Annotated in this window: 50 protein-coding genes and 1 tRNA gene (1 of these 51 cut by a window edge); 32 read left to right on the forward strand and 19 right to left on the reverse strand. The window is 69.4% G+C overall.

Features of this window, described 5'->3' with window-relative positions:
- Positions 1-202: 202 nt before the first annotated feature.
- From O9255_RS13935 to O9255_RS13960, 6 genes are all read left to right on the forward strand, one after another.
- Positions 203-2,368 carry a bifunctional (p)ppGpp synthetase/guanosine-3',5'-bis(diphosphate) 3'-pyrophosphohydrolase gene (locus O9255_RS13935; protein ID WP_297867473.1) on the forward strand — a complete coding sequence of 722 codons (2,166 nt, stop codon included), beginning with the start codon at positions 203-205 and terminating at the stop codon, positions 2,366-2,368.
- A gap of 29 nt (positions 2,369-2,397) precedes the next feature.
- Positions 2,398-2,781 carry a RidA family protein gene (locus O9255_RS13940; protein WP_297867474.1) on the forward strand — a complete coding sequence of 128 codons (384 nt, stop codon included), beginning with the start codon at positions 2,398-2,400 and terminating at the stop codon, positions 2,779-2,781.
- 3 nt (positions 2,782-2,784) lie between these two features.
- A complete protein-coding gene (gene recG, locus O9255_RS13945) occupies positions 2,785-4,893 on the forward strand; it encodes an ATP-dependent DNA helicase RecG (RefSeq protein WP_297867475.1) in 2,109 nt (702 codons plus the stop codon).
- A gap of 63 nt (positions 4,894-4,956) precedes the next feature.
- A complete protein-coding gene (locus tag O9255_RS13950) occupies positions 4,957-5,889 on the forward strand; it encodes a nucleoside hydrolase (protein ID WP_297867476.1) in 933 nt (310 codons plus the stop codon).
- A 100-nt stretch (positions 5,890-5,989) separates the two neighbouring features.
- Entirely contained in the window at positions 5,990-6,235 is a 246-nt protein-coding gene (locus O9255_RS13955) for a type B 50S ribosomal protein L31 (RefSeq protein ID WP_297867477.1), read from the forward strand.
- Between the two features lie 222 nt (positions 6,236-6,457).
- Positions 6,458-7,747: a citrate synthase gene (locus O9255_RS13960; protein WP_297867478.1), complete on the forward strand. Its 1,290-nt coding sequence runs from the start codon at positions 6,458-6,460 to the stop codon at positions 7,745-7,747.
- A 93-nt stretch (positions 7,748-7,840) separates the two neighbouring features.
- Here the strand turns inward: O9255_RS13960 and O9255_RS13965 are convergent, their stop codons facing one another.
- Entirely contained in the window at positions 7,841-10,318 is a 2,478-nt protein-coding gene (locus tag O9255_RS13965) for a penicillin-binding protein 1A (RefSeq protein WP_297867479.1), read from the reverse strand.
- A gap of 184 nt (positions 10,319-10,502) precedes the next feature.
- Between O9255_RS13965 and O9255_RS13970 the strand changes: the two genes are divergently transcribed.
- From O9255_RS13970 to tkt, 9 genes are all read left to right on the forward strand, one after another.
- Positions 10,503-11,561, forward strand: a complete 1,059-nt coding sequence (locus O9255_RS13970; RefSeq protein WP_297867480.1) for a pilus assembly protein PilM — start codon at positions 10,503-10,505, stop codon at positions 11,559-11,561.
- Positions 11,561-12,238: a PilN domain-containing protein gene (locus tag O9255_RS13975; protein WP_297867481.1), complete on the forward strand. Its 678-nt coding sequence runs from the start codon at positions 11,561-11,563 to the stop codon at positions 12,236-12,238. The genes O9255_RS13970 and O9255_RS13975 overlap by 1 nt, the downstream gene beginning before the upstream one ends.
- Before the next feature lie 10 nt (positions 12,239-12,248).
- Complete coding sequence (gene pilO / locus O9255_RS13980) at positions 12,249-12,962, forward strand: type 4a pilus biogenesis protein PilO (RefSeq protein ID WP_297867482.1); 714 nt, start codon at positions 12,249-12,251, stop codon at positions 12,960-12,962.
- Positions 12,959-13,468: a pilus assembly protein PilP gene (locus O9255_RS13985; protein ID WP_297867483.1), complete on the forward strand. Its 510-nt coding sequence runs from the start codon at positions 12,959-12,961 to the stop codon at positions 13,466-13,468. The genes pilO and O9255_RS13985 overlap by 4 nt, the downstream gene beginning before the upstream one ends.
- 41 nt (positions 13,469-13,509) lie before the next feature.
- Positions 13,510-15,741 carry a type IV pilus secretin PilQ gene (gene pilQ / locus O9255_RS13990; RefSeq protein WP_297867484.1) on the forward strand — a complete coding sequence of 744 codons (2,232 nt, stop codon included), beginning with the start codon at positions 13,510-13,512 and terminating at the stop codon, positions 15,739-15,741.
- Between the two features lie 108 nt (positions 15,742-15,849).
- On the forward strand, positions 15,850-17,016 hold the full coding sequence (locus O9255_RS13995; RefSeq protein WP_297867485.1) for an EAL domain-containing protein: 1,167 nt from the start codon (positions 15,850-15,852) through the stop codon (positions 17,014-17,016).
- A gap of 48 nt (positions 17,017-17,064) precedes the next feature.
- Positions 17,065-18,633 (forward strand): alanine/glycine:cation symporter family protein, encoded by a 1,569-nt coding sequence (locus tag O9255_RS14000; RefSeq protein ID WP_297867486.1) that lies wholly within the window; start codon positions 17,065-17,067, stop codon positions 18,631-18,633.
- 10 nt (positions 18,634-18,643) lie between these two features.
- Positions 18,644-19,984 (forward strand): dicarboxylate/amino acid:cation symporter, encoded by a 1,341-nt coding sequence (locus O9255_RS14005; RefSeq protein ID WP_297867487.1) that lies wholly within the window; start codon positions 18,644-18,646, stop codon positions 19,982-19,984.
- A 131-nt stretch (positions 19,985-20,115) separates the two neighbouring features.
- Positions 20,116-22,119: a transketolase gene (gene tkt, locus O9255_RS14010; RefSeq protein WP_297867488.1), complete on the forward strand. Its 2,004-nt coding sequence runs from the start codon at positions 20,116-20,118 to the stop codon at positions 22,117-22,119.
- Here tkt and O9255_RS14015 read toward each other — a convergent pair whose 3' ends face one another.
- The 3 genes from O9255_RS14015 to O9255_RS14025 all read right to left on the reverse strand — a co-directional run bounded on the left by O9255_RS14015 (position 22,120) and on the right by O9255_RS14025 (position 25,734).
- Complete coding sequence (locus O9255_RS14015; protein WP_297867489.1) at positions 22,120-24,030, reverse strand: acetyl-CoA hydrolase/transferase C-terminal domain-containing protein; 1,911 nt, start codon at positions 24,028-24,030, stop codon at positions 22,120-22,122.
- A gap of 157 nt (positions 24,031-24,187) precedes the next feature.
- Positions 24,188-24,796 (reverse strand): OmpW family outer membrane protein, encoded by a 609-nt coding sequence (locus O9255_RS14020; protein ID WP_297867490.1) that lies wholly within the window; start codon positions 24,794-24,796, stop codon positions 24,188-24,190.
- Positions 24,797-24,897: 101 nt separating this feature from the next.
- Positions 24,898-25,734 (reverse strand): S1/P1 nuclease, encoded by an 837-nt coding sequence (locus O9255_RS14025; protein ID WP_297867491.1) that lies wholly within the window; start codon positions 25,732-25,734, stop codon positions 24,898-24,900.
- Positions 25,735-25,815: 81 nt separating this feature from the next.
- Between O9255_RS14025 and gap the strand changes: the two genes are divergently transcribed.
- Together gap and O9255_RS14035 are read left to right on the forward strand one after the other, a co-directional pair.
- Positions 25,816-26,829, forward strand: coding sequence for a type I glyceraldehyde-3-phosphate dehydrogenase (gene gap / locus O9255_RS14030; RefSeq protein ID WP_297867492.1), 1,014 nt, complete (start codon positions 25,816-25,818; stop codon positions 26,827-26,829).
- 19 nt (positions 26,830-26,848) lie between these two features.
- Entirely contained in the window at positions 26,849-27,358 is a 510-nt protein-coding gene (locus O9255_RS14035; protein ID WP_297867493.1) for a hypothetical protein, read from the forward strand.
- 6 nt (positions 27,359-27,364) lie between these two features.
- Here O9255_RS14035 and O9255_RS14040 read toward each other — a convergent pair whose 3' ends face one another.
- Positions 27,365-28,645, reverse strand: coding sequence for an NAD(P)/FAD-dependent oxidoreductase (locus O9255_RS14040; protein WP_297867494.1), 1,281 nt, complete (start codon positions 28,643-28,645; stop codon positions 27,365-27,367).
- Positions 28,635-29,615, reverse strand: a complete 981-nt coding sequence (locus O9255_RS14045; protein ID WP_297867495.1) for an L-threonylcarbamoyladenylate synthase — start codon at positions 29,613-29,615, stop codon at positions 28,635-28,637. Before O9255_RS14045 ends, O9255_RS14040 begins: the two co-directional genes overlap by 11 nt.
- Before the next feature lie 70 nt (positions 29,616-29,685).
- On the opposite strand from O9255_RS14045, the gene O9255_RS14050 reads away from it, so the two are divergent.
- Entirely contained in the window at positions 29,686-30,861 is a 1,176-nt protein-coding gene (locus O9255_RS14050; RefSeq protein ID WP_297867496.1) for a phosphoglycerate kinase, read from the forward strand.
- Between the two features lies 1 nt (position 30,862).
- Here O9255_RS14050 and O9255_RS14055 read toward each other — a convergent pair whose 3' ends face one another.
- Complete coding sequence (locus tag O9255_RS14055) at positions 30,863-31,402, reverse strand: hypothetical protein (RefSeq protein WP_297867497.1); 540 nt, start codon at positions 31,400-31,402, stop codon at positions 30,863-30,865.
- 59 nt (positions 31,403-31,461) lie between these two features.
- Between O9255_RS14055 and pyk the strand changes: the two genes are divergently transcribed.
- The 7 genes from pyk to O9255_RS14090 all read left to right on the forward strand — a co-directional run bounded on the left by pyk (position 31,462) and on the right by O9255_RS14090 (position 41,547).
- Positions 31,462-32,928 (forward strand): pyruvate kinase, encoded by a 1,467-nt coding sequence (gene pyk / locus O9255_RS14060; RefSeq protein ID WP_297867498.1) that lies wholly within the window; start codon positions 31,462-31,464, stop codon positions 32,926-32,928.
- A 104-nt stretch (positions 32,929-33,032) separates the two neighbouring features.
- A complete protein-coding gene (locus O9255_RS14065; protein ID WP_297867499.1) occupies positions 33,033-34,037 on the forward strand; it encodes a class I fructose-bisphosphate aldolase in 1,005 nt (334 codons plus the stop codon).
- A gap of 267 nt (positions 34,038-34,304) precedes the next feature.
- A complete protein-coding gene (locus O9255_RS14070) occupies positions 34,305-35,393 on the forward strand; it encodes an efflux RND transporter periplasmic adaptor subunit (protein ID WP_297867500.1) in 1,089 nt (362 codons plus the stop codon).
- A gap of 11 nt (positions 35,394-35,404) precedes the next feature.
- Complete coding sequence (locus O9255_RS14075; RefSeq protein WP_297867501.1) at positions 35,405-38,572, forward strand: efflux RND transporter permease subunit; 3,168 nt, start codon at positions 35,405-35,407, stop codon at positions 38,570-38,572.
- A complete protein-coding gene (locus O9255_RS14080) occupies positions 38,569-39,405 on the forward strand; it encodes a TrmH family RNA methyltransferase (protein ID WP_297867502.1) in 837 nt (278 codons plus the stop codon). The genes O9255_RS14075 and O9255_RS14080 overlap by 4 nt, the downstream gene beginning before the upstream one ends.
- A 52-nt stretch (positions 39,406-39,457) precedes the next feature.
- Positions 39,458-40,687 (forward strand): hypothetical protein, encoded by a 1,230-nt coding sequence (locus tag O9255_RS14085; RefSeq protein WP_297867503.1) that lies wholly within the window; start codon positions 39,458-39,460, stop codon positions 40,685-40,687.
- 8 nt (positions 40,688-40,695) lie between these two features.
- Positions 40,696-41,547, forward strand: a complete 852-nt coding sequence (locus tag O9255_RS14090; protein ID WP_297867504.1) for a class I SAM-dependent methyltransferase — start codon at positions 40,696-40,698, stop codon at positions 41,545-41,547.
- Positions 41,548-41,562: 15 nt separating this feature from the next.
- Here the strand turns inward: O9255_RS14090 and O9255_RS14095 are convergent, their stop codons facing one another.
- The 4 genes from O9255_RS14095 to O9255_RS14110 all read right to left on the reverse strand — a co-directional run bounded on the left by O9255_RS14095 (position 41,563) and on the right by O9255_RS14110 (position 44,578).
- Positions 41,563-43,074, reverse strand: coding sequence for a M28 family peptidase (locus O9255_RS14095; RefSeq protein ID WP_297867505.1), 1,512 nt, complete (start codon positions 43,072-43,074; stop codon positions 41,563-41,565).
- Between the two features lie 71 nt (positions 43,075-43,145).
- Complete coding sequence (mscL, locus tag O9255_RS14100; protein WP_297867506.1) at positions 43,146-43,559, reverse strand: large-conductance mechanosensitive channel protein MscL; 414 nt, start codon at positions 43,557-43,559, stop codon at positions 43,146-43,148.
- A 72-nt stretch (positions 43,560-43,631) separates the two neighbouring features.
- Positions 43,632-44,324 carry a fumarylacetoacetate hydrolase family protein gene (locus O9255_RS14105; RefSeq protein ID WP_297867507.1) on the reverse strand — a complete coding sequence of 231 codons (693 nt, stop codon included), beginning with the start codon at positions 44,322-44,324 and terminating at the stop codon, positions 43,632-43,634.
- Positions 44,321-44,578, reverse strand: coding sequence for a hypothetical protein (locus O9255_RS14110; protein WP_297867508.1), 258 nt, complete (start codon positions 44,576-44,578; stop codon positions 44,321-44,323). The genes O9255_RS14105 and O9255_RS14110 overlap by 4 nt, the downstream gene beginning before the upstream one ends.
- Before the next feature lie 45 nt (positions 44,579-44,623).
- On the opposite strand from O9255_RS14110, the gene O9255_RS14115 reads away from it, so the two are divergent.
- Positions 44,624-44,974 (forward strand): Rieske (2Fe-2S) protein, encoded by a 351-nt coding sequence (locus O9255_RS14115; RefSeq protein WP_297867509.1) that lies wholly within the window; start codon positions 44,624-44,626, stop codon positions 44,972-44,974.
- Here O9255_RS14115 and O9255_RS14120 read toward each other — a convergent pair.
- The 5 genes from O9255_RS14120 to thiS all read right to left on the reverse strand — a co-directional run bounded on the left by O9255_RS14120 (position 44,928) and on the right by thiS (position 49,122).
- Positions 44,928-45,434 carry a hypothetical protein gene (locus O9255_RS14120; RefSeq protein WP_297867510.1) on the reverse strand — a complete coding sequence of 169 codons (507 nt, stop codon included), beginning with the start codon at positions 45,432-45,434 and terminating at the stop codon, positions 44,928-44,930. The two genes, O9255_RS14115 and O9255_RS14120, sit on opposite strands and share 47 nt — an antisense overlap.
- Before the next feature lie 72 nt (positions 45,435-45,506).
- Positions 45,507-47,360, reverse strand: a complete 1,854-nt coding sequence (locus O9255_RS14125) for an SLC13 family permease (RefSeq protein WP_297867511.1) — start codon at positions 47,358-47,360, stop codon at positions 45,507-45,509.
- A gap of 12 nt (positions 47,361-47,372) precedes the next feature.
- Positions 47,373-48,089, reverse strand: a complete 717-nt coding sequence (gene trmB, locus O9255_RS14130; RefSeq protein WP_297867512.1) for a tRNA (guanosine(46)-N7)-methyltransferase TrmB — start codon at positions 48,087-48,089, stop codon at positions 47,373-47,375.
- 5 nt (positions 48,090-48,094) lie between these two features.
- Positions 48,095-48,904, reverse strand: a complete 810-nt coding sequence (locus O9255_RS14135; protein WP_297867513.1) for a thiazole synthase — start codon at positions 48,902-48,904, stop codon at positions 48,095-48,097.
- 17 nt (positions 48,905-48,921) lie between these two features.
- Positions 48,922-49,122, reverse strand: a complete 201-nt coding sequence (thiS, locus tag O9255_RS14140; protein WP_297867514.1) for a sulfur carrier protein ThiS — start codon at positions 49,120-49,122, stop codon at positions 48,922-48,924.
- 53 nt (positions 49,123-49,175) lie between these two features.
- On the opposite strand from thiS, the gene O9255_RS14145 reads away from it, so the two are divergent.
- From O9255_RS14145 to O9255_RS14165, 5 genes are all read left to right on the forward strand, one after another.
- A tRNA-Gly gene (locus tag O9255_RS14145) sits at positions 49,176-49,249 on the forward strand.
- Positions 49,250-49,269: 20 nt separating this feature from the next.
- Complete coding sequence (locus O9255_RS14150; RefSeq protein WP_297867515.1) at positions 49,270-49,746, forward strand: RimK/LysX family protein; 477 nt, start codon at positions 49,270-49,272, stop codon at positions 49,744-49,746.
- Positions 49,715-50,632, forward strand: a complete 918-nt coding sequence (rimK, locus tag O9255_RS14155) for a 30S ribosomal protein S6--L-glutamate ligase (protein ID WP_297867516.1) — start codon at positions 49,715-49,717, stop codon at positions 50,630-50,632. Before O9255_RS14150 ends, rimK begins: the two co-directional genes overlap by 32 nt.
- 262 nt (positions 50,633-50,894) lie before the next feature.
- Positions 50,895-51,581 carry a response regulator transcription factor gene (locus tag O9255_RS14160; RefSeq protein WP_297867517.1) on the forward strand — a complete coding sequence of 229 codons (687 nt, stop codon included), beginning with the start codon at positions 50,895-50,897 and terminating at the stop codon, positions 51,579-51,581.
- A 10-nt stretch (positions 51,582-51,591) separates the two neighbouring features.
- Entirely contained in the window at positions 51,592-52,884 is a 1,293-nt protein-coding gene (locus tag O9255_RS14165; RefSeq protein ID WP_297867518.1) for a HAMP domain-containing sensor histidine kinase, read from the forward strand.
- A 42-nt stretch (positions 52,885-52,926) separates the two neighbouring features.
- Here O9255_RS14165 and O9255_RS14170 read toward each other — a convergent pair whose 3' ends face one another.
- The 3 genes from O9255_RS14170 to metF all read right to left on the reverse strand — a co-directional run bounded on the left by O9255_RS14170 (position 52,927) and on the right by metF (position 55,338).
- On the reverse strand, positions 52,927-53,844 hold the full coding sequence (locus O9255_RS14170) for a branched-chain amino acid transaminase (RefSeq protein WP_297867519.1): 918 nt from the start codon (positions 53,842-53,844) through the stop codon (positions 52,927-52,929).
- 96 nt (positions 53,845-53,940) lie between these two features.
- Positions 53,941-54,504 (reverse strand): hypothetical protein, encoded by a 564-nt coding sequence (locus tag O9255_RS14175; RefSeq protein ID WP_297867520.1) that lies wholly within the window; start codon positions 54,502-54,504, stop codon positions 53,941-53,943.
- 12 nt (positions 54,505-54,516) lie between these two features.
- The gene (gene metF / locus O9255_RS14180; protein WP_297867521.1) at positions 54,517-55,338 is read right to left on the reverse strand and encodes a methylenetetrahydrofolate reductase [NAD(P)H]; all 822 of its coding nucleotides are present in this window, start codon (positions 55,336-55,338) and stop codon (positions 54,517-54,519) included.
- Positions 55,339-55,487: 149 nt separating this feature from the next.
- Between metF and O9255_RS14185 the strand changes: the two genes are divergently transcribed.
- A protein-coding gene (locus O9255_RS14185) for a GGDEF domain-containing protein (protein WP_297867522.1) crosses the window boundary here: on the forward strand, positions 55,488-56,353 show its 5' portion. The gene runs 265 nt beyond the window's last position; the window shows 866 of its 1,131 coding nt (coding positions 1-866); it begins with the start codon at positions 55,488-55,490; the stop codon falls past the right edge of the window.

Raw genomic sequence — 56,353 nt, forward strand, 5'->3', positions numbered from 1 at the left:
GCGGCAGGGTAAGTGCGTCCGCTGAACGGGGAAACCCGTCTGGCGGCGCGGCAAAACGTGGAATTCCGACCGGATTGACGCGATTTCGGCCTTCCTGCCGCGAAATCACGAGGGTTCGGCGGATTGTTCAGACCTTCCCTAAGGCGGGCCTTGTCGTTTCCGCGGTGTTGCCGCCCCCGGGGCCGGCCCTTACATTCAGGGCATGAGTGCCAGCGCCGCGCCCGCACAAGCCGCCCCGACCGCGCCGGACCCCTGTCCGGAGCAGGTCGATGCGCTGGCCGCGAAACTGGCCGACTACCTCCCACCCGAGCAGATCGCCCGCGTCCGCGCCGCCTATGTGATGGGCGCCCACGCCCACGATGGGCAGGTGCGCAAAAGCGGCGAGGCCTACATCACGCATCCCGTCGCCGTCGCCGGCATCCTCGCCGAGCTGCGCGTCGACTGGGAGACGCTCTGCGCCGCGATCCTCCACGACACGCTCGAAGACACGCCGTTGCCGCGCAACGAGATCGTGCAGGCCTTCGGCGAGCCGGTGGCCGCGCTCGTCGACGCGGTGACGAAGCTCGACAAGATCCGCTTCGCCAGCCGGCAGGAAGCCGCTGCCGAGAGCTTCCGCAAGATGATGCTGGCGATGGCGACGGACCTCCGCGTCATCCTCATCAAGCTGTCCGACCGCCTGCACAACATGCGGACGCTCGATTCGATGGCGGACGAATCGCGCCGCCGCATCGCCCGCGAGACCCTCGAGATCTACGCGCCGATCGCGCAGCGCCTCGGCATGAACAAGTTCAAGGCAGAGCTGCAGGATCTGGGCTTCAAGGCCCTGCACCCGCGCCGCTATGCCGTCATCGCGCGGCGCCTCGCCAGCCAACCGGTGATGCGTCGCGAGGCGATGACCACCATTGAGGCGAAGATCGCGCAGCGGCTCTCGATGGAAGGGCTGCCGTTCCGCATCGTCGGCCGCGTGAAGTCGCCCTGGAGCATCTATTCGAAGATGCGCAGCGAGCACAAGACGCTCGAGCAGGTGCTGGACGTGTTCGGCTTCCGCGTCGTCGTGCAGCGGGTGATGCAGTGCTACCACGCGCTCGGCGCGGTGCATGCGCTCTACAAGCCGTTGGAAGCGCGCTTCCGCGACTTCATCGCCATCCCGAAGGCGAACGGCTACCAGAGCCTGCACACCGTGCTGTTCAGCACGCATGGCTCGCCGATCGAGGTCCAGATCCGCACCGAGGAGATGGACATGATCGCCGAGCGCGGCATCGCGGCGCACTGGGCCTACAAGGCGAACACGCAGGCCACCGGCGCCAGCAGCGCTCAGGCCCGCGCCCAGGACTGGATCCGCGGCCTGATGACCAGCGAGCAGTCGGTGACGTCCTCGTCGCTGGAGTTCGTCGAGAACGTCAAGGTCGACCTGTTCCCGGCCGAGGTCTACCTGTTCACGCCGAAGGGCGACATCCTCGCCCTGCCGCGCAACGCCACCGCCCTCGACTTCGCCTACGCGGTGCACACCAGCATCGGCGACCGGGCGGTGACCGCGCGCGTCGACAAGAAAATGGTGCCGTTGCACACGCGTTTGCAGAGCGGCCAGAATGTCGAGATCGTCACCGCACCGTCGGCAGCGCCGCGTCCGCAGTGGCTGGAATTCGTCGTCACTTCGAAGGCGCGCACCGCGATCCGCTCCAACCTCAAGAAGCTCCAGCACGAGGACGCGGTGAGCCTCGGCCACCGCATGCTCGACCGCGCGCTGGAGGGCCTCGAGAGCTCCCTCGAGCGGGTGTCGGGCAAGCGCATCGAGAAGTACCTGACGGAGCACCGCTACCCGCGCCTCGAGGCCCTTCTGGCCGATATCGCCCTCGGCAACCGCATGCCGGCGCAGGTGGCGCAGTCGCTCGTGGCCGCGAAGGCCGGCGCATCGGCGCCGGCCAGCCCGGAACGGCTGCTGATCAACGGCAGCGAACGCGGCGTGCTGACCTTCGCCACCTGCTGCCACCCGCTCCCCGGCGATCCGATCATGGGTTACCTCTCGGCCGGCAAGGGGATTGTTGTTCATCGTCGTGACTGTCCGAACGTCGAGGCCTTCGCGCGCACGCCGGAGCGCTGCCTTGTCATGGACTGGGACCGCGACGTCAAGGGCGATTTCCTCGTCGCCGTGCGGGTCGAGGTGGACAACCGCCCCGGCGCCCTCGCGCAGGTGGCCGCGGCGATCGCCGAAAGCGACTCGAACATCGATTCGGTCGAGTACCGCGAGCGCGACGTCAACCTGTCGATCATGGAGTTCGGCATCGAGGTGCGCGACGTCGACCACCTCGCCGAGGTGATGCGCCGCGTGCGCCGACTGCAGGTCGTGCACGTGGTGCGTCGGCTGTAAGCTACGGGCCTCCTTCGACGAGGCCCGCCATGTCCCGCACGCCGATCACCAGCCCGAACGCCCCCGCCGCCATCGGCCCGTATTCGCAGGCCGTGCGCTCCGGCAATACGGTGTACCTGTCGGGCCAGATTCCGCTCGACCCGAAGACGATGGATCTGGTCGGCGGCGACATCGCCGTGCAGACGCGCCGCGTGTTCGACAACCTCCGCGCTGTCTGCCAGGCCGCCGGTGGCGACCTCGACAAGTTGGTCCGCATCGGCATCTATCTCACCGACCTCTCGCACTTCGCCACCGTCAACGCGGTGATGGCCGAGTACTTCCAAGCCCCGTATCCGGCGCGCTCGACCATCCAGGTCGCCGGCCTGCCGAAGGGCGCCGAAGTGGAAGTCGACGGCATCCTCATCCTCGACTGACCGATGCCGCGCACGGCCGCGCCGGCGCCCGCGCTGGCAGGAGGCGACGCGCCGGTGACGCGGCTGCCCGGCGTGGGCCCGGCCGTGGCCGCGAAGCTGGCCGAGCGCGGCATCAAGACCTTGCAGGACCTCTGGTTCCTGCTGCCGCTTCGCTACGAAGACCGCACGCGGCTCACGCCCATCCGCGATCTGCGCCCCGGCCCCGCGCTGCAGGCGGAAGGCCGCGTGCGCCACGTCGAGCGTCTGTTCCGCGGCCGGCCCATGCTGAAGGTGACGCTGGGCGACGACGAGGGTTCGCTGCTGGGCCTGCGCTTCTTCCACTTCCGCAGCCAGCAAGTGCAGGCCTTCCAGCCCGGGCGCCGCGTGCGCGTGTTCGGCGAGGTGCGGCCCGGCCAGAACGGCTGGGAAATCATCCACCCCAGCTATCGCGTGCTCGGCGACGACGAGGGCGCGGCGCTCAGCGATCGCCTCGACCCGGTCTATCCGCTGGTCGAAGGCCTCGGCCCGGGTTCGATGGCGAAGCTGGTGCGGCTGGCGCTGGACCAGTTGCCCGATGCGGCGGCGCTGGAACTGGTGCCGGTGGCGGCGTGGGCCGGGCTCGCCTTGCCCGGCCTCCGCGAGGCCTTGCTCACCGTGCACCGGCCGCCGGTCGATGCGGATGTGGGCGCCTTGATGTCGGGCACGCATCCGGCGCAGCAGCGGCTGGCGTTCGAAGAGCTGCTCGCGCATGGCCTCAGCCTGCGTCGCCAGCGCATCGCCTTGCGCGAGCATGGGGCGTTCCCGCTGCCGGCCGCGCGCGCGCCGGTCGACGCCCTTCGCGCCACACTGCCGTTTGCATTGACGGGCGCTCAGCAGCGCGTGCTGACCGAGGTCGAACGCGACCTCGCCGAGGGCGCGCCCATGCTGCGGCTCGTGCAGGGCGATGTCGGTAGCGGCAAGACCGTCGTCGCCGCGCTGGCCGCCATGCAGGCCGTCGCGGCGGGCCGGCAGGTCGCGCTGATGGCCCCGACCGAACTGCTCGCCGAACAGCATCTGCAGAACTTCCATCGATGGTTCGAACCGCACGGCGTGCGCGTTTGCTGGCTGGCCGGGAAGGTCACCGGCAAGGCGCGGCGCGAGACGCTGGTCGCGATCGCGGATGGCACGGCCCAGGTCGTGGTGGGCACGCATGCACTGATGCAGGGCGGCGTCGCCTTCGCCAAGCTCGGCCTTGTCATCGTCGACGAGCAGCATCGTTTCGGCGTGCACCAGCGCCTCGCCCTGCGCGACAAAGGCCTCGAGGGCGAACGCGTGCCTCACCAGCTGGTCATGACGGCCACGCCGATCCCGCGCACGCTGGCGATGACGGCCTATGCCGACCTCGATCTCTCGGTGATCGATGAACTTCCGCCGGGCCGCACGCCGGTCACCACCGTGGCCGTCGCGGCCGAGCGTCGCCCCGAGCTGGTGGAGCGCGTGCGCAAAGCCTGCGCCGAAGGGCGGCAGGCCTACTGGGTCTGCCCACTGATCGAAGACAGCGAGGAGATCGAAGCGCAGGCCGCGCAGACGACCTTCGAGCAGCTCTCCGAAGCGCTGCCGGAGCTTCGAGTGGCCCTGCTGCATGGGCGCATGAAGCCCACGGAGAAGCAGGACACCATGCGCCGTTTCAAGGCCGGTGAACTGCAGTTGCTTGTCGCCACCACCGTGATCGAGGTCGGCGTCGACGTGCCGAATGCCAGCCTGATGGTGATCGAGAACGCCGAGCGTCTCGGCCTGGCCCAGCTGCACCAGCTTCGTGGCCGGGTGGGGCGGGGCAGCGCCGCGTCGAGCTGTGTGCTGCTCTACCAGTCGCCGCTGGGCGGGATCGCGCGCGAACGTCTCGACGTGATGCGTCGGAGCAACGACGGCTTCGTCATCGCCGAGAAGGACCTCGAGCTGCGGGGCCCCGGCGAATTGCTCGGCACCCGCCAGACCGGTCTCGCCGCCTTCCGCATCGCCGACCTCGCCCGCGACGCCCGCCTGCTGCCGCAGGTGGCCGCGCTCGCCGATGCGCTGCTGGCCGAATCGCCGGATATCGCCGAAACGGTCATCGCGCGCTGGGTGGGCAGCGCCGCGCGCTACGCCTCGGCCTGATGCGCCTCGCCGCCGGCCGCGGCACACTGCCGGCCCGCTGACCGCCGCCCCGAGCGCCTACCGATGTCCGCCACCGACCGCCTTCCGCTGCTGATCGACACCGACCCCGGCGTGGACGATGCCTGGGCGCTGTTGATGGCGTTCGCCAGCCCCGCCCACGAGGTGCTCGGCTTGACGATCACCGCCGGCAACGTGGGCCTCGAGCACACCGTTCGCAATGCGCTGAAGCTCTGCGAAGTCGCCGGCGTCGATGCCCCGGTGTATCCGGGCTGCGCAGTGCCGCTGGTGTTCCCCGCCGAGGACGCCGCCTACGTGCACGGCCGCGACGGCTTCGGCGACACGGGCTACCTCGCGCCGACGCGCACGGCCGATGTCGAACACGCCGCGCTGGCGATGATCCGCTTCAGCCACTCGCACCCGGGACTGCTGCTCGTGTGCCTCGGGCCGCTCACGAACCTCGCGCTGGCCCTGCGCCTCGACCCGACGCTGCCCTCGCGTATCGGCCGTCTCGTCGTGATGGGCGGCGCCGTGACGGGGCAGGGCAACACGTCGGTGAGCGCCGAATTCAACATCGCCTTCGATCCGGAGGCGGCCCACATCGTCTTCGAGGCCTTCCCGGCCTTCGATCTTGTCGATTGGGAGGCGGTGCTGCGCCATGGCCTGCCGCACGCCGAGGTCGAGGCGTGGCTGGATGCCGCGACGCCGAAGGCCGCCTTCTACAAGGCCATCTCCCAGCGCACGCGGGAATGGTCGGAAGGGCGGCGCGGCACGCACTGGCATTCGGCCGATGGGCTCGCCATGGCCGCCGCCCTCGAACCCGAGGCCGCGACCGGTTGGCACCGCCACGCCATCGAGGTCGAGACCGGCGGGCGCTTGGCGCGCGGAGCGACCATCGTCGACTGGGCGGACCGCTCCGGGCGCCCGGCCAAGGCGCGGATCCTCGCCGGCTTGAGGCCCGAGCGGTTCCGGCATTGGCTCCGCCTCGCCTTGGCCTGAGCCGTCCGCCTGAACGAGCCGCACCCTGAGGCTTGCCCCGGTCCACCCGACGCCGCTACAATCCCCCTCTTTCCTCGTTTCGACGCTTCTGGGACCCGCTATGAAAGATGGCATTCACCCGAACTACCAGCCGGTCGTGTTCCAGGACGTGACCTCGAACTTCTCGTTCCTTACCCGCTCGACGCTCGCCTCCAAGGAGACGGTCAAGTGGGAAGACGGCGAGACCTACCCGCTGATCAAGATCGAAATCTCCTCGGCTTCGCACCCGTTCTACACGGGCAAGAGCAAGCAGATCCTCGATACCGCCGGCCGCGTCGACCGCTTCCGCAAGCGCTACGGCAAGTAAGCCGCCGTCCGCGCCCTGCGCGCGGTCGCGTCACCCCGAAGGCCGGCTCTGCCGGCCTTCGTCGTTTCCGGGCTCCGACTTTGGTCGAAGGCCTTCGCGTGCCCCGCACACCGTCTCCGGGCCCTATGCGATACTTGTGAAGACCGGGACGCGCCGCGTCCAACCCGTCTTCATGCGGCGCGCCGCCGTCCCGGCACGCGCCCTGTCCCAAGGAGTGCGAACGTGACCGAACCCACCAGCGTGACCCTGACCGCCGGCGACAAGACCGTTTCCCTGCCGGTGCACCGCGGCAGCCTCGGCGCCCCGTGCGTCGACATCGGCAAGCTGGCCAAGGACACCGGCCACTTCACCTACGACCCCGGCTTCATGGCCACGGCCAGCTGCCGCAGTTCGGTGACCTACATCGACGGCGACGAGGGTGTGCTGCTTTACCGCGGCTACCCGATCGAGCAGCTCGCCAAGCATTCGAGCTTCCTCGAAGTCGCCTACCTGCTGATGCACGGCAACCTGCCGACCCGCCAGCAGTTCGATGGCTTCGAGCACGAAGTCACGCACCACACGATGATGCACGAGGCGATGAAGACCTTCCTCGGGGGCTTCCGCCACGACGCGCACCCGATGGCCATGCTCTGCGCCATGGTCGGTTCGCTGTCGGCCTTCTACCACGACACCCTCGACCTCGAGGACCCGGAGCAGCGCCGCCTTGCCGCGGTGCGCCTGATCGCCAAGGTCCCGACGATCGCCGCCGCCTGCTACCGCCAGTCGATCGGTTGGCCGATCCGCTACCCGCGCAACAACCTCGAGTACACGACGCGCTTCCTGCACATGATGTTCGAGGTGCCGAGCGAGCCGCTGCAGCTCAAGCCGGTGGCCGCGAAGGCGCTCGACCTGCTGTTCATCCTGCACGCCGACCACGAGCAGAACGCCTCGACCTCGACCGTGCGTCTGGTCGGTTCGACCGGTGCCAACCCCTACGCCTGCGTCGCCGCCGGCATCGCCGCCCTGTGGGGTCCGGCGCACGGTGGTGCGAACGAGGCCGTCCTCAAGATGCTCGAGGAAATCGGCCGTCCGGAAGACGTCGCCAAGGCCGTCGAGAAGGCGAAGGACAAGAACTCGGGCTTCCGCCTGATGGGCTTCGGCCATCGCGTTTACAAGAACTTTGACCCGCGCGCCACGATCATCCGCGAAATGTGCCACAAGGTGCTCGCCGAGCTCGGTGTCGACGACCCGATGCTCGAGGTCGCGATGCGCCTCGAAGAGGCCGCGCTGAAGGACGAGTACTTCGTGCAGCGCAAGCTCTACCCGAACGTCGATTTCTACTCGGGCCTGATCTACAAGGCCTTGGGCATCCCGACCGAGATGTTCACGGTGATGTTCGCCTTGGCTCGCACCTCGGGCTGGGTGAGCCACTGGCTGGAGCAGCAGGTCGATCCGGAAGCGAAGATCGGTCGTCCGCGCCAGATCTACACCGGCGCCACGCCGCGCGACTACGTCGCCTTCGACAAGCGCTGAATCCCGTCGCGCGGCCCCGCGCCGCGCACTGGCGGAAACGACGAAGCCCCGCGATCGCGGGGCTTCGTCGTTCCAGCCTTCGGCGTGTCGTGCTCAGAACACGTCGAACGCTTCCTCCTGCACCTCGCCGGCCTCGACGCCGAAGCCGCTCGCCATCATCCGGTCGTAGTCTTCGGTCTTGACGTAGTCGGTGCGCCCGCCGGGCGTGCCATCGGGCAGCAGACCGCCGGTCGCCGGGTTGATCGTCACCGTCAGCAGGCCCGCCGGCGGTGCCGGGTTGGCCACGGGGACATCCGTGAGCGCGGCGCCCATGTAGCCGATCCAGATCGGAAGCGCCGCGCGGCCGCCGTACTCGCCGCGGCCCAGCGGGGTGAAATCGTCCTTGCCCACCCACACGGTCGTCGCCAGATCGCCGCCGAGGCCGGAGAACCAGGCGTCGCGGTGGTCGTTGGTGGAGCCGGTCTTGCCGCCGATGTCCGCGCGGCCCAGCACCTTCGCGGCGGTGCCGGTGCCCCGGTTCACCACGTCGAGCAGCAGCGAACGCACCAGGAAGGCCGTGCGCGGGTCGATGGCCCGTGCCGCCGTGGCCTGCTCCGGCGGGCCGGGCACGTCGTGGCGGGCGTCGGCATCGGCCGTCGCGGCAGTGGCGTCCGTGGCCACCGTCGCCGGCGCGGCCGCCGGGGCCACCGCGCCGAAGTTGAAGCCATCGACCACGGCGGGTTGCGCCGCGGTGCCGCCCGCCGGCCCGGCACAGGTCGGGCAGGCGCGGGCCGGATGGTGTTCCATCACGACCACGCCGTTGCGGTCCTCGACGCGGGCGATGAACCAGGGGTCGATGCGGTAGCCGCCGTTGCCGAAGGTGGCGTAGCCGCGCGCCACCGACATGACCGTCAGCGACGAGGTGCCGAGCGACATCGACAGGTTGGGCGGCAGGCTTTCCGGCGCGAAGCCGAACTGGGTGATGTAGCGCTGGGCGAACTGCACGCCGATGGCGTCGAGCAGCCGCACCGACACGAGGTTGCGCGATTGCACCATGGCCTCGCGCAGGCGCATCGGGCCGGCAAAGTCTTCCTTGTCGTTCTGTGGGCGCCACACGTTGCCCGCGCGGTCGCGGAACACCACGGGCGCGTCCATCACGATCGTCGCCGGCGTGTAGCCCCGCTCGAAGGCCGCCGAGTAGACGAAGGGCTTGAAGCTCGAGCCGGGCTGGCGCTGGGCCTGCGTCGCACGGTTGAACTTGTTCTGGGAGAAGCTGAAGCCGCCCACCAGGGCGCGCAGCGCACCTGTCTCGGCTTCCAGCGACACCAGGGCCGCCTGCGCCTGCGGCAGTTGCACCAGCTGCGGCTGGCCGTCCTTGTCGAGCCGGAAGCGCACGACGTCGCCGGGCTTCAGCACCTGGGCCGGCGTCCGGCCGGTCCAGCGCAGGCCTGCGGCGGGGAGGTCCAGCGCGGCTTCGCCGGCCGTGCGCAGCACCGCGCGAGTCGCGTCGACCTCCTGCACCACCGCGCGCTGCAGGTCGGGGATCGTCGGGAAGCGCGCCAAGGCGCCGCGCAGGCCCGCGGCGTCGAGGGTGGCGAAGTCCTCGATGCGTCCTTCGGCACCCCGCCAGCCGTGGCGCTGGTCGTATTCGATCAGGCCGTTGCGCACCGAAGCGACGGCGGCGTTCTGGTCGGCCGATTTCAGCGTCGTCACCACCTTGTAGCCGCCCGTCAGCGCGTCGGCGCCGAAGCGTTCCTCCATGGCCTGGCGCACCATCTCGGCCACGTAGGGCGCGTCGACCTCGACCGGCGGCTCATGCGGTTTGGCGTTGTTGGGCTCCGCCAGCGCCGCCTCGTACTCGGCCCGGTCGATGACCCCCAGTTCAAGCATCCGCGGCAGGACGTAGTAGTTCCGGCGCTCCATCGCCCGGGCCGGGTTGCTGATCGGGTTGGCGCTGGACGGGAACTTCGGAATGCCGGCGAGGGTGGCGGCCTCGGCGATGGTCAGTTCGTCCAGCGACTTGCCGTAGTAGTACTCGGCCGCGGCGGCCACACCGTAGGCACGGTTTCCGAAGAAGATCTTGTTCAGGTAGAGCTCGAGGATCTCGTCCTTGGTCAGCTCCTGCTCCATCTTGATGGCCAGCAGCATCTCCCGGAACTTGCGGACGTAGCTGTATTCGTTGCTCAGGTAGAAGTCGCGCGCCACCTGCTGGGTGATCGTGCTGCCCCCGGGAACGCGCGTCCTGTCGGTCGACAGGATCAGCCAGACGGCGCGGAAAATACCATTGAAATCAAGGCCTTGATGCTCATAGAAGCGGGCGTCCTCGGCGGCGAGGAAGGCCCGCTTGACCCGCTCCGGGATGGTGTCGATCGGCGCCGGGTAGCGTCGCGTCTCACCGTACAGCGCGATCAGCTTCCCATCGGCGGAATGGATCGACAGCGGCAGTTGCAGCTCGACCTGGCGCAGCTCGCGCACGTCCGGAAGCTGCGGCCAGGCGGTCCAGATGACCGCGCCGACGGCGAGGAAGCCGAGGAGGCCGAGGGCCAGACCGGCCAGCAGGAGGCGTCGCAACCAGCGCAACCAAGGGCGCATCAGGGGGTGTCTCAAGGCGGGGAGGGCGGAGTATACCGGGGGGGCGGGACGGCGCTGGGGCGGTGTCCGACAGGCCCCGGGCAGGGTGGGGCGTTAAGGAGGCGTTGCGGTTGACACAGTTTTCTGTTTTTAATGTTCCGGCGCATTAATCTCACGTAAGCGCCCGTGGGAAGGGGAGAAACCGATGGGTTTGTTCAGTCCATCCAGGGTTCCGCTGGTCGGGATCGACATCAGTTCGACGGCGGTGAAGCTGCTCCAGCTGAGCCAGGTCGGCAACCGTTACCGGGTCGACCACTACGGCGTGGAGGCGCTGCCGCCCAATGCCGTGGTCGAGAAGAACATCGTCGAGGTCGAGGCGGTGGGTGAAGCGATCAAGCGCGCGCTCAACCGTTCGGGCAGCAAGCTCAAGCACGCGTCCGTCGCCGTGTCGGGCGCCGCGGTGATCACCAAGGTGATCAGCATGTCGGCGGACCTCGATGACGATGCGATGGAAGACCAGGTGCAGCTCGAGGCCGCCAACTACATTCCCTTCCCGATCGACGAAGTCAGCCTTGATTTCGAAGTGCTCGGCCCGGTGCCCTCCAGCCCCGAGAACGTGCACGTCATCCTCGCCGCATCGCGCACCGAGAACGTCGAGCTGCGCCAGCAGGCGCTGGAGCTCGGCGGCCTGACGGCGAAGGTCGTCGACGTCGAGGTCTTCGCGCTGGAGAACGCCTTCAAGTTCGTCGCCGACCAGCTTGGCGTCGGTAAGGACGCGATCGTGGCGCTCGTCGACATCGGTTCGACGATGACCACGCTGAACGTCATCCGCAACGGCCGCAGCATCTACGCCCGCGAGCAGGTCTTCGGCGGCAAGCAGCTCACCGACGAGATCATGCGCCGCTACGGCATGAGCTACGAGGAAGCCGGTGCCGCCAAGCGGCAGGGCGGCCTCCCCGAAAGCTACGAGCCGGAAGTGCTCGAGCCGTTCAAGGAAGCCATGGTCCAGCAGGTCAGCCGCCTGCTGCAGTTCTTCTACGCCGGCTCCGAATTCAATCGCGTCGACCAGGTCGTGCTGGCCGGCGGCTGCGCCTCGATCGCCGGCGTCGACCGCATGGTGGAGGAGCACCTCGGCATCCCGACGGTCGTCGCCAACCCGCTCGCCAACATGGGCCTCGGCCCGCGCGTGCAGGCGCACGCGCTGCAGCAGGACGCGCCCTCCTTGATGATCGCCTGCGGCCTGGCCCTGAGGAGCTTCGACTGATGGCACGCATCAATCTATTGCCGTGGCGCGCCGAGCGCCGCAAGCAGCGCCAGAAGGACTTCGTGACGCTGCTGGGCGGCGCGCTGATCGCCGGCGTGGCGCTGGTGTTCGCCGGGTCGTCGTACTACGACGGGCAGATCGAAGGGCAGACGGCGCGCAACGACCTCCTCAAGCAGCGCATCGCCGAAGCCGTCGCGCAGAACGAGGAAATCAAGACCGTCGAGGCGCGCAAGGCCAGCCTGCTGCAGCGCAAGGACGTCATCGAGGAATTGCAGGCCGATCGCTCGCAGAACGTCCGGCTCTTCGAAGAGCTGGTGCGCACCATTCCGGACGGCGTGCGTCTGGTCACCATCAAGCAGGTGGGCCAGGAGCTGACGCTGGCCGGCCGCTCGCAATCCGAGTCGCGCGTGAGTGCCTACATGCGCAACCTCGAGGCCAGCGGCCTGATCAACAACCCCCGGCTGAGCATCATCAAGGCTGGCGATGCCACGCAGGCGGCGCCAGCTTCGCCTGCGGATCGCTCGCTGCCATTCGGTTTCGAGATGACCGTGACTCTTCGCTCGACGAGCGAAGAGGCGGAAGCGGAAGAGAGCGCCGCGCCGGATGGCAGCGTGCCCTCCAACGCACCCGCGGCCGTCCCCAGCAACGTGCCCACGGCCGCGGCCCAGGCCTCCTGAGGATCCGACCATGGCCAAGAGCAAGTTCAAACTCAGCGACATCAACAACCTCGACTTCAACAACACCGCGGGTTGGCCGCAGGAAGCGAAGATCGGTGCCGGCGTCCTCGCGGTGCTGCTGGTGGCGGTCCTCGGCTGGTACCTCGTGATCCGCGACAAGCAGACGACCTTGGAAGGCCTGGAGGCCGAAGAGGTGACGCTGCGCGGCGACTTCGAGAAGGAGGCGGCGAAAGCGGCCAATCTCGAGCCCCTCAAGGCGCAGCTGGAGCAGATGGAGCAGATGCTCAAGCAGATGCTGCGCCAGTTGCCGTCGAAGACGGAGATGCCCGACCTCATCGTCGATATCTCGCAGACCGCGCGCGCCACCGGCATCAACAACGAGCTGTTCCAGCCCGGCGCCGAGGTCTTGAAGGACTTCTATGCCGAGCAGCCCATCACGCTCGAGATGAATGGCACCTACCACCAGTTCGGTCAGTTCGTCAGTGGTGTCGCGTCCCTTCCCCGCGTGGTGATCATGACCTTCCACGACATCTCGCTCGCGCCGAAGGAGTCCGCCGCCGGCGCGCCCGCCCTTCCGCCGGGCACGCTGGGTCTCAAGGGCACGATCAAGACCTACCGTTACCTCGATGAGAATGAACTCGAGGAGCAGGCGAAGGGCCAGACCAACGCCGCCCAGGGGGGTGCAGCCACTCCTGCCGCCGCCGCCGCCGGGGGTGCGCCATGAACGCGCGCATCCTGAGGGTCGGTGTTCTCGTCGTCGTGGCGTTGGCCGCCACGGGTTGTGGCCGCAGCACGGCCGATCTCGAGGCCTGGGTGGCGGAAGTGAAGGCCCGCCCGGCGCCGCCGCTCGATCCGCTGCCGCCGTTGCGCACCTTCCCGCCGGTGGAGTACACCGCCGACACGCTTCGCGATCCGTTCTCCGCGCCGGTCGGCAATCGGGATGCTGCGGGTCCGCGGCCGGACCCGAACCGTCGTAAAGAGGCTCTTGAGGCTTTCCCGCTCGACGCGCTGCAGATGGTCGGCACGATCGGCACCGGTGCGGAAACGATCGCGCTGGTCCTCGCGCCCGACAAGGTCACGTACCGCGTGCGGGTGAACAACTACCTGGGGCAGAGCGATGGCCGCGTGGCCTCGGTTGCTCCCGAGCGCATCGAGATCGTCGAGCTGGTGTCCGACGGTGCCGGTGGATGGCTCGAACGACAGGCCAGTCTGGCCTTGGATGACAAGTGATGGGGACGCGCATGATTACCTCGACGACTGAAGGCGCACAGATGAGCACGAAGAAAATCGCGGCCCGTGCCGCTCTGGCGGCCTGCCTGCTTTGGACGGCGGCGTTCCCGGCCCTAGCGGCCAACACCTTGAAGGATGTTCGCTATGCGGCCGGCAGCGGCGGCAAGGTGGACATCACGTTCGAATTCGAGCAGCCGGTCGGCGCGGTGAACGCGTTCACCACCGACGTGCCGCCACGCATCGCCATCGACTTCCCGGAGACCGGCAACGGTTTCGACGCGCGTCGTCTCGCCGTCGGGTCCGGTGCCGCTTCGGCGGTATCGGTCGTCGAAGCCGGCGGCCGCACCCGCGCCGTCGTCGACCTGTTCCGCAACGCGGGTTACACGACCCGCAGCAACGGCAACCTGTTGGTACTGTCCCTCGAACCGGGTGCCGCGGCCTCTTCGGCCACGGCCGTTGCGGCGTCGCCTAACCCGGCCAAGCGACTCGATTCCGGCATCCGCGTGTCGGCGGTGGATTTCCGCCGCGGCGAGGACGGTTCGGGCCGGGTCATCCTGCGCTTCAACCAGGAAGGCGCGCAGGCCAGCCTGCGCCGTGATGGCGATCGCCTCTATGTGGACGTCGAGAATGCCCAGTTGCCGGTCGACCAGGCCCGACGCCTCGACGTCACCGACTTCGCCACGCCGGTCACCCGCCTCGACCCAACGTCGAAGGACGGTGGCACCCAACTCGTGATCGCGACGGAAGGCCTGTACGAGACCAGCGCTTACCAGACCGGCAACGAGTACGTGCTGGAAGTGACGCCGAAGGGCGCCGCCACGGCCGCCGTGGGCCAGGTCGGTGCCGCTTCGCAGCCGCAGCGCTACACGGGCAAGCCGGTGACCTTCAACTTCCAGGACGTGCCGGTGCGCACCATCCTGCAGCTGGTCGCCGAGGAATCGGGCCTCAACATCGTGGCGGCCGACACCGTGCAGGGCAACCTGACGTTGCGCCTCATCAACGTGCCGTGGGACCAGGCCCTCGACGTCGTGCTGCGCGCCAAGTCGCTGGCTAAGCGCCGCGACGGCAACGTCGTGTGGGTGGCGCCGCAGGACGAGATCGCCGCGTTCGAGAAGGCGCGCGAGCAGGCTCGGATCGACCTGGAAGGCAAAGCTGAGCTCGTCAATGAGATCATCGCCATCAATTACGCCAACGCCGAGGAAATCGCGACACTCTTGACGGACGGTAGCAAGTCGGGTGGCGGTGGCGGTTCCGCCGGTGGCGGTGACGAGGGCGGATTCCTGTCGGGTCGGGGTAGCGTCAGCTTCGATACCCGTTCCAATACTCTGCTGATCGCCGATACCGCGAGGAAAGTCGAAGCGATCAAGTCTCTGGTTGCGGTGTTGGACCGCCCCGTCGACCAGGTGCTCATCGAAGCCCGCATCGTCATTGCCCAGGAAAGCTTTGCCCGCGAAGTCGGCGCGCGCTTCGGCCTCAGCGGCCAGGAAAGCGACGTCGTGGTCTCGGGCAGCACGGAGAGCAACCGCAACTACCTGAATGGCGTGGCGAATGCCAATGCGGCCTTGGCGCGCTACCAGTTCGAACTGGATCTCTACAATCAGGCGATCGCGAACGGCGAGACGGCGACGCGTCCCTCGTTGCCGAATACGCCGCTGCCGACCTTCACCAACATCCTCAGCACGCGTTTCGCCAACAACACGGCGTCGGCGCTGGCCTTTACCATCCTCGGCAACGAGCTCGACCTCGACATCGAGCTGCAGGCGCTGCAGGAGGAAGGCCGCGGCGAGGTGGTCGCCAACCCGCGCGTCATCACCGCCAACCAGCGCGAGGCGATCATCAAGCAGGGTGACGAGATCGGCTACGTCACCATCACCGGCTCCGCCGGCGCTCAGACCGCGACCGTGCAGTTCAAGGAAGCGCTGCTGGAGCTGAAGGTCACGCCGACCATCACCCAGGACAACCGCGTGTTCCTGGCGCTGGGCGTCAAGAAGGACGAGGTCGCCGGCTTCATCTCCGTGCCGGGCGGCGGCAGCGTCCCGCAGATCACCAAGCGCGAGGTGACGACCGCGGTGCTCATCAACAACGGCCAGACGGTGGTTGTGGGTGGCATCTACGAGTTCGAGAAGCGCGAGGACCTGTCGAAGGTGCCCTTCCTCGGCGACATCCCGGGCCTGGGTAACCTCTTCCGAAACAAGGCGCGCGAAAGCGAGAAGGCGGAACTGCTGATCTTCGTCACCCCGCGCATCCTGCAGGTCGCCGGCGCAAGCCGCTGATCGACCGGGCCAGCCGCCCCTTTCGGGACGGGAAGGGAAAACGGGGCTTCGGCCCCGTTTTTCGTTGTAGGGTGCCGTCGTGGCGCCAAGCGATGACGGAGGCAAGCGATGAGCGCGGAAATCCGACTGCAGCCCGGGGAGGTGCTCTTCCGCGAGGGGGATCCGCCCACCACGGCCTTCATCCTCGACGAGGGCCAGGTGGAGATCCGAGCGACGCAGCGCGGCCGGCAGGTGGTGCTGGCCTTGTTGGGGCCTGGGGCGATCATCGGGGAGATGGCGATCATCGATGCGGCGCCGCGCACGGCGACGGCCGTCGCCTTGTCGGCCTGTCGCCTGATCGCATTGGACCGGACCCGGATCGCCGAACGCATCCAAGCCGCCGACCCGGTGATCCGTGCGCTGTTGCAGGGCACGCTGCAACGTTACCGCGGTGCCTTGGCCGCCCTGCAGGGCGGAACCACCCGTGCGGCATCGGTCGAGCGGCCGGACGAGGCGGTGGGCGTCAGCAAGATGCGCCTCGAGTCCCAACTTCGTGCCGCCCTTGAGGTGGGTGGCCTCGATGTCCGCTACCAGCCGCTGATGGAGGTCGCGTCGGGACGGATCGCCGGTTTCGAGGCCCTCGTACGTTGGACGCACCCGGAGCGCGGCCCGATCTCCCCGGCCGAGTTCGTCGCGCTCGCTGAGGAGACCTCGTTGATTGTTCCGGTGGGCGAGTACGTGTTCGACATCGCCTGCGCGGCCGCACGGGATTTCATCGATGCGGCCGGTCGCCCGCTGTTCGTCGCCGTGAACGTGAGCGCGCGGCAGTTGCGCGAGCCGGGCTTGCTGGAACGCGTCATTGCGCGGGTCGATGCGGCCGGCCTGCCGCGGGGCAGCATCAAGATCGAGATCACCGAGAGCCAGGCGATGGACCCGGTGCTGATGCAGGGATTCATCGCGCTCTGCCACGGCCACGGCGTGAAGGTGGCGCTCGATGACTTCGGCACGGGGTATTCGCACCTCACGCAGATGCACCTGCTGCCTTTCGACACCATCAAGATCGACCAGGGCTTCGTCCGCAGCATGCTGGACGACCCGCGCTCGATGGCGATCGTCGAGACCATCGTGGCAATGGCGAAATCGCTCGATGCCTCCATCGTGGTCGAGGGAATCGAAAGCGAGGCCGAGCTGGCCGTGCTGCGGCGCCTCGGTTGTGACTACGCCCAGGGCTGGCTCGTGGGAAAACCCCAGACCCGTGAAGAACTCCTCATGCGTGCTGAGATTTTGTTCACGTAGTCGGCTGCTAGCCTCGGGGGTTTGCGCCGCACGAGGGCCGAGGACGACATGTTGACGACGATGGAGCGGGCCCTTGGGCCGATGCCGGCGCAGGACGCCGGGATGGTGGATTGGGTGGCCACAGCCGGCCTCGACGAGACGATCAACCGCGCGGTGGAGCCGATCGCGAATGCGGTCGGGGGCGCGATCTTCTCGCGGGCCTGCGTCGGCGACGGTCTCTCCTTCTCGATGAGCGGAGCCTGCGGTGCGGGTGAAACGGCCATCCCGCTGATCGTCGCGTGGCTGCTGCTGGGTGGCGTGGTGTGCACGTTGTACTTCCGCTTCATCAACTTCCGCGGCTTCATGCAGGGCTTCCGCCTGATGCGTGGGGATTACGCCGATGCCGGCAGCCCCGGCGAGGTCTCGCATTTCCAGGCGCTGACCTCGGCCGTCTCGGGCACGGTCGGCCTCGGCAACATCGCCGGCGTTGCGTTGGCGATCACGATCGGCGGTCCGGGTGCCGCCTTCTGGATGATCGTGGCCGGCCTGTTAGGCATGAGCACCAAGTTCGCCGAGTGCACGCTGGGCGTGAGGTATCGTCAGCACAATCCCGATGGCACGGTGTCCGGCGGCCCGATGTACTACCTGTCGCGGGGTATCGCCGAGCGCTACCGCTCGCTGGGGGGCCTCGGCAAGGCGCTGGCCGCGCTGTTCGCGGTCTGCGCGATGCTCGGTGGCATTGGTGCGGGATCGATGTTCCAAGCTAACCAGGCCTTCGCGCAGTTCCACAAGGTGACCGGCGGCGCGCAAGGCCCGCTGGAAGGCATGGGCTGGGCTTTCGGCATCGGCATCGCCACGCTCGCGGGCCTCGTCGTGCTGGGCGGCATCACGCGCATCGGTCGGGTCACCGAGAAGATGATCCCGGCGATGATCCTGCTCTACCTCGCCGGCTGCGGCGCGGTGCTGGTCGTGCACCTCGACGCGTTGCCCGGCGCCATCGCGCTGATCGTTTCCTCCGCCTTCAGTGGCGAGGCGGCGGCCGGCGGCGTGATCGGCGCGCTGATCGCTGGCTTCCAGCGTGCCGCGTTCTCCAACGAAGCGGGCCTTGGCTCGGCGCCCATCGCCCATTCCGCGGTGAAGACCAAGCACCCGGCCACCGAAGGCCTCGTCGCGCTGTGGGAGCCCTTCATCGACACGGTGATCGTCTGCACCGCGACGGCGCTGATGGTCGTGGTGACCGGTGCGTGGAAGATCGAGGGCATGGAGGGCGTGGCCATCACCTCGACCGCCTTCGCGACGGTGTTCGACTGGTTCCCCTACGTGCTGACCGTGGCGGTGTTCCTGTTCGCGTTCTCGACCATGCTGACCTGGGCCTACTACGGCGCCAAGGCCGCGACCTACCTCACCGGTGAGCGTCGCTGGGTGACCAATACCTACATCCTGCTGTACCTCGCCGCGGCGGTCGTCGCCTGCACGATGGACCTCGCGCAATTGATCAATCTTTCCGATGGCCTGATCTTCCTGATGGCCATTCCGAACCTGATCGGCGTGTACCTGCTGCTGCCGGTGGTGCGCGAGGAAGTGGATGGCTACTTCGCGAAGCTGAAGTCGGGCGAGATCCGCCCGACCGCGGGCTGAGGCGGCCGCGATGGGCGTTGGCAACGTGGGCGAAGCGGGCGGCATGGCCCTGCACACCAAGATGCTGCTCGGCTTCGCCGTCGGCGCCGTCGCTGGAGGGCTGGCGTTCTCGTTCGGGCAGGCGGTCGATCCGGAGGGCGTGCAGCAGACCCTGCCGTGGCTTGCCGCGACGCTGAAATGGGTGACCCAGCCGGTCGGGTCGATCTTCCTCAACCTGCTGTTCATGCTGGTACTGCCACTGGTGTTCTCGGCCTTGGTGCTGGGCGTGGTCGAGATCGGCGACCCGAAGGCGCTGGGCCGCATCGGCGGCAAGACGCTGGCCTTCATCCTCGTGGTCACCGGCATCGCGGTGACGATCGGCCTCGTCGCGGTGAACCTGTTCCAGCCCGGCGTGGGCATCGACCCGGCGGTCGCACAGAAGCTGATCGCCGAATCCTCGTCGCAGGCCGAGGGGATCGTCGAGCGCGGCGAGGCCGCGTCGGCGATGCAGGTACTGCTGTCGATCGTGCCGCGGAATCCGCTGCAGGCCGGCGTCGAGGGCAACCTCATCGGCGTGATGTTCTTCGCCCTGCTGTTCGGCATCGGCGCGGCGACGCTGAAGACGGAGGGCGTGCGCACCTTCGTCGGCACGCTGCAGGGCGTTTACGACATCACGCTGCTGCTGATCAACAAAGTGATCCAGCTGGCGCCCTACGCCGTCGCGGCCCTGATCTTCAACCTGATCGCAGTGAAGGGCTTCGCGGCCCTGCTGCCGCTGGCCAAGTTCGTCGCGGTGGCCGTCGGGGCGCTGGCGGTCCACATGTTCGTGGTCTTCCCGCTGCTGCTGTGGTTCATCGGCCGGATGAACCCGATCGAGTTCTTCAAGAAGGCGGAGCCGGTGATCCTCACCGCGTTCTCCACCTCCTCGAGTTCGGCCACGCTGCCGACCACGCTGCGCGTGGCCGAGGAGGTGCTGGGCACGCCGAAGCGCATCGGCCGCTTCGTCTGCACGCTCGGTGCCACGGCGAACATGAACGGCACGGCCCTGTTCGAGGGCGTGGTCGTGCTGTTCCTCGCGCAGTTCTTCGGCATCGAGCTGAGCTTCGCCCAGCAGGTACTGGTGCTGCTGATGTGCATCCTCGGCGGCATCGGCGCGGCCGGCGTGCCGGGCGGCTCGCTGCCGGTCATCGCCTCGATCCTCGTGATGTTCGGCATCCCGCCGGAGGGCATCGCCCTGATCCTCGGCGTCGACCGCTTCATCGACATGTGCCGCACGGCGGTGAACGTCACCGGCGACCTCGTGGGCACCGTGGTGGTGTCCCGCGGCGAGCCACCGGACCCCGTCCACGACGAGGCCGCCAAGCCGGCCTGAGGCCGCTACCAGCCCGGCACCGAGCCTTCAAGGGCGACGCCGGGCGTCCGGCGGTGGGACAATAGGGGGCCGCGCCTCGCGAACCGGGGTCGTCGGCCTCCCTTTCCGCCTCCTGCCCAGGCCTGCCGCCGATGACCCGTCCTGCCCGCCGCGACCTCGCGAACGCCGTCCGTTTCCTTGCCATCGACGCGGTCGAGGCCGCCAAGTCGGGCCACCCCGGCATGCCCATGGGCATGGCCGATATCGCGGAAGTGCTGTGGAACGATCACCACACGCACAACCCGGCGAATCCGAAGTGGCCGGACCGCGATCGCTTCGTGCTGTCGAATGGCCATGGCTCGATGCTGCAGTACGCCCTGCTGCACCTCGCCGGCTACGACCTGCCGCTCGACGAGTTGAAGCGCTTCCGCCAGCTGCATTCGAAGACCGCCGGCCATCCGGAGCGCCACATCACTGTCGGCGTCGAGACCACCACCGGCCCGCTGGGGCAGGGCATCGCCAACGCCGTGGGCATGGCGCTGGCCGAGCGCCTGCTGGCGCAGCGCTTCAACCGCGACGGCCACGCCGTCGTCGACCACTACACTTGGTGCTTCCTCGGCGACGGCTGCCTGATGGAAGGCATCTCGCACGAGGTCTGTTCGCTGGCTGGCACCTGGGGCCTGGGCAAGCTGATCGCCTTCTGGGACGACAACGGCATCTCCATCGACGGTGAGGTGCAGGGCTGGTTCACCGACGACACCGCGAAGCGCTTCGAGGCCTACGGCTGGCAGGTGATCAAGACCGTCGACGGCCACGACCCGGAGGAGATCCAGCAGGCCATCGCCACGGCCAAGGCCGAAACCGGCCGTCCGACCCTGATCTGCTGCCGCACCCACATCGGCTTCGGCTCGCCGAACAAGCAGGGCAAGGAAAGCAGCCACGGCGCGCCGCTGGGCAAGGACGAGGTTGCGTTGACGCGTGAGACCCTGAAGTGGCCGCACGCGTCCTTCGAGATCCCAGCCGAGATCCGCAGCGCCTGGGACGCCCTCGAGCGCGGCGCCAAGGCCGAGGCCGCGTGGAACGCCCGCTTCGCCGCGTATAAGGCCGCGCATCCGGAACTCGCCGCCGAGTTCGAGCGCCGCATGGCCGGCGAGCTGCCGGCGGACTTCGCGCAGGCCGCCAAGGACTACATCGCCAAGCTGCAGGCCGAAGGCCCTGTCGTGGCCTCGCGCAAGGCTTCGCAGATGGCCATCGAGGCCTTCGCCCCACGCCTGCCGGAGCTCGTGGGTGGCTCGGCCGACCTCGCGCATTCCAACCTCACCACGTGGAAGGGCCAGAAGGCCGTTACCACCACGGACGCGGACGCCCGCTACGTGCACTACGGCGTGCGCGAGTTCGGCATGACCGCGATCGGCTCGGGCCTCGCGCTGCATGGCGGGTTCATCCCGTTTGACGCGACCTTCCTCGTGTTCTCCGACTACGCCCGCAACGCGGTGCGCATGAGCGCCCTGCTGCCGGTGCGCTCGATCCACGTCTACACGCACGATTCGATCGGCCTCGGCGAGGACGGCCCGACGCACCAGCCGATCGAGCACCTCGCCTCGCTGCGCCTGATCCCGAACCACGACGTCTGGCGTCCGGGTGATGCGGTGGAGTCGGCGATGTCGTGGGCCTGCGCGTTGCAGCGCGTGGACGGCCCCTCGAGCCTCGTGTTCTCGCGCCAGAACCTCGCCCACCAGCAGCGCACGGCCGAGCAGGTGGCCGACATCGCGCGCGGCGGCTACGTGCTCAGCGATCCGGCCTCGGCCAAGTTCGACGTCATCCTCGTCGGCACCGGTTCGGAGCTGGAGTTGGCCCGCCTCGCCGCCGTCAAGCTGGCCGAGGAGGGCATCGCCGCGCGCGTGGTTTCGATGCCCTGCTTCGAGGCCTTCAAGCGCCAGCCGCTGGAATACCGCGAGGGCGTGCTGCCGGCGTGGTGCCGCAAGCGCGTGGTGGTGGAAGCCGGCAGCACGGAGCACTGGCGCGCGATCGCCGGCCTCGACGGCGCGGTGATCGGCATCGACCGCTTCGGCGAGTCGGCCCCGGGCGACGTGCTGATGAAGCACTTCGGCTTCACCGTCGACCACGTGGTGGCGGCGGCGAAAGCCCTGCGCTGATCAGTCCGGGCGCGTCGCCCTCAGGGCGGCGCGCAGGAGTTTCCGCTCAAGCGTCTCGCGCCAGCCTTCTCGGCCGTCGTAGCCCATCCGTGCGATGGCGGCGTCTTCGCGGGGCTCGGCCCGGGACTCGTCAAGCCAAACTGCGCCCCATAGTGCGCGGGCCTTTCCGCTGCGCGTCGCGGTGTCGCGCTTCAGTAGGCCGAGCGCCCGCACGAGATCCTGCTCCACCGGCGTGAAGTCGCTGCCGATCGGGTACTCGGGCAGCAGGCCTTCGCGGCGGAACGGTGCCAGCGCGGCATCGATCGCTTCGGGCGTGTTGCGGGACCACGTGGGTGGATCCGCACGGTCGAGCTTGCCGGCGGCGATGGCTTTCGCCGCGAGTTCCGGCATGAATCGGGCATCGCCGATGGCCAGCATCGCGCGGATGCAATTGGCATCGCCCTGGTCGCGGAGGTCGGCGATGCCGTATTCGCTGATAACGACGTCGCGCAGGTGGCGCGGAATGGTGGTGTGCCCGTAATGCCAGAGCAGGGAGCTGGACACGTCGGCGCCGCTTTCGCGCACGGCGCGGAACAGCAGGATCGAGCGCGCGTCCGGCAGGGCATGGCCCATGGCCACGAAGTTGTATTGCCCGCCCACGCCGGACACCACGCGGCCGTCGGCGAGCCCATCGGACACGGCGGCGCCAAGTACCGTCTGCATCATCGTGGTGTTGATGAAGCGGGCGTGCCGGCGTTGGGCGGCCCGCAGCGGGGCATCGTCGGTGCCGAGCTGGTTGATCTCACTGATGCGCGTCATGCGCAGGCGGAAGGCGCTGTTGGCGCTGCCGATGCGTTGCAGCCAGCGGTACAGGTCACGGCTGCCAAGGAAGAAGCCGCCATGCAGTACTTCGCCTTGCGCCTCGCGCAGCGCGAGGTCGGCGGGCGTGGCGGTGCCGGCATCGAGTCGCCCTTGCGCCGCGGCATCGGGCACGACGGCGCGCTTCAGCACGCCGGCCTCGGCCAGCACGCGGAAGCCGTCCATCACCATTTCGCTGCAGCCGAACAGGCCGTGCTCGAAGGGTTCGAGGCCGCCGGTGTCGCGCACCAGCGAGGACGTCGCCGCCCCCGGCCACAGCGCGTCGAGGATCCGGCGGTAGTCGGCGTTGCGCGTGTGTCGCAGCACGAGGGCGTGGGTGAGGGCATCCGACAGCGCGCCGATGCCGATCTGCAGGGTGCCTCCGTCCTTCACCAGCGTGCTGGCGTAGAGGCCGATGGCGAACTCCGCGAGCGACACCGGCTGGCGCGGCACGGCGAACAGCGGTGGCAGCGGGGCCGGTTCGAGAACGATGTCGAAGAAGCCGGCATCGACCGAGGCGCCGCGTTCGACGTAGGGCAGGTCGGGGTGCACCTCGGCCACCATCAGCGGGCGCGGCAGGCCGCGCGCCGCCAGCGCATCGATCAGATCGAAGGTGAGGTCGGGGTTGCAGGACAGCGAGAGCCGTCCGTCGGGGCCGCGCGCCACCGACTGCACGACGATGTTGCAGCCGCGCGCTGCGATGCCGCGCGCCGCGTGCGTGTAGTTGAGGCTGGCGTAGTGCTGCTGCGCCTGCTTCGAGCCCAGCAAGGCGCCGGAAGGCAGGTAGAACTCCTGCACCTCGATGTTGGGCGGCAGGGCGTCGCGCTGCTGCGCGAGGAACCACGCCGGGTCCTCGAAATCGGCGCCGAAATGCCGATCGACGAAGGGGGCGAGGAAGCGCCGCTCCAGCCCGGCCTTCGCTCGTGGCCGAGACAGCGACAGGGCGCTGAGGATCGTGAGGCGTCGGCTGGCGTCGGCGGCGATACGCGAACACAGCGCGTTGAGCACGCGGTGCGGCTTGCCGAGGCCCAAAGGCGCGCCGACCACCAAGTGGTGGCCGGCGTGCGTGAGCATGCGATCGATGGCGCCATCGAGCGCCGCATCGGGAGTGGGCGATCCCGCGGGGGAGGCGCGGGAGGCCCGGTGCAACAAAGGGTCGCTCATGGCTCGCGGTGGCGTCGTCCCGGGAAGGACACAGCGTATCCCGTGCCGGCGTGCCGCGAGCCGTCGATCAGAACGTGGTGCCGAGCATCAGGCTGACGACCAGCGGATCGACGTTCGCCGTGCCGATGCTGGTGCCGTTGAGGCGTGCGTCGGCATCGATGTCGATCCAGCGCACGTCGGCGGTGGCGTGCCAAGCGTCGCTGATGTTCCACAGCAGGCCGGCCTGGGCAGCGAGGCCCCAGCTGTTGTCGAGATCGACGCGCGTACCGGCGACCGGGCCGCGCTCCTGCTCGTCGTACACCCACGTGTAGTTCAGGCCGGCACCGACGAACGGACGCACCGTCGCCTCGCGGCCGCCGAAGTAGTACTGCAGGCTCACCGTCGGCGGCAGGTGCTTGAAGTCGACCGAGCGGGCGCCGTTGAGCGTTGCGGTGTGACTAAACGGTGCCGCGGCCAGCAGCTCAACCGCCCAGTTGTCGTTCAAGTAGCGGCCGACGGTGAAGCCCAGCGTCGTCTGCGCGTCGATGTCGAGCGCGAGCGTGCCGGCGAGCGTGCCGTTGCCCGAGGTCGGGTTCACATTGGTGGCGCCGGCGCGGACGAACCAGTCGTCGGCGGCATGGGCGGAGCCCGCGGCGAGGGCGAGGGCGGCGATCAGCGGAAGGCGGAAGCGGTTCATCTCAGGACTCCTGTGGACAAGGCCGTTGTGCGGTCCCGGCCATCCTGCGACGAGTGCCTCGAGGCCCCGTTGATGTCGATCAACGGCGCGTTTGATCGACGTCAATCAGCGGGCGCCAGCGCCGCGTCGAGCACTGCGGCGAGCCGCGCTCCTGCCTGTCGAAGGCGCGTTTCCGCGAGCGGCCGATGTCGGTCGAGGTAGCCCCGACCCACCGTCCGCCGGGCCGGATAAAGCCCGTCGTCGTGGATGGCCTGGCAGCTCTCCAACGCCCAGCGTTCCTCCGGATGGGCGAGGGCCAGCGTGGCATCCGCGGGCAGGGCCGGGCCGCCGCGCAGCTGCCGCGCGTACGCGGCGGGTTCGAGGCCCGCGTGCTTCACCATCGCACTGTCCCAGAGGCTGTGCAGGTTCCAGCCCTGCCGGTCGAAGCGCAGCTGCGTCTGGTTGCCGCCACGGTCGAAGCCGAAGCCCGCGTGGAAGGGCTGGTGCACGTCGCCGACGAAATGCACGAGGAACTTCAGTGCGTCGCGGCGCTCGGCGTCGCTGCGGGAGCGGTCGGCGAGGATCGCGCGCTGGGCGGCGATGGCGCCGACCACGCAGTCACCGCCGGGGCAGTCGCGCGCGGCGTCGTAGGTGCAGGGGTTGGTGCGCGGCAGGTTCACCCAATGCCAGCGGCCGGTGTGGCGCATCGCCGGGTCGTCCCGGACGGTGTCGGCCCAGGTGGAGACACCCGCCAGAGTCGGCTCCAGCTCGCCGGCCAGCAGGCGGGCCACTTCGGCGCGAGCGGCCGGGCTCAGCTCCGACTCCGCCAGCGTCCCGACTACGCGGTGCCCGTCGAAGCCCCAGGCCGCCGCCGTGTGGGGCAGCAGCGACATCAGGGCGAGGCCGGCCGCCAGCAGGGCGGTGGATCGGCGGGCGAAGGGGCGTGCAGGGGCGGGCATAGCGGAGAGAGGGTGGGGCGGGCCGCGGGAAGGGCGGGTAAACTAGCGCGCTTTCCCCCTCAACGCCCACAGGAGCGCTCCATGGCCATCAAGGTCGGCATCAACGGTTACGGCCGCATCGGTCGCAACGTCCTCCGCGCGCTGTACGAGTCGCAGCGGAACGGTGAGATCCAGATCGTCGCGATCAACGACCTCGGCGACGCCGAGACCAATGCCCACCTGACGCAGTACGACACGGCCCACGGCAAGTTCCCGGGTACCGTCGCTGTGGACGGCGGCGATCTCGTCATCAATGGCGACCGCATCAAGGTGTTCGCGGAACGCGATCCGGCTAAGCTGCCGTGGGGCGCGAACGGCGTCGACGTGGTGCTGGAGTGCACCGGCATCTTCACCTCGAAGGCCAAGGCCGGTGCGCATCTCGCCGGTGGCGCCAAGAAGGTCGTGATCTCCGCTCCGGGCGCCGCCGATGTCGACGCCACCGTCGTCTACGGCGTGAACCACGCCGTGCTGAAGGCCTCGGACACCGTCATCTCCAACGCCAGCTGCACCACCAACTGCCTCGCGCCGCTCGCCAAGGTGCTGCACGAGAAGGTGGGCATCGTCCACGGCCTGATGACGACCATCCACGCCTACACCAACGACCAGGTGCTGACGGACGTCTACCACTCCGACCTGCGCCGCGCCCGTTCGGCCACGATGAGCCAGATCCCGACCAAGACCGGCGCCGCCGCCGCGGTTGGCCTGGTGCTGCCGGAGCTCAACGGCAAGCTCGACGGCTTCGCCATGCGCGTGCCGACGATCAACGTCTCGGTGGTCGACCTCTCGTTCGTGGCCGCCCGCGCCACGACCAAGGAAGAGATCGACGCCGCCGTGCTCGAAGCCTCGAACGGCGCTCTGAAGGGGATTCTCGGTATCAATACGAAGCCCTTGGTGTCGGTCGACTTCAACCACGACCCGCGCAGCTCGATCTACGACAGCACGCAGACCCGCGTCATGGGCGGCACGCTGGTGAAGGTGCTCAGCTGGTACGACAACGAGTGGGGCTTCAGCAACCGCATGCTGGACACCACGCTGGCGCTGATGGCGGCGAAGTAAGCCTCCCCAGCAGGGGGCCATGGCCGACATCGAGATCCGCCTCGAACGCCTCGAGCAGCTCTACGACCTGCTCGACCCGGCGCCGTTCCGCGACAAGGCGCTGGATCGCGCCGCCGAGGCCTACCTGCTGGAGTGTGCGGAGGACGCGCCGGGCGACGAGCCTTTGCGGCTCCGTGTCTGCGTGCCCCCGGCTCTGGTGGCGCGCGAATCCGAAGTGGCCGAGGCCGTGCACACGCATTTCGGCTGGCTGTGGGCGCGCGCCGACAAGCGCCGCGCCGCGCGTGCGCGCATGCACCGCTTCGCGATGCTGCTGGGGGTCGTCGTGCTGCTCGCCGCGCTCGGCCTTCGCGGGCTTTTCGCGGAAGGCGGCGGCATCGCCGAGGTGCTGCGCGAGGGCCTGCTGATCCTCGGCTGGGTCGCGCTGTGGCGGCCGGTCGAGTGGGTGCTGTTCGACACGTGGGAGCACCGGCAGCGGCGATCCGCGCTCAAGCGGCTGGCGACGGCCGAAGTGCGGCTGGTTGAGGGCTGAACGGCGTCAGGGCGCCTCGTCGCGGGGCGAAAACACCCGCGCATGACGCTGCATGGTCCAGTACTGCGAGGCCCAGTCCATCAGTACGACCAGCCGGTTGCGGTAGCCGATCAGGAAAACGATGTGCGCGAACAGCCACAGCCACCAGGCGAGCAGGCCGGTGAAGCGCATCCCGCCGATGACGCCGATGGCGCGGTGCCGGCCGATGGTGGCCATCGAGCCGTATTCGCGGTAACGGAAGGGCGTCGTCGCACGTCCGCGAAGGTGGGCGATGACGTTCCGGGCCGCGTGTTGGCCCATCTGCTTGGCCGCCGGCGCGATGCCGGGGACTGCTTGCCCATCGATGCTGAGCGCGGCGAGGTCGCCGATCACCTGCACTTCGGGATGCCCGACTAGCGAGAGGTCGGACGTTACCGGCACGCGTCCGGCACGGTCGGGATCGATCCCAGCCGCTTTCGCCAGCAGCGCGCCCAGCGGCGACGCCTTGACGCCGGCACCCCACACCACGTTTCGCGTTGGCAGGCGTTCGCGGACGCCCTCGCGTTCGACGTCGACGCCCTCGGCATCGATGCCGACGACCTTCGCGCCCAGCCGGACGCGCACGCCGAGGCTTTCGAGCTGGCGCTTCGCGCTGGCGGAGAGCGCTTCGGGATAGGCGGCGAGGATCCGAGCGCCGCCTTCCAGCAGCAGGATTTCCGCGGTCGCGGGGTCGATGCCGCGGAACTCGCCTTGCAGCGTGTGGCGCGCGATCTCGGCCAGCGTGCCGGCCATTTCGACGCCGGTCGGCCCGCCGCCGATCACCACGAAGCGCAGCAGCGCAGAGCGCTCGGCGGCATCTGTGCTGCGCTCGGCATGCTCGAAAGCCTCGAGCAGGCGCGCGCGGATGCCCTGCGCGTCCGCCAGCGTCTTCAAGCCCGGCGCATGCGTGGCCCAGTCGTCGCGGCCGAAGTAGGAATGCGTGGCGCCGGTCGCAACGACCAGATGGTCGAAGCCGAGGACGCCGCCTTCCGCAAGCGTCACCGAGCGCGCCGCGAGGTCGATGTCGACCACCTCGCCCATCAGCACCGTGACGTTGCGCTGGCCGCGCAGGATGTGGCGGATGGGTGCGGCGATCGACGGGGCCGCCAGCCCGGCCGTGGCGACCTGGTAGAGCAGGGGCTGGAACAGGTGGTGGTTGGTACGGTCGACGAGCGTGACGTCGACCGCGGCGCCCTTCAGGGCCTTGGCGGCGGCGAGGCCGCCGAAGCCGCCACCGAGGATCAGGACGCGCGGGCGCTCAGGTGCCATCGGCGTCGCGCGGCGCCGCGGCGCGCTTCAGCCGGTCGTTCACTGCCGCCCAGGCCGCAGTGTGCGGCGGCAGCTCGGCGAGCAGCACGTCGAAGCCGCGGGCGTCGAGCCGGCGCAGCGCCGCGTAGAGCGCATGGCCGTAGCCGGCGAGGTCACTGGGCAGCACTTCGCCGTCGATGTCCTTGAAGGGCTGGCCGCGCAGCAGGGCGGCGACCTTCTGCCCGCGCTTGGCGAGCTCGTGGAATCGGGCGACCAGCGGTGCGCGCGCGAGCACCTCGACGCTGGCGCGCGGCGCGTAGTGCGAGGCCAGCGTGCCCGAGGCGCGCGGGCTGTCGCCGTCCTTGCCTTCCGCCACGGGGCCGATCACTTCCTCGATCTCCGGGCGGCTGATCTTGCCCGGGCGCAGGATGCGCGGCGTGTCCGTCGAGAGATCGACGATCGTGCTTTCCAGCCCGATCTCGCATTCGCCGCCATCGAGCACGATCGGCACGGCATCGCCGAACTCCTCGCGCACATGCGCTGCGGTCGTTGGCGACAGCCGGCCGAAGCGGTTGGCCGAAGGCGCGGCCACGCCGCCCTCGAAGGCGCGCAGCAGGGCCTGCGCCACCGGATGCGCCGGCACGCGCAGGCCGACGGTGTCCTGACCACCGGTGACTTCGTCGGGCACGTTCGCCGCGCGCGGCAGGATCAGGGTGAGCGGCCCCGGCCAGAAGGCTTCGGCCAGCGCTTCGGCGGCGTCTGGCCAGTCGCCGGCCCAGCGCGAGGCCGTGACGGCGTCGGCCACGTGGACGATCAGCGGGTGGTCGGAGGGCCGACCCTTCAGTTCGTAGATGCGTCGGATGGCCGCCGGGTCGTGGGCGTCGGCGGCAAGGCCGTACACCGTCTCGGTGGGGAGGCCGATCGGCTCGCCGCGGCGCAGGGCCGCGAGGGCGTCGTCGAGGGTCGCAGCGCGCAGGGCTTTTCCGTCCATGCGGCCATGCTAGCCGCGCCGCCGACGATGCGACAATGCGCGTCTTTCTTCCCACTGCCCCGGAGCCCCCATGGCCATCCTCCGCATGACCGACCTCGATCTCGCCGGCAAGCGCGTCCTGATCCGCCAGGACCTCAACGTGCCGATCGACGACGGCAAGGTGACGTCGGAGCAGCGCATCACGGCATCGCTGCCGACGATCCGCCTCGCCCTCGAGAAGGGCGCCGCGGTGATGGTGACCTCGCACCTCGGCCGCCCGAAGGAAGGCCAGTGGACCGCCGAGGACTCGCTGGCGCCGGTGGCTGAGCGCCTCTCCGCCCACCTCGGCCGCCCGGTGCCGCTGGTGCGCGACTGGGTGGATGGCGTGGCCGTGCAGCCCGGTGAGGTGGTGCTGCTCGAGAACTGCCGCATGAACGTCGGCGAGGGCAAGGACGATGCCGCGCTGTCGGCCAAGTACGCCGCGCTTTGCGATGTGTTCGTCATGGACGCCTTCGGCACCGCGCACCGCGCGCAGGCCTCGACGCATGGCGTCATCCGCGCGGCCAAGGTCGCCGCCGGTGGCCCGCTGCTGATGGCCGAGCTCGACGCGCTGGCCAAGGCGCTGGCCCACCCGGCGCGCCCGCTGCTGGCCATCGTCGCTGGCTCAAAGGTGAGCACCAAGCTCGAACTGCTCGGCAGCCTCGTCGACAAGGTCGACCAGCTGATCGTTGGCGGCGGCATCGCCAACACCTTCATCGCCGCGGCCGGCCACAAGGTCGGCAAGTCGCTGGTGGAAATGGACCTGCTCGACACCGCCCGCGCCATCGTCGAGAAGGCCAAGACGCGCGGCGCCTCGATCCCGCTGCCGGACGACGTGGTCGTGGCCCCGGCCTTCGCCGCTGATGCCCCGGCCACGGTGCGCGCAGTGGACGCCGTGCAGGACGGCGACATGATCCTCGACATCGGCCCGAAGACCGCCGCCCGCTACGCCGAGCTGATCGCCAAGGCCGGCACCGTGGTGTGGAACGGCCCGGTGGGCGTGTTCGAGTTCGACGCTTTCGGCAAGGGCACCGAGGCGCTGGCGCGCGCGATTGCGGCCTCGAAGGCCTTCTCGATCGCCGGCGGCGGCGACACGCTGGCCGCCATCGACAAGTACGGCGTCGAGGCGGACGTCAGCTACATCTCGACCGGCGGCGGTGCCTTCCTCGAGTTCCTCGAAGGCAAGACCCTGCCGGCGGCAGCGGCGTTGGAAGCGCGGGGCGGCTGAGTCAGCCCACGGTGGCGTCGGCGATCGCCCGTCGCGCCGCGTCCGGTTCGGTCGGGGTCCAGAGAAGGACCCCGGCCTCGCCGGCATCGATCCGCAGCGCGGGCCCGAGGCGGGTGATGGCGCAGAACACCGGCCTGCCGTTGCCGTCGGACTGCCAGCCCATCGCATCGCCGGTGGACCAGCGCGACGTGCCCTGCAGCGGCTTGGGCAGGGCCTCGCGGGGCAGGGCGGCGAGGTCGAGTTCGTCGATCCGCGCAGCCCGCAGCGCGTCGCGGTCCAGAACGAACGTCCGGTGCGCGGCCTCGATCCGCAACGTGCCGTCGATGAGCGTCGCCAGCGGCGGACGCGACAGCACCCAGGCCAGCAGGCAGGACACACCGGCCCCTGCACCGGCGAGCGCCACGGCGAGTCCGATTTGTTCGCCACGGGTGATCCAGGCGATGGCCACGCCCATCAGTAGCGCATCGAAGGCGAGGAACAGCGCGCCGGCTAAGGCGAGGCGTCGTCGGCGTCGCGCCGGAGGGAATGCAAACGTAAGCATGATTGGGCGTCCGGGAATGCTGATAGGTTAGACGGCACTCCCTTCCATGCCGCGTGACCATGAGCCAGCCGCTGCGCCGCACCAAAATCCTTGCCACCCTGGGTCCGGCCACCGATGCGCCGGGCGTCATCGACGCGCTGCTGGCCGCTGGCTTGAACGCCGTGCGCCTGAACTTCTCCCACGGCACCGCAGAGCACCATGCACAGCGCATCGCCGCGGTCCGCGCCGTCGCGTCCCGCACGGGTCGCGAGATCGGCGTGCTGGCCGACTTGCCGGGCCCGAAGATCCGCATCGAGAAGTTCGCCGAAGGCAAGGTGCTGCTCAAGGCTGGCCAGGCTTTCGCCCTCGTCTGCCGCGCCGACGCGCCGCCCGGGGATGCCACGCAGGTGGGCTGCAGCTACCTCGGCCTGCCGCGCGACGTTGGGCCCGGTGACACCCTGCTGCTCGACGACGGCCTGATCAGCCTGCGTGTCGAGAAGGTCGCCGGCGACGTCGTCCACACCGAGGTGATGACCGACGGCGCGCTCTCGAACCGCAAGGGCCTGAATCGCCTCGGCGGCGGCCTCAGCCTTGGGGCGCTCACCGACGAGGACCGCGGCCACATCGCCACCGCCGCCAAGCTGGGCGCGGATTTCATCGCCGTCTCCTTCTGCCGCTCGGCGGCCGACATCGAGCTGGCCCGCGAGCTGGCGCGTGCCGCCGGTTCCGATGCGCAGATCGTCGCCAAGATCGAACGCGCGGAAGCGATCGAAAACCTCGTCGAGATCGTCGAGGCCGCGGAAGTGGTCATGGTCGCGCGCGGCGACCTCGGCGTGGAGATCGGCTACGCCGAGCTGCCCGGCCTGCAGAAGAAGATCATCCGCGAGTCGGTGGCGCGCAATCGCATCGTCATCACCGCGACGCAGATGCTGCAGTCGATGGTCGACAACCCGATCCCGACCCGCGCCGAAGTGCTCGACGTCGCCAACTCCGTCATCGACGGCACCGATACGGTGATGCTTTCGGCCGAGACGGCCAGCGGCCTCTACCCGGTCAAGTCGGTCGAGGCCATGGCCAGCATCTGCCTCGGCGCCGAGCGCCAGTTCCGACATGACACCGATTTCGAAGCCGCTCGCCGCGGCCTGACGCGCGCCGACGAAGCCATCGCCATGGCGACGATGTTCCTCACCGAGCACATCGAGCTGAAGGGCATCGTCGCGCTGACGGAATCCGGCGGCACGGCGCGGCACCTGTCGCGTTTCCGTTCGCAGGTTCCGGTGTTCGCGCTGAGCCGCTTCGACGAGGCCCGGCGGAAGATGTCGCTGATGCGCGATGTCTTCCCGATCCACTTCGACACCCGCGGCCTGTCGCCGGGCGTGGCGGCCCGTTCCGCGGCCAAGCAGCTGCACGACCTCGGCCTGCTCGACGCCGGCGACCGCATCATCGTCACCAACGGCGACTCGATGGAGCGTCGGGGCGCCACGAACACCCTGCGCCTGCTCGAGATCGGCGTGGGCGGGCATGTCGAGGGGCTCGGCGAGCTCTAGCCCCCACCGTGCCCGGGGCGTGGGGGTATTGAAATCGATTGGAACGGCGCCTCGGGGCGCTCGGCTATAATCTGGGGTCTTTCCCACCCGCCGAGCCCCCGCTAATGAGCATCGAAGAACTCGCTGACATCGCCCAGGCCATGGTCGCCCCCGGCAAGGGCATCATCGCCATCGACGAATCCACCGCCACCATTGGCAAGCGATTCGACTCGGTCGGCATCGCCAACACGGAAGAGAACCGTCGCGCCTACCGCGAGATGCTGCTCACCACGCCGAACCTGTCCGACTACATCTCGGGCGCCATCCTGTTCGACGAGACCCTGCGCCAGAGCACCAAGGACGGCGTGCCGTTCGCCAAGGTGATGATGGACGCCGGCATCCTTCCGGGCATCAAGGTCGATACCGGCGCGAAGGCGCTGGCCGGCTGCCCGGGCGAGACCGTGACCGAAGGCCTCGACGGCCTGCGCGAGCGCCTGCAGGAGTACGCCAAGCTCGGCGCCAAGTTCGCCAAGTGGCGCGCCGTCATCTCGATCGGCGAGGACATCCCGACCGGCACCTGCATCGAGTCGAACGCCCACGCGCTGGCCCGCTACGCCGCCCTGTGCCAGGAAGCGGGCATCGTGCCGATGGTCGAGCCGGAAGTGCTGATCGACGGCGACCACGACATCGACACCTGCTACGACGTCACCGAAGCCGTGCTGCGCAGCCTGTTCTCGGCGCTCTACGAGCACAACGTGATGCTTGAGGGCACGATCCTGAAGGCCAGCATGGTCATCTCGGGCAAGGCTTGCGAAGAGCAGGCCGACGCCGAGGAAGTGGCCGCGCAGACCGTCCACTGCCTCAAGGCCACCGTGCCGGCCAACCTGCCGGGCATCGTGTTCCTCTCCGGCGGCCAGAGCGACGAGCAGGCCACTCGCCACCTCAATGAGATGAACCAGCTCGAGGGCAACCCCTGGCCGCTGAGCTTCAGCTACGGCCGCGCCATGCAGGCCGCCGCGCTGAAGATCTGGGGCAAGGATCCGGCGAACAACGTCGCGGAAGCCCAGAAGGTCGTCTACGCCCGCGCCAAGGAAAACGGCCTGGCTGCGCTGGGCGAGTGGGAAGGCTGATCGGCTCCCCAACCCTCCGCGGGCGGCATGACCGCCGCTTCGCATCAGGTTTCTGAGACGCCGGCCCTCGGGCCGGCGCCTTTGTTCGTGCCGCAACGCTGCGTCATTCGATCCGTCGCTGCATCCGCCTTTTTCCCACTGGCGAGTACGTTGCTGCAATGCACTGTTGCAGGAGAGCTACGGGCTTCGATGCGACCCTGACGCTTCTTCGTGCATTCTTCGCCCCCTGATGCCCCGTCGGCCCGGGCTGCAAACCAAGGAATGCGAATGAACCTGCGGTCCCCTCTTTTGATGATCGGCCTGCTCGGCCTCGTGGCCTGCGGCGGCAATGTCGGGGGCGGCCCTGGCGGCCCTGGCGGCCCGCCGGCGGTGGTGACGACGCAGCCCGCGGCCACGACGACCTGGACCGACCGACTCGATGCCATCGGCACGGCGCGCGCCAGCGAGTCGATCGCCATCACCTCGAAGCTCTCGGAGCGCGTCGAACGCGTTCGGTTCGAGAGTGGGCAGCGCGTGGAGGCGGGCCAGGTGCTCGTCGACCTCGACGTGGGGGGCGATGTGGCGGACCTCGATGCGGCGCGCACCGCCTACCGCGAAGCGCAGCGCCAGTACGACCGCCAGCGCCAGCTGGCCGAGCAGAAGCTCATCCCCACCAGCCAGCTCGACGCCCAGCGCGCCGCGCGCGATGCCGCGCAGGCCCAAGTGCAGCAGGCGATGGCGCGCGTCTCCGACCGCGCGATCGTGGCGCCGTTCGCCGGCGTGCTCGGCCTGCGGGAAGTCAGCACCGGCCAACTCCTCGGCCCGGGCACGACCATCACCACGCTCGACGCCATCGACACGATGCAGGTCGATTTCTCGGTGCCGGAAGTGCACCTCGCGAAGCTGAAGGACGGCCTCGTCGTCGAGGCGCGCAGCGACGCGTGGCGCGGCGAGGTGTTCTTCGGGCGCATCCTCAGCGTTGATTCGCGCATCGACATCGCGACGCGCTCGGTCATCGTCCGCGCCGCCGTCGACAACACCGACGGCAAGCTGCTGCCTGGCATGCTGCTCACCCTGTCGGTGCTTCAGACCGAGCGCGAGGCGCTGGTGGTGCCGGAAATCTCGGTGCAGCAGAACGGCAGCCTCAGTTTCGTCTATCGCGTCGATGCTGAGGGCGTTGCGCAGATGGCGCCGGTCAAGCTCGGCGCCCGCGAAGCCGGCCGCGTCGAGGTGCTGGAAGGCCTTGAAGCCGGTGACCGCGTGGTGGTCGACGGCACCGTAAAGCTGCGACCGGGCCAAAAGATCGTCGAGGCCGCCGTGGGCGGGACGGGCGACGGCCCGGCCGACACCGCCGGCGCGCCGCCGGCGCGCGGCTGAGGAGTCCGACCATGGTGCTCTCCGATCTTTCGATCCGCCGCCCGGTGTTGGCGACGGTGATGAGCCTGCTGCTGATCGTCATCGGACTGATCGCGTTCTCCCAGCTCACCCTGCGCGAGTTGCCCGACATCGACCCGCCGGTCGTCTCGGTGCAGGTCGACTACCCTGGCGCGTCCGCGGCGGTCGTCGAAAGCCGCATCACCCAGGTGCTCGAGGATGCGGTCGCCGGCATCGAAGGCGTCGACCTGATCGAGAGCTCGTCGCGCAACGGCCGCTCCGACGTCAGCCTCGAATTCACGCTGAGCCGTGACATCGAATCCGCCGCGAACGACGTGCGTGACGCCGTCAGCCGTGTCATCGACCGCCTCCCGGAAGAGGCCGACCCACCGCAGGTCGCGAAGGTTTCGGCCGACGCAGAGCCGATCATGTTCCTTTACGTCGCCTCGGCCGAGCGCGACATCCTCGGCCTGACCGACTATGCCGAGCGCTACCTGCTCGATCGCTTTTCCAGCATCTCCGGCGTGGCCAGCGCACGCCTTGGCGGCGGCCAGCGCTACGCGATGCGGGTGTGGCTGGACCGCACGGCCCTTGCGGCCCGCGGCTTGACCGTCAACGACGTCGAGAGTGCCCTGCGGCGGGAGAACGTCGAGCTGCCTGCCGGCCAACTGGAATCCTCGACCCGCGACTTCGTCCTGCGCATGTCGCGCGCCTACCAGACCCCCGAGGACTTTTCGGCCCTGGTGCTGGCCAATGGCCGCGAAGGCACCGTCGTTCGCCTCGGCGATGTCGCGCGCGTCGACCGCGAGGCCGCCGAACGCCGGGCGTGGTTCCGCGGAAACGGCGAGCCGCAGGTCGGCTTCCAGATCATCAAGACGTCGACCGCCAACTCGATCGACGTGGCCCGCGCCGTCCGCGCGGAGCTCGACGCGATCAGCGCGACGCTGCCGCCCGACATCTCGATGGGCGTCGCCTTCGACTCGACGCAGTTCATCGAGGTGTCGGTGTTCCAGGTGTGGAAGACGCTCGGCGAGGCCCTGGTGCTGGTGCTGATCGTGATCTGGCTGTTCCTCGGCAGCGTGCGCGCGGCCCTCGTCCCGGCCGTGACTCTGCCGGTCTGCCTCACTGCGGCCTTCATCGCATTGTGGGCCTTCGGCTTCTCGATCAACCTGCTCACCCTGCTGGCGATCGTGCTGTCGATCGGCCTCGTGGTCGACGACGCCATCGTGGTTCTGGAGAACTGCCAGCGCCGCGTCGACCTCGGCGAACCGCGACTTGTCGCCGCGCGCCGCGGAACGCGTCAGGTGGCCTTCGCGGTCATCGCGACGACCGCCGTGTTGGTCGCCGTCTTCGTCCCGGTCGCGTTCCTCGAAGGCAACAACGGACGCCTGTTCCGCGAACTGGCGGTCGCGCTGGCCGGTGCCATCGCGATTTCGGCCTTCGTCGCCCTCACCCTGACGCCGATGATGTGCTCGCTGCTGCTCGAGCCGCACCGCCCCGAGTCGGGCAGCTTCGCGGCGAAGGTCGATGGCGTGCTCGGTCGGATCACCGCCGCCTACAGGCGTTCACTGGAGCGGCATGTCGGGCGCACCGGGGTCTTTGCGGCGATTTCCGTCGGTGCGATGGTGCTCAGCGTCGTGCTGTTCCGCATCGTTCCCACCGAACTGGCGCCGCCGGAGGACCGCGGTTCGTTCTTCGTCTCGGTGGCCGGCCCCGAAGGCGCAGGTTTCGACTACACCGTGAAGCAGATGCAGCAGGTGGAAGCGATCCTGCTCGACAACGCCAAGGAGGACGGCGCGGTCCATCGTGTGATCGCCCGCGTGCCGGGCGGCTTCGGCGGCGGTCAGCAGGACATGCACACCGGCAATGCGATCGTGCTGATGAAGCTCTGGGACGAGCGCGACGTGACCACGAACGACGTGGTCAACGACCTCCGGGGCCAGTTGGCCGCGGTGCCGGGCGTCGTCGCGCGGCCGATCGCCCGCTCGGGCCTGACGCGTTCGCGCGGCGGCCAGCAGTTCCAGGTCGTCCTCGGCGGACCCGACTACGGCGAGCTGGCGCAGTGGCGCGACGCGCTCCTGAAGGAGATGGAGTCGAACCGGCAGATGTTCGGCGCCGACTCGGACTACAAGGAAACGCGCCCGCAGTTGCGCATCGACATCAATCGCGAACGCGCGGCGGCCCTGGGGGTCTCGGTGCAGGACGTGGGCCGCACGCTGGAGACGATGATGGGTTCGCGCCGCGTCGGCACCTACGTCGATGGCGGGGAGGAGTACGACGTCATCCTCCAGGCCGAGGCCGATGACCGTGCCACGCCACGGGATCTCGATGGCCTGTATGTCCGTTCCTCGGCTGGGCAGCTGATCCCGATGGCCTCGCTGGTGACCTTCCGCGAACTCGCCGAACCCGGCAGCCTGAATCGCTTCAACCGCCTGCGCGCCATCACCATCTCCGCCTCGCTCGCCCCTGGCTACACGCTGGGCGAAGCGACCGCCTGGGTGGAGGACGCCGCCGCCCGCGTGTTGCCGCCGAACGCCCAGCTCGGCTGGAAGGGCGAGGCGCGCGAGGCGCAGCAGAGCAGCGCGGCCATCCTGTTCGCTTTCGCGATGGCCTTGCTCATCGTCTACCTCGTGCTGGCGGCGCAATTCGAAAGCTTCGCGCACCCGTTCGTGATCATGCTCACCGTGCCGCTGGCGGTGCTCGGCGCGCTGTTCGGGCTCTGGAGCATGCACCTGCTGTCCTTGGCCGGGCTCTGGGGCCCCGGGGCGAGCATCAACCTGTTCAGCCAGATCGGCCTGATCATGCTGGTCGGCCTTGCGGCCAAGAACGGCATCCTCATCGTCGAGTTCGCGAACCAGCTGCGCGACGAGGGACGCAGCGTGCGCGACGCCGTGATCGAGGCTTCGTCGATCCGCCTGCGCCCGATCCTGATGACCTCGATCGCGACCGTCGCCGGTGCCTTGCCGCTGATGTTCGGTGGCGGTGCGGGCTCCGCGTCGCGCAACGCCATCGGCATCGTCATCGTGTTCGGCGTCGCGTTGTCGACCTTCCTCACGCTTTACGTGATCCCGGCGCTCTACCAGCGCGTGGCGCCCTGCACCAAGGCACCCGAAGCCCGTGGCCGTGAACTCGACCGCCTCGAAACCCTGCACGTCGACGTCGATGGCGAGGCCAAGGCATGAGCGGCCCGCCGCGCACGCCGTGGCCGGGTCGCCGTTCGCCACCCGGGCGGACGGAGCGTGCTGATCGCCCCGAGGAGGCCGCGCGCCCGCGTCCGCCGCGGAACGACGATGAGGTCCGGCTGTTCGGTTTGAACGCCGTGCGGGCCGCGTTCGCCGCGCGCCCCGGTGACCTTCGCAAGCTTTGGCTGCTCGCCGAGCGCATGGGCGAGATGCGCGACGTGATGGCGTGGTGCGTGGCGAATCGCCGCGGCTACACGGTGGTCGATGCCGACGAACTGGCCAAGGTCGCGGGCACGCAGCACCACGAGGGCGTGGTGATGGCGATGCGCCGCCCGGACGAACTTGGGCTTTCGGCCTTCTTGCGCGACCTGCCCGCCGGCCCCTGCCAGTTGCTGTGGCTCGACGGCGTGGGCAATCCGCACAACTTCGGCGCGATCCTGCGCTCGGCCGCGCATTTCGGCGTCGCCGCGGTGCTGCTGCCCAAGGACTCGCCGCTGGCCCTTTCCGGCGCCGCGGTGCGCGTGGCCGAAGGCGGCGCCGAGGCGGTGCCTCTGGTGCGGCTCGGGCGTAGCGACAACTCCGCCACGCAGCTTCAGGGCTTGGGCTTCCAGCTGCTGGCGACCGTGGTCCGCGGTGGCGACGATCTGTACGCCTTGCCGCTGCCGCCGCGCTGCGTGTGGGTGCTGGGTGCCGAAGGCGAAGGCCTGGACCTCGCTGTTGCGGCCGCCTGTTCACGCACGGTGGGCATTCCCGGCAGCGGCCGCGTGGAAAGCCTGAACGTGGCCTCGGCGACGTCCGTGCTGCTGGCCGAATGGTGCCGCCAGCGGCGTTGAGGCTTGGGCATACTGCGGGCCGTTCGCCGTCCACGGCCTTGGCCCCGCACCCATGACCGCCCTGATCCGCCTCGTCCTGCTGTGCCTGCTGCTCGCGTCGTCCCTCCATGCCGCCGAGCGCACGCGTTACGACATCGACTACCGGGTGGCCTTCGTGCCAGCGCAGGGCGTGGCCGACGTCGCGATGACGCACACCCCGGGTAGCGGCCGCACCACCCACCTCGAAGTGCGTTTCGACCCGTCGCGCTACTCGCAGGTGCGCGCCCAGGGCGGCATCTTGAGGAACACCGGCGACCGCTGGACCTGGGAGCCCGACCCGCGCCGTGCCTCGACGCTGCGCTGGCGCTACAAGGTGGACCACCAGCGCCGCGGCGGGGGCTATGACGCCCGCATGACGCGCGACTGGGTCATCGTCCGCGGCGACGACCTCGTCCCCTCGATGTCGGTGCGGACTACGGCCGGTTCCGATTCCTCGGCGCGTCTGTTCTTCGACCTGCCTCCGGGCTGGACCAATGTCGACACGCCCTTCGTGCACACGCGCGACCGCAAGGGCTTCGTGGTGGTGAATGCGGAGCGCCGCTTCGACCGTCCGGTGGGCTGGATGATCGCCGGCTCCGTCGGCACGCGACGCGAGTTCATCGACGGGATGGAGGTGAGCATCGCCGGCCCGGTGGGCGACCCCGTGCGCCGCAACGACGCGCTGGCCTTCCTCAACCTCGTCGCGCCGGAGATGCGCGCCGCGTTCGGCGACCTGCCGTCGAAGATCCTGATCGTCAGCGCCGGCGATCCGATGTGGCGTGGCGGTCTTTCCGGCCCGCGTTCGCTCTACCTGCATGCCGACCGTCCGCTCATCAGCGAGAACGGCACCTCCACGCTGGTGCATGAGCTTGTCCATCTCGTCACCCGCATCCGCGGCGTCGAGGGGGACGACTGGATCGCCGAAGGCAGCGCCGAGTTCTACTCGATCACCCTGCTCAATCGCGCGGGCCTGCTCAGCGACCAGCGCCGCGACCGCGCCTTCGAGTGGATGCAGAACCACGGCCGCAACGTCCGCACGCTGACCGGTGTGCGCAGCTGGGGCCCGCAGACCGCGCGCGCCGTCGGCCTGTTCCGTGAGCTCGACCGCGAGATCCGTCGAACGACGAACGATGAGAAATCGCTCGACGACGTCATGCACCAGCTTGTCGATGTCCGCGAGGTGTCGCGCGAAGACCTCGCGGCCGCGGTCGAGGACGTGATGGGCCGTTCGTCGCGCGTGCTCGACACGCCGCTGTTGCGCTGACACCGGGCATGGCCCCCTCGGTCGCCTTCGAGGCCTGGGACGGTTGGGGCGCGTGGCAGGCGACTCGGACCGCGGAGGACGAACGCTTCAACGAGGCCTACCGGACGCGCTTGGCCGCGGTGAGGAAGGCGCGCGAAGGGGGCTTCGAGGCGCGCTGCAGCGCCTGTGGTCGTGTCGGACGGTTCCGCATCGATCCGATGGTGAAGGTCGATGACGAAACCCATCGCGAAAGGCTCGTTTGCCCGAGCTGCCGGCTGCCCGGGCGGAATCGTGCCGCTCTGGCCGTCCTCGACCACGAGGGACTGGGGCTCGAGGCCGCCGTCTACGCGACGGAGCACGGCACGCCGCTGATTCCGCGTTTGCGCCAGCGAGCCCGGCACGTGGCAACCAGTGAGTTCCATCCCGAACGCCGTCCGCGGTTGCGACGCCTGCGCCAGTGGATCCGCCATGGCGCCGCGGCGCACGAGGACCTTCTCGCCCTGTCGTTTTGCAGCGCATCGTGGGATGCCGTGGTCTGCCTCGATGTGTTCGAACACATCCACGAGGTCGACGCGGCATTCGCCGAGTGCGCGCGCGTGCTGCGACCCGGTGGCGTATTGGTGGCGACTGCGCCATTCGACGAGAACACCGAGACCGACCGCCGCCTCGCGACGCTGCGCGAGGGCGATGTCCTCGAGTGGTCGGGCCCCGAGGAGTGGCACGCCGACCCGCTAGGCGGGCGGGTGCCGTGCTTCCATCGCTTCGGCTGGGCCGTGCTGGGCCGCCTGCGCGCGGCCGGCTTCCGCGAGGCGCAGCTGTGCCGCGTCGATGCGCCAGGTGAGGCCCTGTTCGGCCTCTGGGTGATCCGCGCGCGGCGCTGATGCCGCGCGCTTCATTCAGCGCGCGGCGCCATCCCGTCGCGCGTCCGCCGGCGGCGGCGTCGCCGGTTTCTGCGCTTCGCCGAAGTCCACCGTCGTTTCCGCGGCGAGGTAGGCGAAGGCCGCATAGGCCGCCACTTGCTGGTCCAGCGCCTTCGGGTCGATCTTGTCGAGCGTGTCGTCCGGCGTGTGGTGGTAGTCGAAGTAATCCGTGCCGTCCTGCGCCAGCTGCCCCCACGGCACGCCGAGCATCACCAGCGGCCCGACGTCAGGGCCCGGGCCGCCCACGCCGTATTCGGTGGCGATGCCGAGCGGTGCGAGTACGCGGCCGATCGCGTCGATCACTGGCTTCGCTTCCGGCGACGTGCTCGAACGCAGCGCGTAGATGCGCCCGGCGCCGAAGTCGCTTTCCGCCGCAATCTGGTAACGGGGCCAGTCGGCACCGACCTGCTTCGCGTGTTCGCGCGCGCCGAGCAGGCCGTTCTCTTCAGCAGCCCACGCAATCACGCGCACGCTGCGACGCGGCGCTTCCGGCAGCGAAGCGATCGCCGCGCCCGCGGCCATGGTGATCGCCACGCCGGCGCCGTCGTCGAGCGCGCCCGTGCCCTGGTCCCAGGAATCGAGGTGGCCGCCGATGACGACGAATTCCTCTGGTGTCTCGCGGCCGGTGACGTCGCCGATGACGTTCCAGCTCTGGCCGATGCCGGCGGTGACCGCCGCGAGGTCGAGGCGCACGCGCACGGTTTCGCCGCGCGCGATCAGGCGGCTGATCTGGTCGGCGTCAGGGCTGGAGAGCGCGGCGGCCGGGATCTTCGGCGCGTCCTCCGCATAGCGCATCTGGCCCGTGTGCGCGAAGCGCTGCGAGCTGGTGCCGATGGAGCGGATCAGGAGCGCCGAGGCACCCTTGCGCGCGGCGATGGCGGCACCACCACTGCGTGCGCCCACCGCCGGCCCGTAGCCGGAGCCGTCGCGAGCGCGGCCCATGCGGTAGGCGACGAAGGCGATCTTGCCCTCGAGGCTGCCGTCCGGCGCGGACTGCAGCGCGGCCAGGTCCGGGAAGGCCACGACCTCGGCTTCGAGCGGCGCACCGTTCGTGCCCACCGAGCCGCCGAGCGTGGTCACTTCGAGCGGCTGCGCATGCGCGCCGACGATCGCGCCGGATTCGTGCCCGCGCAGCCAGTAGGGGAAGCTCACCGGCTGGCGCCACACCTTGTCGAAGCCCAGCGCCTTCATCTTCGCTTCCGCCCAGGCGACGCCGCGGTGGTCGGCCTCGGTGCCGGCGAGGCGCGGGCCGATCGTGGTGGTGAGCTCATCGACGATGTCGAAGGCCGGGCTGCCGCCCAGCGCCGCATCGCGCAGCGTCTCCGCGGTGCGCAGGTCGTCGGCGTCGAGGCCGGTCGCGCCGTCGGCCTGCTGCGCGGCCACGGTGCCGGCGAGCGCCAGCGACAGCGCGAAGGCCAAAGGCAGCAGTGCGGCGCGCGGCGGGGGCGACGGGGACAGCGTGCGGCGGGCAAGCAGGGACTGGCGCATGGGCACTCCGGAAAAGGCGACGCCGGCACGGGGCCGGCGTCGAGGGTCGATCGGGCGAATCGATTCTGCCGTCAACGCGACTTCAGCGCATCGCGGATTTCGGTCAGCAGCTTCACTTCGTCGCTCGGCCCGGCGGGTTCCGGGGCCGGCGCCGGGGCGCGCAGGCGGTTGATTGCCTTGACCACCATGAAGATCGCAAAGGCGACGATGGTGAACTGCACGACCGAATTGATGAAAAGGCCGTAGTTGATGGCCACTTCCTTGATTTCCGGCGCCGTGGCGGTCGCCGCGATCGGCTCCACGAGCACCCACTTGAGTGCGGAGAAATCGACGCCGCCGATCAGCCAGCCGATGGGCGGCATGATCACGTCGCTGACGAGGCTGGAGACGATCTTGCCGAACGCGCCGCCGATCACGACGCCGACCGCGAGGTCGACGACGTTGCCGCGCATCGCGAATTCCTTGAACTCGGACACCATGCCCATGACGAATGCTCCGCAGGAGTGAAGGTGGGGCTGCCGGGGCAGCGGCTTGATGCTACGTCGGGGGGCGGCGGGTCAAACGATTTCGCCGCCCAGGTCCGCGATGCCTTCGAGCACCGCGCGATAGCGGTCGCCGGGATGCAGCGCGGCCACGCCGGCCGGCGTGCCCATGAAGAGGAGATCGCCCGCGCGCAGGCGGAACAGCGTCGAGAGGTGCACCAGCACATCGTCCACGCCAAAGATCATCTCGCCCAGCGTCGAGGCCTGGCGGCGCTCGCCGTTGATCTCGAGCCACAGGGCGGTGTCCGGCGCGGGATGGCCGATGTCGTCCACGTGGCGCAGCGCCGAGACCGGCGCGGAGGCGTCGAAGCCCTTCGAGACATCCCAGGGCAGGCGCTTGTCCTTGGCGATGGCCTGCAGGTCGCGGCGCGTCAGGTCGAGCCCCACGCCGTAGCCGCAGACGAGCCCAAGGCCTTGGCCGGGCGCCAACGGGCCGTCGGCGTCGCGGCCCAGGGCCACCACCATTTCGACCTCGTGGTGCAGGTCTTGGGTGCCGGACGGAAAGGGCAGGCGCGGGTGCAGGTGCACCGCGTCGGCGGGCTTCATGAAGATCACCGGCGTGCCGCGCTCCACCGGGGCGCCCATTTCCTTGGCGTGGTCGGCGAAGTTGCGACCGACGCAGTAGATCCGGTGGACGGGGAAATCCTGGTCGCGCCCGGCGAAGGGGACGCGCGGCACCGGCGGTGCCGGGAACAGGTCGGCCCTCATCGGGCCTGCGGCACGGCGCGCGGGGCGACCACGCGGTACTCGGCCTCGAGCACGTCGCCCGGGGCCTTGGCCTTGCGGGCGCGCATCAGGCGCTGGGCGGCACGGAAGGCCAGCATGCCGAGGCCGACGAAAACGCCGCCCACCAGCAGGACGAGCAGGAAGGCCACGCCCAGCAGGGCGAAGCCGATGCGCAGCAGCGGGTTGCGGGGACGCGTGGGACGGAGGCGGTGCAATCGAGCGAAAATTCCGGGCATGTCCGAAATGCGACACTGGGCGGGGCGCCGAGTATGGAGGCAGGGATGGGTCAGGACGTAAGCGAAGCGTTAATCGAGCCGGCGACGGTGCCGGAAGGCGTCCTGGTGTCCTTGGAGCTCGAGATCGGCGGGGAGCCCGTGTCCGCGCTGGCGCTGCGTCGCGGCGAGGCTTTGCAGGTCTGGCACAACGTCTGCCCGCATGCCGGCCGGCGGCTCGACTATGCGCCCGGGAAATTCCTGATGCACGGCGGACGGCTGGTCTGTGCCGCCCACGGGGCCCAGTTCTCGCTGGACGACGGAGCCTGCGTCGACGGCCCGGGACGCGGCGGGCGACTGGCTCCGCTTGAGGTCAGTCCTGCGGCGAACGGTTGGAAGGTGCGTCAGGCGGCGTCATGAAGGCCTCCAGCCGGCTGTGCTGGGCCAGCCAGATCAATCCGCCGTAGAGCAGGGCGCAGACACTGAGGAACACCAGGGCCGGCACCACGTTGCCGAGCAGGGTGTCCATCGCTTCTTCCAGTTCCACCGGGATCAGCCCGGAGACCAGCATGGCCACGACGCCGACGCTGGCGGCCAAGGAGATGCCCATGCCGGCCCAGCGATAGCGATGGCGCGTGGTTTCGCGCAGCAGCGAGCGGCTGAGCAGGGCGAGGACGATGAACGGCGCCAGCAGGGCGGCCTCCATCAGCATCAGCTTCAGCCCATAGATCGCGGCATGAGGGCCCAATGTCGGGCCGGCGATGAGGTGGCGCAGGTCGTCCCCGGCGTTCGCCAGAAGCAGCACGCTGGCTGCGGCGGCGCCACCGCCCAGGAGCAGCACTTCGGCACGTCGCAATCGATCGCTGAGCTTGCGCACCACGGCCGCCCTCCGGTCTGACGACTTCACGTCGGTTTCACGACCATATCATGGAGAACGCCCGCGTCGTTACCTTCAGGACAACACGGGGATGAGCAGGTTCACGGCCCCGACCGTGATCAGCAGGTAGGCGAGCATCAGGGGCAGGCCGGTGCGCAGGTAGTCGCGGGCCGTGTAGCCGGCGGGGCCGGCCACCATCGCCAGCACCGGGTTGGACGCGGACAGGAAGTTGTTCGAGGCTGACAGGGCGGCGATCAGGGCGAAGGCGGCCGGGTTGCCGTTGGCTGCGAGGGCCAGGTTGATGGCCATCGGCACCATGATGACGGTGGCGCCGACATTGCCCACGACCAGGCCGAACAGGGCGGTCAGCAGGCCCAGCGCCAACTCCAGCGCCCACACCGGGGTGCCCTCGCCGAGCCGCGCCAGCGTGTGTTGCGCGATCCAGTTCGCGGCGCCGGTCGAGTCCATGGCCCAACCCAGCGGGATCAGGCAGGCCATCAGGAACACGGTCTTCCAGCTGATCGCCTGGTAGGCCTCGTCCATGTCGAGCACGCCGGTGACGAGCAGCGCGGCGGCGCCCGCCATCAGCGCGAGCGGCACGGGCACCAGGGTGCTGAAGGCGAAGAACATCGTGGTGATGAAGATGCCCACCGCCCACCACAGCTTGTGGGGCCGCTGCTCGGCCGTGGGGTAGTCGGTGACGACGACGAAATCCCGCGACTCCGCGGCCTGGGCGAGGTCGGTCCAGACGCTGTGGAACACCAGCAGGTCGCCGGCGCGCAGCGGGATGCGGCGGATGTCCTCCCGCCACACCTGGTTTTCGCGGTTGATGGCGAGCAGGCTGATGCCCGCGCGCTTGCGCAGGCGCAGCTCGTCCGGACGGCGTCCCACGAAGGTGGACGTGGGGGGGATCACGGCCTCGGAGATGCCGGCACGCGCGGGGTTGAACAGGTCGGCGAAATGCCGGAGACGGTGCGAGACGCGCAACAGATTCTTCTGCGCATAGTCGTGGATGGCCTGTTTGTCGCCCATCACGCCGATGACGCTGCCCACCCACAGGCGTTCGTCGGCCGGCGGGGCGAGGCGCGTTTCGTTGCCGGTGACCAGCGCGAGGAAGAGCGGCGCGTCGCGCTGCTGTTCGGCGTCGCCGACCGACATTCCGACCAGTGGGCTGTCGGCGGTGAGCGTCAGTTCGTACAGCTCGCCGGCGATGCCGTAGGTCTGCGCGAAATAGCTGTCGGTTCGTGCGGGCGCGACGCCCTTCAGTGCGTCATCCGGCAGCCAGCGTTTCGCACCGAAATGCCAGTAGGCGAGGGCGGTTGCCACCAGCAACAGGCCGATCGGCAAGGGCGCGAACATCGGCAGCGGGTCGAGTGCGGCGACGCCCGGCGGCAGGTTGCGGTTGGCGGAAGCCAAAAGGTCGTTGAGCAGGATCAGCGGCGAGTTGCCGACCATCGTCAGCGTGCCGCCCATGATCACCGCTGCGGCGATTGGCAGCAGCATCCGCGACAGCGCGATGCCGGTGCGGCCGGCGAGCCGCGACGCCACCGGCAGCATGAGCGCGGTCACGGCGGGGTTCTGCATGAAGGCCGAGAGCAGGGCCGCGAAGCCCGAGCCCAGCAGTAGCAGTCGGGATTCCATCCCTTTCGACCAGCGCAGCAGGTTGACCGCCACGCGATTCAGCACGCCGGTGCGGTCGAGGCCGGCGCCGAGCACCATGGTGGCCATCAGGCTGATCACCGCGTTGCCCGAGAATCCGTCGAACAGGCGGCTGGCCGGCACGATGCCGAAGAGACCGAGGGCCACCAGCACCACGAGGGCCGTCGCGTCGGCGCGGATGCGCTCGAGCATGAACATCGCCATGGTGAACCCGACCAAGCCCAGCACGACGACCATGTCGGTGCTCAGGGCGAGGGCGGAGTTCTCCATGCGTTGCCGTCCTCAGCCGATGCGCTCGAAGAGCAGGTCCCAGACGCCGTGCCCGAGCTTCAGGCCGCGGGTCTCGAAGTGCGTCTGCCGCCGCCATTGCGGGCGCTCGATCGTGCTGCCGACCCCTGCTCGGTTGCGCAGCGCCGGTTCCGCCCCGCAGACCTCGAGCATCTGGTGGGCGTAGTCCTCCCAGTCGGTCGCGAGGTGCAGCAGGCCGCCGGGCTTCAACTTGCGCGCCAGCAGCGCGACGAACTCCGGCTGTACGAGGCGCCGCTTGTGGTGGCGCTTCTTGTGCCAGGGGTCGGGGAAGTAGATGCGGACTTCGTCGAGGCTGCCGTCGGCGACTTCGTGGTGCAGCACTTCCACGGCGTCGTGGCAGTAGGCCTTGAGGTTGGTCACGCCGAGCTCCGCCGCGCCCTGCAGCAGGCGGCCGACCCCGGGCGCGTGCACTTCGAGGCCGACGAGGTTCTTCGCCGGCTCGTTCTGCGCGGCGAACAGCAGCTGCTCGCCGTTGCCGAAACCGATCTCCAGCACCAGCGGCGCCGCGCGCCCGAAAGCGGCGTCGAAATCGCGCACGGTGCCGATGTAGTCGAGCCCGAAGCGCGGCCACTGGTCTTCCAACGCGCGCTCCTGGCCCTGGGTGAGCCGGCCCTGGCGCAGCACGAAGCTGCGCACCTGGCGCTGCCCCGGCACTTCGGTGAACGGCTTCTTGAGCGTCTTCGGCTCCACGGCGATCAGAAGAACAGGCCGTCGGTGGGCGAGGAGGCCGAGGCGTAGCGCTTGCGCGGGATGCGGCCGGCGAGGAAGGCCTCGCGGCCGGCTTCGACGGCTTTGCGCATCGCCGAGGCCATCAGCACGGGGTCGCGCGCTCCGGCGATCGCGGTGTTCATCAGCACGCCGTCGCAACCCAGCTCCATCGCCACGGCCGCATCCGAAGCCGTACCCACGCCGGCATCGACGAGGATCGGTACCTTCGCGTTGTCGACGATCTCGAGCAGGCTCCACTTGTTCTGGATGCCCAATCCCGAGCCGATCGGCGCGGCCAGCGGCATCACCGCGACGCAGCCGATCTCCTCGAGGCGCTTGGCCTGGATCGGATCGTCGGTGCAGTACACCATCACGTCGAAGCCGTCGGCGACGAGGATCTCGGCGGCCTTCAGCGTCTCCGGCATGTGCGGGTACAGCGTCTTCGGGTCGCCCAGCACCTCGAGCTTCACCAGCTTGTGGCCGTCGAGCAGTTCGCGGGCGAGGCGGCAGGTGCGCACCGCGTCGTCGGCGCTGTAGCAACCGGCGGTGTTCGGCAGGATCGTGTAGCGGTCCGGCGGCAGCACGTCGAGCAAGTTCGGCTCGTTGGCGTTCTGCCCGATGTTCGTGCGGCGGATCGCGACGGTGACGATCTCGGCGCCGGCGGCCTCGGTGGCGCGGCGGGTCTCGTCGAGGTCGGTGAACTTGCCCGTGCCGGTGAGCAGGCGCGAGCGGTAGGTCGTGCCGGCGATGACCAACGGGTCGTCGCGGCGGGCGGCGTGCGGGGCGGGGGTCGTCATCGCGCCATTATGGCGCGTCAACCGCCGCCGAGGGCGTGCACGATCTCGATGCGGTCGCCGTCGTTGAGCCGGTGTTCGGCGTGGCGGCCGCGGGGGACGATGGCGCTGTTGACCTCGACCGCAACGCGGCGGCCCGCGAGGCCGGCCTGCTCCAGCAGCGCTGCGAGCGTCATGGCCGGATCGACCGTGCGGGATTCGCCGTTGAGATGGATCTGCATCGATGGGCCTGCGTTGCAGTGCGAGCGCGCCAGTGCCCATAATCGGCTCCGTCGCGGGTGTCGTCTAATGGTAAGACAACAGCTTCCCAAGCTGTGAACGTGGGTTCGATTCCCATCACCCGCTCCACCTCGCCCCCGAACCCGCCCATGCCCGATCCTGCGACCTCCGTGGTGCTCGGCTGGCGCGAATGGCTCGCCCTTCCCGACCTTGGCATCCGCGCGATCCGCGCGAAGGTGGACACCGGGGCGCGCAGCTCGGCCCTGCATGTCGATGCCATCGAGACGGCCTTCCGCGGCGATGTCGAATGGGTGCGCTTCCACCTCGGCAGCGATGGCGTGTTCGACTCCGCCCTCGACGGTGAATGGGCTGAAGCGCCCGTGCTCGATCGCCGGATGGTCACCGACTCCGGTGGCCACCGCACCGAACGCATCTTCATCCACACCACGCTGCACCTCGCGGGCGAGGCGTGGCCGATCGAAATCAACCTGTCGCAGCGGCGGAACATGCTGTTCCCGATGCTGCTGGGCCGTACCGCGATGGCGGGACGCTTCCTCGTCGATCCGCAGCGCTCCTTCGTCCTGGGTGAACCCGATGCCGACCAAGATCGCCCTCCTGTCGCGTAATCCCGCGCTGTACTCCACGCAGCGGCTGGTCGAAGCCGCCCGCGAGCGTGGCTGCACAGTGCGTGTGCTCGACCCGCTGCGCTGCGCGCTGCGCGTGGCGCCCGGCGCCTTCGAGGTGCGCTACAAGGGCGCCGTGCTGCCGAAGTTCGACGCGGTCATCCCGCGCATCGGCCACTCGGTGACGTTCCATGGCACGGCGGTACTGCGCCAGTTCGAACTGATGGGCGTGGCCACGCCGAGCAGCGCCGACGCCATCCTTCGTGCGCGCGACAAGCTGCGCTGCCACCAGACCCTTGCCGCCGTGGGCATCGACCTGCCGGTGACCGCCTTCGGCGACAGCCCCGACGACACGTCGGCGCTGCTCGACATGGTCGGCCCGGCGCCGCATGTGGTGAAGCTCAACGAAGGCACGCAGGGCAGCGGCGTGGTGCTGGCGCAGAACGAGTCGGCGTCGCGCAGTGTCATCGAAGCCTTCCGCGGCCTCTACGCGAGCTTCCTCGTGCAGGAGTTCATCGGCGAGGCGAAAGGCGCCGACCTGCGCTGCTTCGTGGTGGGCGACCGGGTGGTGGCCGCCATGCAGCGCCACGCCGCCCCGGGGGACTTCCGGGCCAACCTGCACCGCGGCGGCAAGGCGGCCCTGGTGCGCCTCACCGAGGCGGAGGAAACCGTCGCCGTGAAGGCCGCCCAGCACCTTGGACTGGGTGTGGCTGGCGTCGATCTGCTGCGATCACGCCGCGGTCCGCTGCTATTGGAGGTGAACTCGTCTCCGGGGCTGGAGGGGATCGAGGCGGCCTCCGGCGTCGATATCGGGGGTGCCATCCTCGACCACGTGCTGTCGCTGGTGCCGATGAGAACGAACCGGCGGCGAGCAGTTCGAAAAACTTAACCCTTCGTGGCCAGCGGATTAACGGACACTTAACCTTGCCGGGCCTAGGCTTATCCCCGACCGTCACTCCCGTCAGCGCCCAGGCGCTTGAGGCGGATTACGGTAATCGGGGCAGTAGCTTGTTTGGCCCGTGCCGGCACATGACCTGTGCCGGCCGGGCCTTTCTTTTTGCCTGCAACTTGGGCCCTACTGTCGCCAAACTCAGCCGTTCTTCAGTCAACTGCTGATATTCCTCCGTAGTCATCCGTCGTAGGACATTCCCGTGCGCGTACTCGTCATCGAAGACAACCGCGACATCGCCTCGAACCTCGGCGACTACCTCGAGGACCGCGGCCACACCGTCGACTTCGCCGCTGATGGCGTCACCGGCCTGCACCTCGCCGTGGTCAACGACTTCGACGCGCTGGTGCTCGACCTCAACCTGCCGGGCATGGACGGCCTCGAGCTCTGCCGCCGTCTCCGCCAGGACGCGCGCAAGCAGACGCCGGTGCTGATGCTCACCGCGCGCGACTCGCTCGACCACAAGCTCACCGGTTTCGACGCCGGCGCCGACGACTACCTCGTCAAGCCCTTCGCGCTGCAGGAAGTCGAAGCCCGACTGCAGGTGCTCGCGCGCCGCGGCAAGGCCGCGCAGCCGCGCGTGCTGCACGTGGCCGACCTCGAGTTCAATCTCGACACGCTGGAAGTTCGCCGCCAGGGCAAGCTGCTGCAGCTCAACCCGACGGCACTGAAGATCCTGCAGGGCCTGATGGAAGCGTCCCCGGCGGTCGTGCCGCGCCAGGACCTCGAAACCCGCGTCTGGGGCGAGGAGTTGCCGGATTCCGACTCGCTGCGCGTGCACATCCACGGGTTGCGCGCGGCCATCGACAAGCCTTTCGACAAGCCGCTGATCCAGACGCGCCACGGTATCGGCTACCGCATCGCCGACCCGGAAGCGGCGGCGGGCTGAGCCCTTGGCGATGCGCTACCGGCGCCGTCTGCGAAGCCGGCTGATCGTTTCCTTCGGCCTGCTCGGCTTCGCCCTGACGGCCACCTTCGCGCTCGCCACCCTGTACCTGCGCGAGCGCCTCGAGAACCAGCTGATCGGCGATTTCCTCACGCAGGAAGTCGCCGCCTTCGTGCAGTTCAAGCGCGACTACCCGCAGCCCGACGCGCAGTACCAGCTCTCGGACAACAAGATCGAGATCTACTACCGGCGCCCCGATGGCCCGAACACGCCACCCACCTGGCGCAACCTGCCGGATGGCGTGCACGACCTCGTCGAGCCGACCGCGCGCGGCGGCACGCGCCACTACAAGCTGGCCGTTCAGCGCGACGGCGAGTTCGTTGCCTTCATGCGCTACAGCTACCAGCAGGAGGCGCTGAGCCAGCGTCAGCTGGCCTATGCGCTGGTGGGCGCGGTGCTGGTGTTCTCCTTCCTGTCGCTGGTGCTCGGCCTGTGGTCGTCGCGCCGCGTGATGAAGCCGGTCTCGGAACTGGCGCGACGCATCGGCGACCTGCGCGACAGCCGCGATCGCAAGCGCCTCGCCGAGCGCTTCGCCGATGACGAAGTCGGCCAGCTCGCTGCGGCCTTCGACGATTACGCCGACCGCCTGAGCCAATCCAACCGCCGCGATCGCGAGTTCAACGCCGATGTCAGCCACGAGCTGCGCACGCCGCTCGCGGTGATCCGTGGCGCGGCGGAGCTGCTGCTCGCCAAGCCCGAGCTCGACGAGAAGACCCGCACGCGCTTGCAGCGCATCGATCGCGCGGCGCAGCAGTGCACCGACCTCACCGTCGCCCTGCTCATGCTGTCGCGCAACGAGCGCGGCCGCGGCCACACCGACATGCGCAAGCTCGCGGGACAGCTCGCCGAAGCCAATCGGGCGCAGCTCACCGGCAAGCCGGTCGAGATCCGGGTGGAAGGATTGGAAGACGTTTACGTCGATGCACCGGAAGCCGTGCTGGCGGTGGCGCTGGGCAACCTCGTCGGCAATGCCTGCAAGTACACCCAGCAGGGCGAGGTGCGGATCGAGGTGTCGGCGGAGCAGGTGCGGGTGTTCGACACCGGCCCGGGACTCTCCGCGGAAGATGCCGCGCGCCTGTTCGAACGCGGCTACCGCGGCAGCAGTGCGGGGGGCACCAGTGGTGGCGGCATCGGCCTGTCCATCGTCAGCCGCCTGTGCGACCTGTACGGCTGGGACGTGGGCGTCGCGCCGCGGCCCGAAGGCGGTGCAGTGGCGACCCTGGTCTACGGCCAGAGCGAAGGCTGAGTCCAGCGCGCCCGCGAGGGGCGCGCTGCGTTGTCACGGGGATCAGACGTACTCGAGCCAGCCGCGGGTGTCCTTCGTGCGGCCATCGAACAGGCCGAAGAACAGGTCCTGGATGCGGCGCGTCACCGGGCCGGGCTTGCCGGCGCCGACCTGGCGGCCATCGACGCTGCGGATCGGCGTCACTTCGGCGGCCGTGCCGCACATGAAGAGCTCGTCGCAGAGGTAGAGGTACTCGCGCGGGATGTCGCGTTCGACCACCTTCATGCCGGCGTCCTGCGCCAGCGTGATCAGCGTGTTGCGCGTGATGCCGTTGAGCAGCGCCGCCGACACCGGCGTGGTGTGCAGCTCGCCGTTCATCACCAGGAAGAGGTTCTCGCCGGCGCCTTCGCTGAGCAGGCCGGTGCTGGCCAGGGCGATGCCTTCGCCGAAGCCGAGGCGGCGGGCTTCGCGCGCGATCAGCTGGCCCGACAGGTAGTTGCCGCCGGCCTTGGCGCCGGCCGGGATGGTGTTCGGGGCGAAGCGCTGCCACGAGGACACGCAGGCGTCGATGCCCGCTTCGAGCACGTCGGCACCGAGATACGGGCCCATGTGCCATGCAGCGATCGCCATGTCGGTGGGCGTGTCGGCCGACAGGCCGAAGCCGCCGAGGCCGCGGTAGGCGATCGGGCGCAGATAGGCCTTCTCGAGGCCGTTCGCCTTGATGACGTCGCGGCAGGCTTGGGCCAGCGTCGGCACGTCGTAGGGCATCGGCATGTCGTAGATCTTCGCCGAGGCGTACAGGCGCTGCAGGTGCTCGGTGAGGCGGAAGATCGCCTGGCCGTTCGGCGTGGCGTAGCTGCGGATGCCTTCGAACACCGACGAGCCGTAGTGCAGGCCGTGCGCCATCACGTGGACGGTGGCTTCGGCCCAGGGCTTGATGGCGCCGTTCTGCCAGATGAAGGGCGGGTACTGCTGGCTCATCGCGGAGACCTCGGGAAACGGGAAAGTGGAGAGGGAACGAGTCGCATCGGGGCGAATCGGACCCACATTGTAGCGGGGGTGGCTCCGAGGCCCGGCTCAGTCGGCGAACCACCAGCAGCCCGCGGCGCGCACCAGCCGGAATTCCGCGGTTTCGCCGGTGCCAAGGCCGTCGGGCGAATGCACGATGCGCAGCCGGTCGGGCGGTGCTTCCGCCGCTTCCGCCGCGAGTTCGGCGTCGTCGCTGCCTTGGGCGCTGTGGGCGGTGCTGGCCTCGATGAAGCGCGAGGCCGCAATGGCTTCGAGGCGCGGCATCACCACGTTCGCGGCGGCGTCGGAGCGGCCTCGCCAGTCGTAGAGCGCGGCGAGCCGGTTGCCGTCGGCCGCGGCGAGCGCCTCTTCGACGGCGATGACCAGGGCCGCCGGGGTGCGCGCGCAGTCACGTGCCACCGGCGCATCGGCGGGCAGGGTGTCGGGGTTGGGCGGAGCCGTGCGCGCCGGGCGGGCGTCGAGCGCCTCGCAGGCGCGATCGGTGTAGACGGCGTTGCCCTCGGCGTCGACGCAGCGGTTCAACGCGCCGGGATCGGCCTGCGCCCGCGTGGGGTCGGGCCCGAGGGCGAGCAGCAGGAGGCTGGCGAGGAGCGGGGCGCGCGCGGCGGGCATGGCCCGTGAACGCTAGCGCAGGCGCTCCAGCACGGCCAGCGTCGGCTTTGCGAGGTTCAGCGTGTAGAAGTGCAGCTCGGGTGCGCCGCCGGCCAGCAGGCGACGGCAGAGCTCGGCCACCACGTCCGCGGCGTAGCTGCGCAGGCCTTCGACGTCGTCGCCGAAGGCGGCGAGGCGCTTGCCGAACCAGCGCGGGATCTCTGCGCCGCAGCCTTCGGAGAAGCGCTTGAGCTGCGTGTAGTTCGAGATCGGCATGATGCCGGGCAGGATCGGCTGGGTGACCCCGGCTGAGCGCGCAGCGTCGACGAAGCGGAAATAGGCGTCGGCGTTGTAGAAGTACTGGGTGATCGCGCTGTCGGCGCCGGCGGCCATCTTGCTGGCGAAGTGCTTGAGGTCGGCGAGCGCGTCGTCGGCCTGCGGGTGCACTTCCGGGTAGGCGCCCACTTCGATGTGGAAGGCCTCGCCGAATTCGGCGCGGATCAGGCGCACGAGATCTTCGGCATAGCGCAACTCGCCGAGCGACCCCATGCCCGAGGGCAGGTCGCCGCGCAGCGCGACGAGACGCGTGCAGCCCATGGCCTGGTAGCGCCGCAGCAGCTCGATGATCTCAGCGCGCGTGCCGCCGACGCAGGACAGGTGCGGGGCGGCGTCGAGGCCGTGGTGCTCGCGCAGGTGGCGGATCGTCTCGGGCGTGTAGCTCAGCGTCGAGCCGCCCGCGCCGAAGGTCACGGACACGAAACGCGGCGAGAACGCCTTGAGCTTCTCGACCGTTCGGTCGAGCTGAAGGCGCTGTTCGTCGGTCTTGGGCGGGAAGAATTCGAAGGAAACGGCCATCGGGAGGGCGGTCCTGGGCGGTGTTCGGGGTCGACACGAAGTGTATCGCTTTGTCGCGATGAAAGGATGTCTGGAAATTCCTGTGTCGGCCCGCGATGGATGCGCGTCCTCTCGGGGACGGGGGGCCGCAAAGGCCGGATAATCCGCCGATGAATCCCCCCCGCATGACCACGATCACCGCACTCCGGCGGGCGGCGACGCTTGCCTCGGCGCGACAGCGCGTGGCCGACCTGCGCGAGCGCTCCCTCCTCGGGGGCGTGTTCTACGTGTTCTCGTGGACGCTGATCGTCCTGTACAGCGAAGCGCTGACCCTGCGGCTGCCCTGGGTGCTGGCGGGCGGTCTCGCCCTCGGCCTGCTGGGCGCGCTGCGCTTCCTGCCGAGTCCGACGCTCCCCGATACCGAGGCCGCCGACCGCGTGCAGCATCGCCTGTGGGCGCTCCTGCTGAGCATGGCCGGCCTCTGGGGCGCCTTGTGCTGCTGGGCGTGGATCGACCCGGCCTTCGCGGCGTCACGGATGATCACGGCGCTCGGCGTGGTGTCCCTCGCGACCGCCTATTCCCAGCTCTATGCGGTGCGTCGGGCACAGGCCTTCACCGGCGTCGCGCTGATGATGCTGCCGACGATGGCGGCGATCGCCCTTGAGGGCGGATACAACGGCCTGCTGCTGATGATGTCGGTGAACCTGCTCTTCCTGGTCGCGGTGATCATCCGTTCGAACCGCGAGTACGAGGCCAAGCTCGACCTCGAGATCGAGCTGCGCACCGAGCGCGATCGCTACGTGCGGTTGAGCCGCGTCGATGCACTGAGCGGCCTCGCCAACCGCGGCCATTTCCAGACCGTGTTCGATGCCGCCACCGCCAGCCGCGAGGCCGGCGTAGTGCTGCTGGTGCTCGACGTCGACCGCTTCAAGCAGGTGAACGACCGTTTCGGCCACGTGGCCGGCGATCGCGTGATCATCGGCGTCGCCGAGGCGTTGCGGGGCGCCGTCGAAGCCGTCCGCGGCGTGCCGGCCCG

Origin of the sequence: Silanimonas sp. (assembly GCF_027530345.1) — a bacterium.
Classification (GTDB): Bacteria; Pseudomonadota; Gammaproteobacteria; order Xanthomonadales; family Xanthomonadaceae; genus Silanimonas.

Coding starts and splice junctions, on each gene's coding strand:
- O9255_RS13935 (WP_297867473.1), top strand. CDS start 203: ATGAGTGCCAGCGCCGCGCCCGCACAAGCCGCCCCGACCGCGCCGGAC.
- O9255_RS13940 (WP_297867474.1), top strand. CDS start 2,398: ATGTCCCGCACGCCGATCACCAGCCCGAACGCCCCCGCCGCCATCGGC.
- recG (WP_297867475.1), top strand. CDS start 2,785: ATGCCGCGCACGGCCGCGCCGGCGCCCGCGCTGGCAGGAGGCGACGCG.
- O9255_RS13950 (WP_297867476.1), top strand. CDS start 4,957: ATGTCCGCCACCGACCGCCTTCCGCTGCTGATCGACACCGACCCCGGC.
- O9255_RS13955 (WP_297867477.1), top strand. CDS start 5,990: ATGAAAGATGGCATTCACCCGAACTACCAGCCGGTCGTGTTCCAGGAC.
- O9255_RS13965 (WP_297867479.1), bottom strand. CDS start 10,318: ATGCGCCCTTGGTTGCGCTGGTTGCGACGCCTCCTGCTGGCCGGTCTG.
- O9255_RS13970 (WP_297867480.1), top strand. CDS start 10,503: ATGGGTTTGTTCAGTCCATCCAGGGTTCCGCTGGTCGGGATCGACATC.
- O9255_RS13975 (WP_297867481.1), top strand. CDS start 11,561: ATGGCACGCATCAATCTATTGCCGTGGCGCGCCGAGCGCCGCAAGCAG.
- pilO (WP_297867482.1), top strand. CDS start 12,249: ATGGCCAAGAGCAAGTTCAAACTCAGCGACATCAACAACCTCGACTTC.
- O9255_RS13985 (WP_297867483.1), top strand. CDS start 12,959: ATGAACGCGCGCATCCTGAGGGTCGGTGTTCTCGTCGTCGTGGCGTTG.
- pilQ (WP_297867484.1), top strand. CDS start 13,510: ATGAGCACGAAGAAAATCGCGGCCCGTGCCGCTCTGGCGGCCTGCCTG.
- O9255_RS13995 (WP_297867485.1), top strand. CDS start 15,850: ATGAGCGCGGAAATCCGACTGCAGCCCGGGGAGGTGCTCTTCCGCGAG.
- O9255_RS14000 (WP_297867486.1), top strand. CDS start 17,065: ATGTTGACGACGATGGAGCGGGCCCTTGGGCCGATGCCGGCGCAGGAC.
- O9255_RS14005 (WP_297867487.1), top strand. CDS start 18,644: ATGGGCGTTGGCAACGTGGGCGAAGCGGGCGGCATGGCCCTGCACACC.
- tkt (WP_297867488.1), top strand. CDS start 20,116: ATGACCCGTCCTGCCCGCCGCGACCTCGCGAACGCCGTCCGTTTCCTT.
- O9255_RS14015 (WP_297867489.1), bottom strand. CDS start 24,030: ATGCTCACGCACGCCGGCCACCACTTGGTGGTCGGCGCGCCTTTGGGC.
- O9255_RS14020 (WP_297867490.1), bottom strand. CDS start 24,796: ATGAACCGCTTCCGCCTTCCGCTGATCGCCGCCCTCGCCCTCGCCGCG.
- O9255_RS14025 (WP_297867491.1), bottom strand. CDS start 25,734: ATGCCCGCCCCTGCACGCCCCTTCGCCCGCCGATCCACCGCCCTGCTG.
- gap (WP_297867492.1), top strand. CDS start 25,816: ATGGCCATCAAGGTCGGCATCAACGGTTACGGCCGCATCGGTCGCAAC.
- O9255_RS14035 (WP_297867493.1), top strand. CDS start 26,849: ATGGCCGACATCGAGATCCGCCTCGAACGCCTCGAGCAGCTCTACGAC.
- O9255_RS14040 (WP_297867494.1), bottom strand. CDS start 28,645: ATGGCACCTGAGCGCCCGCGCGTCCTGATCCTCGGTGGCGGCTTCGGC.
- O9255_RS14045 (WP_297867495.1), bottom strand. CDS start 29,615: ATGGACGGAAAAGCCCTGCGCGCTGCGACCCTCGACGACGCCCTCGCG.
- O9255_RS14050 (WP_297867496.1), top strand. CDS start 29,686: ATGGCCATCCTCCGCATGACCGACCTCGATCTCGCCGGCAAGCGCGTC.
- O9255_RS14055 (WP_297867497.1), bottom strand. CDS start 31,402: ATGCTTACGTTTGCATTCCCTCCGGCGCGACGCCGACGACGCCTCGCC.
- pyk (WP_297867498.1), top strand. CDS start 31,462: ATGAGCCAGCCGCTGCGCCGCACCAAAATCCTTGCCACCCTGGGTCCG.
- O9255_RS14065 (WP_297867499.1), top strand. CDS start 33,033: ATGAGCATCGAAGAACTCGCTGACATCGCCCAGGCCATGGTCGCCCCC.
- O9255_RS14070 (WP_297867500.1), top strand. CDS start 34,305: ATGAACCTGCGGTCCCCTCTTTTGATGATCGGCCTGCTCGGCCTCGTG.
- O9255_RS14075 (WP_297867501.1), top strand. CDS start 35,405: ATGGTGCTCTCCGATCTTTCGATCCGCCGCCCGGTGTTGGCGACGGTG.
- O9255_RS14080 (WP_297867502.1), top strand. CDS start 38,569: ATGAGCGGCCCGCCGCGCACGCCGTGGCCGGGTCGCCGTTCGCCACCC.
- O9255_RS14085 (WP_297867503.1), top strand. CDS start 39,458: ATGACCGCCCTGATCCGCCTCGTCCTGCTGTGCCTGCTGCTCGCGTCG.
- O9255_RS14090 (WP_297867504.1), top strand. CDS start 40,696: ATGGCCCCCTCGGTCGCCTTCGAGGCCTGGGACGGTTGGGGCGCGTGG.
- O9255_RS14095 (WP_297867505.1), bottom strand. CDS start 43,074: ATGCGCCAGTCCCTGCTTGCCCGCCGCACGCTGTCCCCGTCGCCCCCG.
- mscL (WP_297867506.1), bottom strand. CDS start 43,559: ATGGGCATGGTGTCCGAGTTCAAGGAATTCGCGATGCGCGGCAACGTC.
- O9255_RS14105 (WP_297867507.1), bottom strand. CDS start 44,324: ATGAGGGCCGACCTGTTCCCGGCACCGCCGGTGCCGCGCGTCCCCTTC.
- O9255_RS14110 (WP_297867508.1), bottom strand. CDS start 44,578: ATGCCCGGAATTTTCGCTCGATTGCACCGCCTCCGTCCCACGCGTCCC.
- O9255_RS14115 (WP_297867509.1), top strand. CDS start 44,624: ATGGGTCAGGACGTAAGCGAAGCGTTAATCGAGCCGGCGACGGTGCCG.
- O9255_RS14125 (WP_297867511.1), bottom strand. CDS start 47,360: ATGGAGAACTCCGCCCTCGCCCTGAGCACCGACATGGTCGTCGTGCTG.
- O9255_RS14135 (WP_297867513.1), bottom strand. CDS start 48,904: ATGACGACCCCCGCCCCGCACGCCGCCCGCCGCGACGACCCGTTGGTC.
- thiS (WP_297867514.1), bottom strand. CDS start 49,122: ATGCAGATCCATCTCAACGGCGAATCCCGCACGGTCGATCCGGCCATG.
- O9255_RS14150 (WP_297867515.1), top strand. CDS start 49,270: ATGCCCGATCCTGCGACCTCCGTGGTGCTCGGCTGGCGCGAATGGCTC.
- rimK (WP_297867516.1), top strand. CDS start 49,715: ATGCCGACCAAGATCGCCCTCCTGTCGCGTAATCCCGCGCTGTACTCC.
- O9255_RS14165 (WP_297867518.1), top strand. CDS start 51,592: ATGCGCTACCGGCGCCGTCTGCGAAGCCGGCTGATCGTTTCCTTCGGC.
- O9255_RS14170 (WP_297867519.1), bottom strand. CDS start 53,844: ATGAGCCAGCAGTACCCGCCCTTCATCTGGCAGAACGGCGCCATCAAG.
- O9255_RS14175 (WP_297867520.1), bottom strand. CDS start 54,504: ATGCCCGCCGCGCGCGCCCCGCTCCTCGCCAGCCTCCTGCTGCTCGCC.
- metF (WP_297867521.1), bottom strand. CDS start 55,338: ATGGCCGTTTCCTTCGAATTCTTCCCGCCCAAGACCGACGAACAGCGC.